This is a genomic window from uncultured Helicobacter sp., from assembly GCF_937906905.1.
In the GTDB taxonomy this organism is placed as follows: Bacteria; Campylobacterota; Campylobacteria; order Campylobacterales; family Helicobacteraceae; genus Helicobacter_B.
Genome location: NZ_CALERY010000019.1, coordinates 1 through 55,848 on the forward strand (window position 1 = coordinate 1; position 55,848 = coordinate 55,848).

Here is a 55,848-nt window from a genome sequence, read left to right on the forward strand (position 1 = left end):
GGGGATTACGCATAATGCTTCTGTAAGGTGGCATTACTTTTTTTAATGCCTAAAGCGATTCAGCTTTGGGTGAGCAATGCGCGTGATTTTGCAAATTTCGGGCGGTCATTACCGCTTAGGTAACTCCCACCCAAAATTTGCAAAAAGCACCCACAGCCCCACCGCAAATCTTAGAATCGTTTTACTCTCAAAATTTGCTTCAACCCTAGAATCCTTTGGTTGCTTTTTTAGATTTCTTACTTCAACCCTAGAATCCACTTTTCACATTTTTAGCTTTTCTTAGATTTTAGACTTTCATTTTTTAGCATTTTTATATTTCTTACTTAATCCCAGAATCCATTTTTTGTAAAAACGCCATTTATCCGTCATTGCGAGCGGTGCTTACACCGCGTGGCAATCCATAAGCAACAACAAAACAACATACAAGCTCAAACCATGAATCGTTTGCTAGCTTTTTTAGAATTTAGATTCTTCACATTTCTAGCTTTTCCTAGAATCTACAAGAGTAGAATCTAGCGTCCAAACTACCATACTAAAATGCTAAAACTGATATGAGAATCCAGCATTGACTCCTAGCGCATGAAGCCCAGCAAATGCGCGGGTATAGAAAATCTCTGCTGAGATTGTATTGCGCGCGAACTGATATTGCCCCTGCACGCCGAGCGAGAGTTTGTCATCATAAGGCAGTGTGAGCGGGATACTCGTGCTGCCAAGCTCTAGGAGTGCTTGGCGCTTGGTATTATACAAATGCGGCTCATAATCCAGCCGTGCGGTGATGATTCCTATCTGCCTAGCCCTTGGTGCAAATGCAAAGCCCCCCTGCACGCCGAGATTGACATTGACCATATAGTCTTGATAGCCTTGTAATGTAGTGCTAACAAGCGTGCCACTTTGCGTGATAGAATCCTGCCAGAAGAGATAGTGTCGCATGCCGACATAGGGCTTGATAAACATCGATTTCATATAGATTCTCCACCCGACTGCAAGCTCGCCCATGAGTCGTTGGGCTAAGAAATTTGCACGAGAGTCTGCATTCGTCTCTGCGAGCTTTAGTGAGTGCTGTGCTTCAAATAGCCCTAGTGAGCCAAGCAGCCCCATATCCAGCTCAAGCCCACCCCACGCGATCGTATCACTAAGCGAAAGCCCAAAGGCTTGATTGCTGCTTTTAGTCGCGGAGCTTGTGAGACTCTGTGCAAGCGTGCTTGTGAGAAACGAAAACCCTATCCGCAGAGTATGCCTACTAGCACGCGCGCTCCCACCAATCTCCGCTCCACCAAACCCACCAGCACCATATTTGCCAAATGAACCCCCGCCAATCGCGCGCACATCAAGCCCAAATCGCTTAGTATAAGCATAGCTAGGCGCAGTGAATGGGGAGTTTTGGTATGGGGCATAGCCCCTTGGGGTAGGGTAGCCGCGGGATTTGCGATATGGGGTAGTGGCTAGAGCATAGTGTGGAAGGGTGTTTGTGAGGCGTGCTAGGATTTGGGGCGTAAGTGGTGTGGCAGTGGTGTGCGTGGATTGGATAGATTCTAGTGCGGCGATGGGTGTGGTGATATTTTCACTCTGGAGGGTATGGAGTGAATCTTGTGCCAGGCTTGTGAGCTCGCGACTCCCACCATAGCCATAAATCGTGCCTTTTTGCGCGCCAGTAAGCATAGAATCTAGCGCGCCAATCATCAGCCCCTCTTCATGTGAAAGCCCTGCGCGGAATGTATCTATGGCGCTTGTGTTTGGTGTGATTTCTAGCGCGGTGCTAGAATCCACAAGATCAAAGCTCAAAAACTCCTGCGAGCCTGACTGAGGGAGCACAGCGATAGAGCCGTTACCGCTAAGCGTGCCTTGTAGGAAAATATGCTTGCCAAATGTCGCGCCTGTGGGGTCGATGATGATTGCACCAGAGTTTGCCACATCACCCTTGATAGTGCCAAACTTCCCTTCATACGCACCAATCCTAATCGTGCTGCCAGCAAGATTTTGCACGCCGCCTTTGACATCAAGCACGCTGCCATAGAGATTGATACTAGAGTCTTTGGGATTACGCCACTCGCCACCTGCCATAGGCTCGCCCCCGCGCTGGGAGATAAGCGCGCCTGTGATTGTCATGCTTCCGCCATAGAGCGTGAGATCCCCACCACCACCAAATGCCGGGTCAAATGCGTTAAATCCACCGCTTGCCCCTGAAGTATCTACGGCGTTTTGCGTATCGCCGCCATTATGGAAGTCGCCATCAATAGTGATTGTGCCATTTTCGCTGATGAAATGAGCCGTAGTGGTGTAGTCGTTTGGTATGTCTCCCCGCATAGCACCGACATTATACACATTGCCATGTAGCGTGATTGTGCCCTCGTGATTATAGAGGCGATCTTGGAATCTAATTGCCTTTTGCGCTTCGATAGTGAGCTTGCTGCCTTGCTGCAAACTTATCTCACCATCATGGATAAATAGCCGAAGCTGCGTAAAATTTGCCTGGGCATTTTGAGAGAGAATAAGCGTCGCACCCTCTCCAAAGCGCACTTTTGACTCTCCGCCGTATTCACTTGCCTGGGGGTTTATGATGGGTTTATCGCTTAAAATCGCGCTAAAAAAGCTCCCCGATCCCACCACCAGCGCGCTAGCTTTGCCAAAAGAAAGCGTATGATAGCCTAGTAGGGCGACTTTAGCTTCATCTTGGAGCTGGATTCTGCTTGCTTCAAAATGCGTAGTAGAGTCATTTGCGCTTAGTGTGTAGGTCGCGTTGGGTGCGCCAGAGATACTAAAGCCCTGTGTGGTGAAAAATGTTTGCTCCCCATTGCCAGCAGTGGAGATTGTTTTATCCTGGCGATCAATACCTGGTAAAAGTGAGATAGAGGGCGGGATTTGGGTGAGATTCTGTGCATGCAGCATGCCAGAGAGCGAGACAAAAACAAAAGCAGAGCAAAACACTTGGGAAAAAGCATAAAAACAAGTGATGTCTCGCAAGCGAGCTAGCAGGATTTGGCACATGGTTATGCTAGCTCAACCACCTGCAACGCGAGATTTGCGCTAATTCCGGAGCCAAGCTTGATAAGCACGACAAACTCGCCTATATGTTTGATAGGCGTGGCGATGTCGATTTCTTTTTTATCGATGTGGAGATTATGCTGGGACTCTAGGGCATGGGCGATTTCGTCCTTGGTGATAGAGCCAAAAAGCGCACCATTATTTCCCTTTTTCTCCAGCACGACCTTGACAGATTCTAGGGATTTGGCAAGCGCCTTGCGGCGGGCAAGCTCTTGTGCTTCAAGCTCAGCTAAATGCTTTTGCTGGGCTTTGTATCTATTGATAACTTCATTTGTGGCATGCTGGGCTTTGCCTTTGGCGATAAGGAAATTCTGCCCATATCCGTCTTTAACCTCTTTGACTTCACCCTTTTTGCCAAGCCCTTTGACATCTTCTAGTAGCAAAACTCTCATACATATCCTTTGGTATAATATGGGCGTAATTGTAGCAGTAATGGCGCGCAAAGATTCCAAAGATTTTAGAAAGGCTATGTAGGCTGTGGCAGAAAAATGTGAAGAGATAATGCACCTAGATGATTTGGAGATTTTCATCTATCGCAAAAAAACCAAATACATGCGCCTACGCATTGGTCTAACACCCCCAAATCTCTCGCCAACCCTCATGGCAAACCTCGCGCAAAATCTATTTAAGCAAGCGCCCAAACCCCCATATATCAGCCTCACTTGCCCCAAAGTCGCTAGTGCAGAGCAGCTGCGTGCATTTGCCATGCACAATCTCCCATGGATACGCCAGACACGCGCCAAAATCGTGCAAAAAAGCCAGAGTCAGCAGGAGATCTTGGACGCACATGCGGGGGAGATTTTGCTATTTGGCGAGTGGGTGCCAGCTATGGGGCTGCGTGAGCTGCGGGGGATTCTAGGTAGCTATCTTGCCAAGCGCGTGCCAATGCTTGCAGAATCTATGGGGCTTAGGTTTAGTAAGCTTGGTGTGCGACTCTCGATCACGAGATTTGGTAGCTGCACGATTGATCGCTTGAGCTTCTCGATTTTGCTGGTGTTTGCGACAAGAGCGGAGATAGACTATGTCATTATCCATGAGCTAGCCCACATTGCGCACAGCAATCACTCGCCGCGATTTTGGGCATTGGTGGAATCCTACTGCCCTGGGTGCAAAATCGTGCGCAAAGGCTTGCGTGAAAAACATCGACTCATGTGTTTGCTGCTTGAACGCGCACGAAATATAGATGCTAAATAAAACGGAATCTAGAGATTCTATAAGCTACAAAGCAAATCTGCTTGCCTGCTGCCTTTTATAGCCTTGTTTTAGCACATGCTATTGGCATGCTTACAAGCAGAGAATAGCATTAAGCCTTTTCGAATTCTGCCTTGCTTGTCTAGAGTCTAAAAAATCTCTGCAGTTTTTTCATCAACCACCCTGGCGCGCAGGATTTTTTGCGTGGTGATGTTGCGCACCTTGATGATCTCGTTTTTCATGCCATGCTGGAGAGCTTGCACTTGGGTTTGGATTTGGAGATTTTGCTCTTTTAGTATGCCTGTGATGATATCGCCCTTTTGCACCAGAATCCGCTCTTTGACCTTATCTTCTGTGATGATTGTATTAGGATTGATGATTGATCTGGCTGAAACCTTGCCTAGCATGTTTGGGGCAAGGAGCCTAAGCAGGCTGGAGTTTTTTACCATAGAAAACTCGGTGCGTGTGATTTGGGTGTTTTGCGTATCGATACTTGTATTGGTATTGATAATACTTTTAGCACGCAGGATTGTAATCTCTGCTTGAATGCTATAAGAAACTGGCACAGAGAGCATACCAGTGCCTTGGCGGATTTTGGCGATAAATGTGCCACTACCTTTTGCAAGGGCTGCTGGCGATAGGGAGGAGCAGACATTTGGTGGCTGGCAGCTTATGGGGACTTGAGCGGATTCTGGATAGTGGATAGTGATTTGACTAATGGCAATATCATGGGCTCGATAGGCTTTCTCATAGCTTTGTCGCACATGGCGCTTGATAGACTCCATATCACTGGCAAACACACCAGAATCTAGTAGCGCGCATATTGCAAGCGCCCATGCAGCACACCTCGCTCTCATCATACAAGCTCCACAAATTCTGCTAGCAGCACGCGCTCATTGCCACCAAAATTCACCCGCACGCGTGTATATGTGCCAGTTTTCTGCACTTCTTGCACCACTCCAAAGCCAAATATTTTATGCTTCACCGCCGCGCCTCTAGCAAGCTTTGTGCTTCCAGATGGTGTGTCGATAGCAATCTCATCACCAGAATCTACGCTAGAGCCCAAAGTGGATTCTGGGCTTGCGTCATAGATTCCCGCTTCTTTGATGAAGCGTGATATCCCCAAGCTCTCGCGCTTACCCTTGTAGAATCGAGAAAATGCGTGCGAGAGAAATAGCCTCTCTTTTGCCCTAGTGATTGCTACATAAGCTAGCCGCCGCTCTTCTTGTAAATCGCCCTCTTCACGCAGCAGGGGGAAAAAGCCTTCTTCACAGCCCACGATAAACACATAGTCAAACTCCAGCCCCTTAGAGCTATGCACGCTCATACAGCTCACACTCTCCCCTGCTTCTACATCAGTGCTAGAAGAAAGACTTAGCTCGTAGAAAAAGTCCTGCAACATGCAATGGGGGTTTTGCAAGAAAAAGTCGCGAAAATATCCATAGAACTCCTCAATATTCGCACGCCTATCAATATCATCATTGGCTACATTTTGCTCGCTTCGCAGTGCAAATATCTCATCAAATGTATCTAAAAAACCAAGCGCACTTTCTTCAAGTTTGGATTGTAGAATCTCTAAGGAGTCAAAAAGCCCTTGGAGTTGTTTTGTTTGTGTAGGGGAGAGTAAATGTGCAAGCTCGCCTTGCTTAAAAGCCGCATATACGCTACAGCCAAGACTGCTCGCATGGGCAAAAAGCTTCTCCTGCGTAACCTTGCCTATGCCGCGTTTAGGGATATTGATAATGCGTGAGAGAGAGAAATCATCGTGAAAATCCATAATCACATGAAAATACGCCAAGACATCTTTAATCTCCGCTCTTTCATAGAATCTGGTTGCGCCGATGAGCTTGTAGGGGATTCTGGCGCGATTAAAGCCCTCTTCAATGCTTCGCGAGAGTGCATTTAGTCGAAAAAGCACTGCAATGTCTTTGGGGCTTATGCCTTTTGCAAGCAGGGATTGAATAGTTTTGGCGATGAGATTGGCTTCTTGCACCTCATCAGCACTAGTGAGCAAGGTGATAGCCTCTCCGCTCCCGCGTGTGCTTGTAAGCTCTTTTCCCAGGCGTGCGCTATTGTGTGCGATAAGGGCATTTGCTGCACGCAGGATTGGCTCTCTGGAGCGGTAGTTTTGCGTGAGTGTGATTGTTTGTGCATCAAATATCTCTTCAAAATGCAAGATATGATCGATGTCCGCCCCACGCCAGCTATAAATACTTTGATCATCATCGCCTACGACGCAGAGATTATTGTGCGTGGTGCAGAGTTTGCGCAGGAGTGAAACTTGCAAGAAATTTGTGTCTTGATACTCATCGACCATGATGTATTGGTAGCGCTGGCTTACTTGGCGTGCGATGTCGGGATTAGACTCCAAGACTTGGTAGCTAAGCAGTAATAAATCATCAAAATCAAGCATATTGTTTTGCTCTAGGAATGTATTATAGAGCGCATAGGCATTGCTTAAAGCTTTATAATTTTGGGTTTTGGCTTGGGCAAGAGCGGATTCTGGTGAGAGGATTTTGTTTTTGCACGAGGAGATGAAGCCAAGAATCTGCGCGGGCGAAAATTGCGCGAGGAGTGCTGGGTCAAGACGCTTTAGAATGCGCTTTTGATCATCAGTATCGATGAGGGTGAAAGTAGGCTTACGACCGAGGTGGTGGATATGCTCTTTTAGCAGCAGGAGACCAAATCGATGAAATGTGCAAAGCAATGGTGGATGTGCGATATCTCCGCCTAGCAGTCCAAGGGCTCGTGCGCGCATTTCGCCAGCAGCCTTGTTGGTAAATGTCAGTGTAAGTGTAGATTCTGGCGGAATCCCTATAGCCTTGATAAGATAGGCAAGGCGAGTGGTGATTGTTTTTGTTTTGCCACTGCCTGCACCTGCGAGAATCAGCAGTGCGCCATCGATATGCTGTGCGGCTTTAGCTTGCTCGGGATTAAGCGAGGAGAGAATGGTATCCATGATCTAGCGCACTTGTGTAGCTGTTGGTGCGATAGGCGTAGCTGGAGTAGCGGGAGGGAAAGCCTGAGGGATAGCTGGGGTGAAGTTGAGAGTGCGTGGATTCTGGTGGGATTGTGTGCTTGGCTTTTTGGTGGAATCTTGTTGAGATTCTAGCTCATAGGAGTAGATTTTTTGCGTATCGATTTGGAAGTCGAAAAACTCTGATCGAAAATCCGCAAGCGAGATAAAGTTGTAGCTCGTGGCTGCGGCTTTTAGATTCCCAGCGGCTTGGTAGAGTAGCCCTAGCGCATAGCGGGCTTCATAGGCATTAGGTGTCTCCATTTTAGCCAGCTGTAAAAGCAGTGTCGCATCGCCGTAGTTCCCAGCGCCCACAGCAGAAACTGCAGCAAGAAAGCGTGTGTGGCTATCGCTCTCATGCAACTCATCAACAAGTGTATTAAAAATCGTATAGGCTTTTTGGAAGTCTTTTTGGTAGATTCCAATCAAGCCCAGTGTCTGCATAGTGCCGCGTGGGTCTTGTGGTCCAGCGGTGAGATGTGCTTGCATGATTTTGGCTTGATTTTGCAAGGAGCCTGTGATAAAGCCCGTATAGACATATAGCTCGCGAGGCAACGCGCCGCCATAATACAGCGGGCGTAAGTCAAGATTATCAGAGTTGAAAAGATTATACATGCTAATACTAATGTCTTGCACACTATCGCCAAAGCTCTTTGTGAGGATTGAGAGAATATTGACCACCACATCATTAGGAAAAAGATTTTTTAGCGCGCCAATATGCTCTAGCATAGCCTCTTTGTCTTTGTTTTTGAGCGCATAAACATACTCCAGGGCATAGTAGATTGGCTCTTTTACCTTGGCTTGAGCAATCCAGTCGCTTTCTTGGATTTGGTTGTCATTTAGGTAATTTAAAAAATTTCCATAGAATGTGTGCAAGGTGGTGTCTTTGATGTGATCTTGTGCTTCATGATCTTGGTAGGATTGCACCATGTCAAAGACAACTCTATCAGTATCTTTATGACTAAACCGCCCACTAAGCACTGCAAAAATCCCAGAAATATAGTCACTTTGATCCAAATAATACGCGCGGATAAAATTCGTATAAGCCTCTTCATACTGCCCAAGCTGTGCATATACAAGCCCGAGGTTGTAGTATAAAATTGCATGATTTGGATTGCTTGCAGTGGAGGTTTTGAGGAATTTTAGTGCTGCTCGTAAATCTTTGCTTTCAAGCTGAACGAGTGTGCGGATAATTTCTCTATCAATTTTTGAAGTCGTCGCAGAACGCAGGAGAATATTTTTACCTTCAGTAATGTTGATATGGGCAAAGTTACTTGCCTGTGCGATTTCCTCTAGCGCCTTTTTCGCATCAAACACTCGATATGGTGCAAAGTAGAAAAGCATTTTATAGCCGATTTTGTCTTTGTTTTCAAAGTCGCGCTCCCAGAAAGTTTTTTGCGCCATGCTCACATCAAAAAGCTCTGGATTGATGACGACTTTAATAGGGTAGGTGATTTTGGCAATTTGCTGGAATTTCTTTTGCGAGGTGATAGAATCCAGATTTGCAGCAGCTTCTGCATAGTTCCCAAGCTTTAGCTCGATGATTTGTAGCGCCATGAGAGATTCGATATCTTGGGGGTGATCTTGGAGATAGCGCAGGAGATGGGCTTTTGCCGAGGCATATTCAGCCTGGCGTGCATAGAGTAGCCCTATGGCTTTATTGTCTTCTGGATTTGCAGCGGCTTTCAAATGGTTTAGTGCATTGACATCATCACCAAAAATTGTAAAAACATGTGCAGCAAGGCGGTTGTTTTGTGTAGCAAAATCTATGGAGTTTGGATTTAGCAGGGGGCTTAGTGTCTCAAAATACCGATCTTGATAGTAAGAGACAAGCGCATACGCATAGCTATAAAATGGTTCATTAAGAATCTCGCTTAAATTATCATTAGCGATTTTTACATAATGCCCATATAAGTCAAATCGATCTAGCTTAAACGCAGCTACTGCCGCATTGATCGCGCTTACAGAGACATTCTGTCCTGTTTGGATAGAATCATTATAGGCGGCAATAGAATCTTGATAGAGCTCAGATTTAAGCTCCATAGTGCCTAGATTGTAGTTGGCGATAGACTGGGAAAAATCTGCTATTTTGCGAAAGACCTCATAGGCTTCTTGGCGATACCCTTGATCATAGAGCATATTGCCTTTGATGATAAGATTATCCACGCTAGAGTCCTGCTCTTCTTCGATACTTGGCGCTGGGAGCGGCGCACTAAGGAGCTTTTGCATTTCTTCTTGGGAGATTTGAGACTCTAGCGGCGTGGATTCTAATTTCTCTGGTGCGCTTTTTTTACTAGGGAGAAGCAGGAGAATAAGCAGCAATAGCAACACCATCACAAGCAGCGCTACCCCGCCAATCGCACTATAAAGCAGGAAATGGTTTTGCTTGATTTTGTCAAAAGTAGGGCTAGTAAAAAATTTGGCGAAACGATTTTGCAGAGAATCAAGCAGTGCTGTGAGCTTTTGCTTGAAGCCCGCAGAGGATTTTTGCTCTACTTCTGGTGCCTTGTCTTCTTGGATACTATTGATATCTGGCATATACGAATCCTACTAGAATCTACTCACTATTTTTAAGTATAGTTTGTAGCTCTGGCATATAAGGTTTTAGTGCCTCTGGGATAGTAATTGTGCCATCTTGATTTTGGTAGTTTTCCATAATGGCTACGAGCGTGCGCCCCACGGCTAGAGATGAGCCATTAAGCGTGTGGGCGAAGTGGTTTTTGCCATGTTCTTTGTAGCGGATTTTGGCTCGCCTTGCTTGGAAATCGCGCGTGTTGCTAACAGAGCTTATCTCGCGGTAGCAGCCCTGCCCGGGCAGCCACACTTCTATATCAATGGTATTACTCGCGCTAAAGCCTAAATCCCCGCTACACAAGCGCACAAAGCGGTGGGGCAGCCCTAGATCGCTTAAGATTTTGCTAGCGGTGCGGAGCATTTTCTCTTGCATTGCATCACTTTGGCTTGGGTGCGTGATCGCCACTAGCTCGACTTTGTCAAATTGGTGCTCGCGTATCATGCCGCGCGTATCGCGTCCAGCACTTCCAGCCTCTTTACGGAAACATGGGGTCTGCGCGGTTAGGCAAATAGGAAGATCTTGGACTGGGATAATTGTGTCATTATAAAGATTGGTTAGTGTGATTTCGGAAGTGGAGATGAGATAAAGCTCATGACCTTTTTTCTTCTGCGCCCTAGAATCTTTGGATTCTGGATCTAGGCTCTTTTGTGCTTGCTCCTGCTGAGCGACCTCCTCCTGCGTGCTAGCAAGCTTAAACATATCATCTTCAAACTTTGGCAGCTGCCCTGTGCCAAAGAGCATAGCACTATTGACAATCACAGGCGTGCTAACAAGCTCAAAGCCCGCCTTGCGATTGCTATCGATCATAAAGTTTATAAGCGCGCGAGAGAGCAGCGCGCCTTGCCCGCGCAGGACTGAAAAGCGGCTTTTAGCCAGCTTTACCCCAGCGGCAAAATCAATCCAGCCATTTTGCTCTGCTAGCTCGAAATGCTCTTTTGGGCTAAAGTCAAACTCGCGCGGGGCAAGAATGCGTTTGAGCTCGACATTCTCGCTCTCATTTTTGCCGCTTGGTGTGTGGGAGTCTGGAAGATTGGGGATAGTGGCAAGGCTAGATTCTAGCTCCTCTTGCAAAGTGCGCACGACTTCTTGTGCTTGGGCGATGGCAGCTTTGTTTGACTCTAGGCTCGCACGGAGAGCTTCTAGCTCACCAGAATCTACACTAGATTCTGTAGCTCGTGATTTTGCTCCCTGCTTAGCTTGATCAGCCTTGAGTGTGCCAAAGAGTTTAGAGTTTTTGTTCTGGCTTTCTTGGAGAGATTCTAGGATTTGCTTTTTGGCTTTAAGCTCTCGAGCCTGTTGTTTAAGCGCTTCAAGCACACTAGAATCCACTTGCTTTTGCGAAAGTTTGGCTGCTACTTCGTCAAATTCATTGAGCAGTAGTTTGATATCTATCATTGTCTTTTTCCTTGCATTGTATCTCTCTAGCCAGAAATCCTAGCAGGTGGTTGGTATCAACAGAGAATCTAAATTTGCATTTTTAGCGCGATTCTACCAAAATAGAGTAAAAACGCCTATAAATCCGCATGTATTTGATTAGCTTTAGGCTGTCTTAGAATTGGTATAATGCGCGGTGTTTTATTGTTTTGATCCACAGGATATTCTCAAGGAGACGCGATGAAAGCACTACGACAAGCCACTAAATCACAGCATGAAACTCTGCGCCACAAACATGCCATGCAGGAAAGTTTCACGGAGCTTTTGCATAACAAAAACCTAAAAACCACTCCCCAGCGCTTAGCAATCCTTGAACTCATCTATGAAAATGGTCATATCGGTGTCGAGGAAATCTATCAGCACATCAAACAATTCCAGCCCAATATCTCGCTTGCCACTGTGTATAAAAATGTCGCCACACTTAGTGAGATGGATATTCTGCGCGAGGTCAAGCCACCAACACAAAAACAAAAATATGAGCTTGCTAGCGATAAGCATATCCATGTCAGCTGCGAGCAGTGCGGCAAACTTCAAGATGTCCATGTCGATGTGGGCAAGCTACTAAGGGTCTGCATGAGTAAAACTGGCTATGCGCTTTTTGATGTGTCAGCGGTATTTATCGGGGTGTGTGCAGAATGTCAGCAGACACAAAAGCACTCCATGGACAAAAAGTCATTTGGGGCGCTCTAACCCATGGGCGATTTTAGTGGCATACATAATGCCTATATCGCGGTGTTTGTTATCGGCTATCTTGGGGCGATAACGCCTGGTCCTGATATTTTACTAATCCTCCGTTATGCGCTCACAAATGGCGCTGGCAAAGCACTCATCGCGCTGAGCGGTATAGCAAGTGGCTGGCTACTATATCTAGGGCTTGTGTATTTTGGTTTCATGAGTGCGCTTAGCCACCCTATCGCGCAGGGGCTTATTGGCGTGCTGGGTGGATTATATCTAGGCTATATTAGCTATAAGATCTTGCGCAGCAGCACAGAATCCAGCGAGATAACAGAGCTACTAGAATCCACTTCCACCGCACGCCAGGGCAAAAGTGCGCTTTTAGGCAATACATTTTTACATGCTCTTTTTGTTAATCTCTCAAACCCCAAGGCAATTTTGTTTTTCATCGTAGTGGTTGCACCATTTGCAGGTGATGGCTTTGAAATAGGGCTTGTTGTGCTGTTTTGCTCCTTGCTGTGCGGATTTCTAAGTGTGATATTTGTGGGGCTATATGTGCGCAAGTGGCTTAGCGCGCAGATGTTTTTGTGGATCGATCGTGTAAGCGCAGTGATATTTGTGGGGTTTGCAGGGGTGCTGTTATATCAAGGGGTAGGCACGCTGCTTAGGCTCTAGCGCATTGGTGCTTTGGCTAAATTGCAAATAGAGTTAGACTTCACAGCGCGAGAAAATTATCCAGAATCTGCAAACCAGCTTTGTGACTTTTCTCCGGGTGGGGTTGGATCCCTAGGATATTATCTTTCCCCACAATCGCTGGAAATCGCTCACCATAGTCGCAAGCTGCTAGCACAGAGCTAGATTCTCCACTACTCTTGCTACTATCTTTGGCTATTTTAGCATGGTAGGAATGCACGAAATACAAAAACGCACCATTTGGAAGGTTTTTTAGCAGTGGATGATGCGCACCAGAATCTGTGAAGAAGCAGCTATTCCAGCCCATGTGTGGGATTCTGGGTGCATTTGTAAAACGCACAATTTCTCCCTGCAACAATCCAAGCCCTGCATGCTCGCCAAACTCATAGCTCTTCTCAAAAAGCAGCTGCATACCAAGACAGATCCCAAGCAGATAGCGTCCGCTACGCGCATACTCAAAAATCGCTTCATCAAAGCCGTGTTTGCGCACCTCTGCACGCACTTCGCCAAACGCCCCGACCCCGGGCAGTAGCACCTTATCGTAGAATCTAAGTGTTTCTGGGTCTTTGACAAACTCTACCTTTTGTCCTAGTGTCTCAAAGGCGTTGCGCACACTCCCTAGATTGCCAGCTCCATAGTCAATAACCCCAAGCCTGCCTCTCATATCAACCTAGCCCTGCAACACGCTATTGCAGCGCGCGCACAAGCCTCCCTCATGCTCTGCCATGAAGCGCCAGCAACGATCGCAACGAGCCCCAGCACTTTTATAGAGTGAGAATGTCCTCTCTCCTAGCGTGAAACTCCCGACTTTCTGTGATATATCTGGTGCATAGTCGCTAAGGATAAGCCACTGCGCCACCTGCGTAGCACATAAGCCCCCAAAGCCACTAGAATCTTGCTCGCTAGATTCTAGCACGAGCTCAAGCCCAGATTTGATAGCTTTATCTTTTTTAAGTGTGTCAAGTAGCTCGCTGCATTTATCGCGTAACTGCATGAGTATGGAAAAATCACTGCTAGGGCGCACATTATACATAGCTTGAGGCTGGAGTTCAAACACATTGCTAGCCCCTCCTCGCACAATCTCTGGCGTATGCTGCAAGACCTCATCAATCGTGTAGGTAAGAATGGGCGCAAGAATATGGCAGAGATTGCTTGCGATTAGTGCCATGACGCTTTGCTTGGCTCTGCGGGATTTATCATCGCGCTCATCGCAATAGAGACTATCTTTACACAAGTCAAGGTAGATTCCGCTTAGCTCATTAGTGATGAAATACATAAGTCCTTGCAAACCATTGACAAAATTATACTCTGCAAAATCCGATCGCACGCGTGAGAAACACGCATTGGCGCGCTCGACTATATAGCAGTCAATCTCACTTAGATCCTGCTTGGGGCTAAGGGTTTGCAAGTCGTTGCAGTTTGCTAGCAGGAAGCGTAGTGTATTGCGCAGCTTTTTATACTGCTCGCCTACTTGCTGGAGAATATTTTTAGAGATTTTTTGGTCATTTTGGTAGTCGCTTAGTGCGACCCATAGACGCAGAATCTCACTGCCATGACTCTTTAGTATCTCTTGGGGCAAAATGACATTGCCCTTAGATTTACTCATTTTCTCGCTATTTTCGTCCATAGTGAAGCCATGAGTGAGCACTGCCTTATATGGCGCTCTACCACGAAGCGCACAAGAAAGTAGTAGCGAGCTCTGGAACCAGCCCCTATGCTGGTCGCTTCCCTCTAAATACATATCCGCCGGAAATGCACCTGCATCGTAGCGCCCGCTCTCTAGCACGCCAAACCATGTGCTCCCACTATCAAACCACACATCAAGGATATGCATACATTTCTCAAGCTTGCTAGCTAGGTGCTTGTGGGACTCTGGGAGAAGTGCTTTAATCTCAAGCTCCCACCAAATATCACAGCCCTTTTGCGCAAAAAGCTCCCCCACATGCTCAAGCACTGCTGGATCAAATAGTGCCTTGCCAGATTCTTTATCGATGAAAAATGCGATAGGCACGCCCCAATCACGCTGGCGCGAGATACACCAATCAGGGCGATTTTCGATCATTGTGCGGATTCTATTGCGACCAGATTCTGGGTAGAATGTAGTCTGCGCGATAGATTCTAGCGCGACTTCACGCAGGGTTTTACCATTGTCATAAGGCTTATCCATGAGAATAAACCACTGCTTGGTCGCACGATAAATCACAGGCTCGTGTGTGCGCCAGCAGTATGGATAAGAGTGTGTAAATCTGGAGGATTTAAGCAAATGCTCGCCAAGAAGCGGGAGGATTTTGTCATTTGCACTAAAGACATGCTGACCGATGAAATCCCCCACCACATCTGCAGGTAAGAGTGCTTTATCTCGCAAACTCTCATCATAGCAGCCAGTGTCATCTACTGGCATAATCACTTCGATATCATAAGCCAAGCATGCAAAGTAATCCTCCTCGCCATGCCCGGGCGCACTATGCACTAGCCCGCTACCCCCGCTCATCTGCACATGCTCACCAAGGATAAGGAGCGATGGACGATTATTGAGCGGGTTTATCGCATAGAGTCGTTCAAACGCACTGCCTTGTAGGCTAACAAGCACTTCGCCATCTGTTAGCCCCTCTCCCACGAGCGACTCCAACAGGGGTTTGGCAAAAACATAGCCTTCCTTGGTAATAACATATTCTTCGTTAGGATGCAGGCAGATAGCTTGGTTTGCTGGCAATGTCCAGGGTGTGGTTGTCCAAATCACAGCTTGGATAGGCTTTGTCGTTGCGAGATTTTGGAGATTTAACCTTTGGATAGCTTCTTGGCTTAGTGGGAATCCCACGAAAATCGAGTAATCTTCTTTGTCTTTATACTCTACTTCGGCTTCAGCTAGAGCAGAGCGTGCCGCCCAGCTCCAAAATATAGGCTTAGATCGTTCAGCGAGCAAGCCCTTTTGCGCCACAAGCGCAAGAGTTTTATAGATATTTGCTTCAAACGCAAAATCCATAGTTTTATAAGGATTAGCAAAATCTCCAATAACGCCGAGATCTTGGAATTCTTGTTTTTGGATATCGAGAAATTTTTGCGCATGCTTGCGACAGAGCTCGCGGAATGCCGGCTTGGAAAGAGAGGATTTTTTATGTTCTTTCTCTACTTGCTGCTCGATAGGCAGTCCGTGGCAGTCCCAGCCAGGTGTATATCGCACGCTTCGCCCATTAAAATAATGCAGCTTTATGACAATGTCTTTTAGAATCTTATTGAGCGCATGACCGATGTGGAGATGACCATTCGCATAGGGCGGACCATCATGGAGAGTAAAAGTGTCTATTGCCCCTGCTCTATAAGTGCGCATAGCATTGTAAGCGAATTGATCAGCATTCCACGCTTGATATGTTTTGGGCTCATTTTGCGGGAGATTGCCGCGCATAGGAAAAGTTGTGTTGGGGAGAAGAAGAGTGTCTTTGTAATCCATAGTATTACTCCAGTGTCGCTTGCTGCATTGCTCAAACACTACAGACTGCATTGCAATTCAGTCGCCAGATTTTACACGCAGCCTTGCGACAAAATTGGGTGGTGCCAGCATGAAAACACGCCCTAGCACCTTGCACTTGGCGAGATTGATTCTAGGTTGGCTAGATTTTGAACGGATTTTCGACGACTTTTTTATGATCGATGACATATGGGATAAGCGCCATGTGTCGCGCGCGTTTAATCGCAACCTCTACACGCTCTTGCCATTTTTTTGTATTGCCTGTGAGTCGGCGAGGCATGATCTTGTAGCGCTCAGAAAGCGAATGCTTTAACATGTCGATGTCTTTGTAATCGATAAACTCGATTTTAGCCTCTGTGTATTTGCAGTATCGTTTAGAGTATTTTCTTCTTTCCATGTTGTTGCTCCTTAGAATGGTATTTCATCTTCATTGATGTCAATGCTCGGGATATTTTGCTCATATCCACCTTGCTGAGGCTGGGATCTAGGCGTGGCATTGTAGCTCGGCTGGGTATTATCATAGCCACCATAACTACCACCGCCATAGTTTCTGCCATAGCCACCCGCGTTGTTGCCATAGTTACTATGGCTTTGATCGCTGTGTTCTCCGCTACCAGCACTATCTTGCTTTCTATCAAGCATTTTCATGCTTTCTGCTAGAATCGAATGCTTCGAGCGCTTATTGCCACTCTGGTCTGTCCAGCTTTCAAACACCAACCGCCCCTCGATGAGCACCCTGCTACCTTTGTGCAGATACTGCTCAGCGACTTCAGCTGTGCGCCCGAAAATTTTCACATCTACAAAGCAAGTCTCATCAGCTTTGCTGCCATCTTGCTTGGAGAATTTATGTGTGCTGGCAATTGCAAATGTCGACATTGCTGTCCCAGATGGGAGATAGCGCTTCTCGACATCGCGGGTAAGATTCCCAATGATGATAATTTTATTAAACATCTGCCCTACTTTTGTTTGCGCTACTCTTGCACGCTTGGTGCAGAATCTGCACTAGATTCTGCAGATTCTGGTTTTTTAGCCTTTGGCTCTGGCTTTTTGTTTGCACGATCAACGAGCGTTTTCCACGCTTTTTGCTCTTTTTTGCTCTCATACTTGATAACAATAAAGCGCAAAATGTCTTCATTGATACGATAGAGTCGCTCAAGCTCAAGAATAGATTCTGGCTTGGTCATGAAGTAAATGACAAAATAGTAGCCGCGTTTGTGCTTCTTGATCTCATAGGCGAGATTTCTCATGCCCATATCAAGGCATGTTTCGATGACGCCACCATTTTTGGTAATGACATCTTTGTAGAAGTCGATTTTTTGCTTGATCTCTTCTTCTACAAGTGTTGGCTTGATGATAAACATCGTCTCATAATGCTTCATTCATACTCCTTGTGGTTTGCGCCCTTGCCATGTGGCAGACCCAGCCTAGCGCTAGAGCTAACCAAAGCCCGTAAGTTCTTGGCAAGAGCAAGCAAGTAGATTTAAAGTAAAGGCGCGATTCTAGCCTAGCAAAGCTTGCAGTTTGATTAAGCAGCGTAGAGAAATATTTTTGTGCCCTTGCATAATTGCATTACGCCAGAATCCTAGCAGCGAGAAAATCTCACCAAAGACCTGCTCTTTGATCCTCATCGCACGCTGGGCAAGGAGATCTGCCTCCTGAAATGGCAGCGCATACCCTAGAATCTCCTTGCTATCAGCCCTGCCATGCAGTCGCACATACACGCCGAACAAAAACAGCTTATAAAAATACCCCTCCAGCTCGCTAAGAAGCGTCATATCGCTGCTTAGCCCAGCTTCTAGCATTTGCTCAAATACCCCCACCACATCGCCACGCGCAAAGAGCGCTTGAAGTAGCTCCTCGATAGCCACACTACCAAGCCCATAGCAGAGATAAGCAAGATCTTGTTGGGTGATTGGAGTATCAAGCATGGAGAGTTTTTTTAGCTCGCTACATGCGATTGCGATGTCATAGTTTTGCATAGCGAGCAGGGACTCTAGCAGATGATTAGCGATTGAAATGTGCAGATTCTGGGCTTCTTGGCGCAGAAGCTCGAGCGCTTCGTTTGGCTTTGGTTTGAAAAACCGCACCTCCACCACGCCGTTTTTTTTCTCGTCCATCGCCTTATCTTGGGCTTTTCGCGCATAAATTGCTTCATGCTTGAATTTTGCACTTAGGGCTTTAAAGTCGCGCGCGTATTGTGCGGGGTTTTTTCCCTCTGCTTTGAAAAATGCCAGAATCAAGCTGTGGTCATGATTAAGACTAAGTGCTTGAAGAATGGCTTTAATGTCTTTGTCGCTTGGCTTTTTGTCAACCTTTACAATCACGCACTGCGCATCACCAAAGAGACTGCTAGCCGTGAGCACTTCCAAACACTCTGCAAGCGTATAGTCTCCATAGGAAAACACCCTAGATTCTAGCCCAGTGGCATGTAAAATGCGCTTGGTATAAGACTCGATGAGAAATTCACTCTCGCCATAGAGCAGGCTTGCACGAGGCGTATGCGTGCGTAGCAGAGTGTCGAATTCTTTTTTATACATTTATGCGTGCGCCCTGTTTGTGTGGTGTGTATTTGTGGCTGCTTTAGGGTAGATTCTCTTGGGTGGTTTTAAGCCACATAGCCGCACAGCGCGGTAGAATCGATCAAGCCCTAGCCGCTCTTTGACACCAATACTATAATGAATATGTGTGAGATACTCTTTGATGTAATTGCGTGGGATTTTACTCTCAAGCGCGCGAGCTTGGAGGATATAGTAAGGGATTTTCACACGCCTTCTAGTAAAGGCTTTTGCAAGCTTGGCGTAAAGCGCGGCATGGCTGTTATAGCATAAGCGTCCAAACACAAAGGGCAAGCGATACCTATCCCACCACTGCTGCCCCATATCAATCGCCTCTCCCCCAGAAAATCGATACTGCAACGCACGATCGCCAATAAGCACCGATCCACGAAGCCCCAACACCTCGCAAAGAATGTTTGATGTGTCGGATTGGTAGTCCTTGCGTGGGATTTTTGGAGAGTGTGGAGAGCTGGCAAGGGTTTTGACGGAGGCTTTGGTAGAAATGGCAGCACGAGCTACTTTGGTGCTAGAATCTAGTGGGGGTTTTGGGCTAGATTCTACATCAATAGCAAGCACACTCCAGACAGCACCTTTGGCGATGATCCCTGCGCAGGTGGCTTTGCGCTTTTGGTGGGATTTGTAGCCTGCGATCGTGGAAATAAACCCTGCATCAATACGGCGAAAGAAAAAGCTCTGGTTAAGTTTAGCGGGGTAGGATTTGCGCGCAAAAGCCGCAAGCTTAAAGCGGGAGTGTAGCGGGTAGGATTTGAGAAACACATCAAAAGGCACGAGATTAAGATATTGAATCTTGCCAAACCGCATGACTATTGCCTTGTCTCATACATGATCAAATCCTGCTTCAAGCCTCAAAGCCCTGCACAACACTCGCAAAACCCCAGAATCTAGCGCAGGATTCTAGGTAGTGTGATGTCTGTCTGCCCCTGATATTTACCATTTTTGTCTTTGTAGCTTATCTCGCAGGGCTCATCGCCTTGGAGAAATAGCACTTGGGCTATGCCTTCATTGGCATAGATTTTGGCAGGCAGGGGTGTGGTATTGCTAATCTCAATGGTGATATGCCCCTCAAATTCTGGCTCAAATGGCGTAACATTGACGATGATCCCGCACCTTGCATAAGTGCTTTTGCCTAGGCAGATGGCTAGCACATCGCGCGGCATACGGAAATACTCAATCGTATGTGCTAGGGCAAATGAGTTTGGCGGGACGAGGCAGTAGCCCTGCGCACTCGCATTGACTTCTACGACATTTTTCTCATCAAACTGCTTAGGATCCACTAGTGTCGCACCCACATTGGTAAAAATCATAAATTTATCCCCCACGCGAATGTCATACCCATAGCTTGAAAGCCCGTAAGACACGACATTTTTGCCGATTTGCTTCTCACAAAATGGCTCGATCATTTTATGCTCTAGGCTCATTTGCCGTATCCAAGTGTCTGCTTTTAGTCCCATGATTTTCTTCCTTAATTAAGAATTATGGATATTAGTATGGTGGTGCTCTATAACTTTAAAATCGACCCAGGGCAATTTGTGCTTAAAAACGCAATTTTTAAGCAATTTTGGGCTTAAAAGTGTGCTATTATACAAAATTTACTTCATTTTTAAAGGATTTTTGATGAATTTGCCAGAAATCAAAAAGCTGATTGAAATCTTCAATACCAGCTCGCAAATCACAAGACTAAGTCTTAAGCAAGATAACTTCGAGCTAAAGCTGGATAAAATGCCAAGCACTGCCCCTGCCATACCGCAAGCGACCCACCAAGCCACCATGCAAACTGCCGTGCAAGCCCCAGCCCAGCCTCAAATCCATACTCCAGCTCCGCAATCCGCTCTAGCTACACCAGAATCTAGCGCTGGCAAAAGTGGGGATTTCATCACTTCCCCTATGGTTGGGACATTTTACCACCGCCCAAGCCCAGATGCCGACCCCTATGTCAAAGTCGGCGATGTCATCAAAAAGGGGCAGACGATAGGGATTATCGAAGCGATGAAGATTATGAATGAGATTGAAGCGGAGTTTGATTGCAAGATTCTATCCATAGAGACAGGCGATGGGCAGCCGGTGGAATACGGCAGCCACCTTATCAAAGTGGAAAAAGCATAGGAAGAGACATCGATGAAAAAGGTAACCCCAAAAAAGCTAGAGCGCATTCTAGTCGCAAACCGCGGTGAAATCGCGCTTCGAGCAATACGGACGATACAGGAGATGGGCAAGCAGGCAATCGCTATCTACTCTGTGGCAGACAAAGATACGCATTATCTCGATGTAGCAGATGCCAAAATCTGCGTAGGTGGGGCAAAGAGTGCGGAGAGCTATCTCAATATCCCAGCGATTATGAGCACCGCAGCCCTTGTCGATGCAGATGCGATATTCCCGGGCTATGGATTTTTGAGCGAGAATCAGCACTTTGTAGAGATTTGCACACATCACGGGATAGAGTTTATAGGACCAAGTAGCGATGTGATGGTGATGATGAGCGATAAATCCAAAGCAAAAGATGTGATGAAAGACGCTGGTGTGCCGGTGATTGAGGGCAGCGATGGTGCGCTAAAAGACGCCAACCATGCCCAAGAAGTCGCCAAGCAAATCGGCTACCCTGTGATCCTAAAGGCTGCTGCTGGCGGAGGGGGTAGGGGAATGCGGATTGTAGAGAGTGAATCCCTGCTCAAAAACCTCTACCTAGCCGCAGAATCCGAAGCCCTAAGCGCATTTGGCGATGGCACAATTTATATGGAAAAATTTATCAACAAGCCAAAGCATATCGAAGTGCAGATTCTTGCCGATAAACACGGCAATGTCGTGCATATCGGCGAGCGTGATTGCTCTGCCCAACGCCGCCAGCAAAAGCTCATCGAAGAAACCCCCGCTGTGGTGCTAAGTGATGATGTGCGCCAAAGGCTGCTTGAGACCGCAGTAAAAGCTGCCAAACATATCGGCTATGTGGGGGCTGGGACTTTTGAGTTCCTACTAGATTCTAATAATAAAGACTTTTTCTTTATGGAGATGAATACGCGCTTGCAAGTAGAGCACACCGTGAGTGAGATGGTGAGCGGACTTGATTTGGTGGAGTGGATGATCCGCATAGCAGAGGGTGAGCAGCTGCCAAAGCAAGAAGAGATATGCTGCAAAGGACATAGCATAGAGTGTAGGATCACCGCTGAAGATCCTGTCAAATTCTATCCAAGTGCGGGGAAAATCACGCAGTGGATAGCACCCGGTGGGGCAAATGTGCGCCTTGATAGCCACGCGTATGCGGGCTATGTGGTGCCGATGTTTTATGACTCGATGATCGGCAAGCTCATCGTGTGGGGCGAAGATCGCAATAAGGCGATCGCTAGAATGCGCCGCGCGCTTAAAGAATTTAGCATTGAAGGGATTAAAACTACCATACCTTTCCATTTAAAAATGATGAGTAATGCCGATTTTCTAAAATCCACTATCCATACCAAATACCTTGAGCAAGATCTCCAATAGTCGCTTCTGGCAGGAGTCTAGCTCACACAGGAGAGACGATGAAAATCGCAGGCAATGCGAATGCTGTCCAAAACGCCGCGCAATTTGGTGTAAAAGACGAACGAAAGCAAGACCCAAAAACCGCAAGTCTCGCACAAAATCCAAAAGTCTCAACACCTAGCGAAGTGGATTCTAAGCCCTTGGCTAAATCCGCACAGGCTTCTCGCCTCAACGCGAAATCTAGCCCAAGCCCAGCCGATGAGCTAGGTGCATTTGCCAAAAATGCTAACGCCACGATTGGTGCGCTTGATGTGATGATCCGATCGCTTCAATCTCTCCAGGCCCAAAATAAACATTTCGCAAAACTTGCTCTAAAGCTCCAGGACCCTACCCAAGCCCAGAGCCCAGATCTCTCGCAAAAAGCTGATAAAATCAAAGCCAAAATGCAAGAGATATTTGACTCATCGACATTTGATGATGAAAATGTATTTGTCAAGGATTATCAAGAAGTTCTCCCAGAAAACAAGCTAAACCCCAAAAAACTCTCGCCAAGCAAGCTTAGTCTCAAGCAGCCCGAGAATCTCTCCCAATATGCCAAAGACCTAAGCGAGCAAAAGCACTACGCCAAGCAGGCAAAAAAACTGCTCAAAGCCAATCTACAAGAGCGCGCAGACGCCGTGCAAAAGACAGATTCTAGCTATGAGAAACTTGATCGCGCAAGACTCACAGAGCCAGAGTTTAAAGCTGCGCAAGGCAGTAGTGGCGTAACGCTTGATAGGATCTTGCACCTCCTGCGCTAAGCGGATTTAGTCTGGTGGATTCTGTAATCCTAAGCACAGCATGCAGGCAATCCAAGCCTAGAATCTAAAGTCCCCAAAACAAACCACAAAGGTAAAACTTATGGAGATAATCCCATACAGCACGCAACTCATTGATGAAGAAGACATTGCTTGTGTGGCGCAGGCTCTGCGCGCGCCTTTGCTTACACAAGGGCAGGCGGTAGAAGAGTTTGAAAAGGCTCTTGCTGAGTATTTGGGGGTGCGCTATGTGGTGAGCTTCAACTCCGCCACTTCCGCGCTCTATGCCGCTTATCGCGCTTGCTTTAGTCAAAATGCGCTTGTCATCACCACACCCATAAGCTTTGTCGCCACGGCAAATATGCTGCTAGCTTGCGGCTGTGAGCCGATATTTGCAGATATTGGCTTTGATGGCAATATCTCCCCAGAGTCCATTACCCGCGCTATTGAAAAAGTGGATTCTAGCGATAGGGAGAGATTGCAAGGGATTGTGAGTGTAGATTTTGCGGGCAAGAGTGCTGATACAGAGAGTATCCGCGCCATTGCCAAAGAGCATAATCTCCGCTTCATAGCCGATAGTTCGCACGCTTTTGGCGGCAGTGTTGATGGGCGTAAAATCGGCACTCTTGCTGATGTAAGTGTCTTTAGCTTCCACGCTATTAAGCCCATAACCACTGCTGAAGGTGGCGCGATTAGCACCAATGATAAAACAATCTATGAGCAAGCCAAGCTCGTGCGATCACATGGCTTGGTGAAAAAGCGGCTTTGGGATACGCAAGTGGCGCAAATGGGCTTTAACTTCCGCCTAAACGAACTGCAAGCTGTCCTTGGGCTCTCCCAGCTCCATAAAATCGAGCAGTTTTTAGCGCGCAGAGAAGAAATCGCTAGAATCTATGATAGAGCCTTTGTAGGTAATCCCTACTTCACGCCCACCCACCCAGCAATCCCTGCTAATCACACTAGCACCAATCATCTCTACCCCATTTTGCTCCATAAAGAGCTTTATTGCGTTAAGGAAGAGATTTTTGCGATGCTGTGGGAGAAGGGGCTAGGCGTGCAGGTGCATTATAAGCCGATATTTCTCTATGAGCTTTATGCCAATGCAAAAGGGCTACACAAAGATAGCAGCGGGCAAGCCCTAGCGACAAACGCGCTTGATTGGTATCAAGCAGAGCTATCGCTGCCCTGTCATCAAGCGATGAGTGAAGCGCAAGTGCAATACTGCATCAAGCAGATTCTGGAGATCTGCGCCAAAAGCGCGAGTAGTTTAAAGTCTAGCCCTAGAATCCATTGTGTTTAGATTCTGGGATTTTAGAGCAGTAAAATGAATCACTCATGCAAGGCTTACTGCTCTATCGCATCGCATTCTACTAGCAGCTCCCCTTGTGCGTTGTAAAAATAATCCGTGCCTATGGGATATTCTTGGATTCTATGCTCTATCTTTACCCCATTTTCAAGCACAAACTCCACCACCCCGCCAATACTCGCACTCCCGGGCGTAGCACTTTGGACTGCTAAGACACTACCCTTTGGCAAATGCTCTTTATACAATATCTCACGCCCATTTATCCTAAAGTCCCAATGCCCTTTGCCATTAGGGAACCAATCATCAACGCTCACCTTATCATCTTTATGCCCTATCACACGCACATCTTTTACAGGCACTTCAAAAGCTAAAATCTCGCTCTCATTCCCCCACGATACCGCCCTAACAAATATGACTTGCGGATATAAACTTTTAAGCCTACTCAACATAGATTCCACTTTATCCGTGTCAAACCACTCCTTGCTTACACGCACCACAAAGGCTTTTTGCTCTATCTGCTCTTGGATAAGGCACTCTTGCTTAGATTCCGCACCTCTAGCTTCCACTGCCACTATCGCCCAAAACACACACAGCACAATCGCAGCAAATTGCATAAAACCCCTTACATTCAAGCCTTATGAGCGGCTTCCTTGCGGCTTTTGGCGGCTCTTGCGCTCATACCAAAGCCACTGCACAAGCAAAGCCCCCACACCAATATCAATGCACACATCTGCAAAGTTAAAGATCGCAAACTCAAACCAATAATGCCAATACACATAATCCACCACCTTGCCATACACAAAGCGGTCAATGACATTTGCAATCCCACCCCCTAGGATAAAACTAAAGCCCAGCCAATACTGCCTAAACGCCCCCCCTGCCAATGCCAAATACAAGCCCAGCCCCGCTAGTAGCGCGATTTGTATCCACTTAAGCCACCCTTGCAAAAATGCAAACATCGAAAACGCCACGCCATCATTATAAACAAGCACGATAGAAATCGCCCTGCTCTCCCAGCGAAATCCTTCTAACACCTGCAGCTTTAGCCACTGATCCAGCGCGATCACTCCCACGACAATGCCAAAAAACAGCCCCGCACGAAGTCTCATACACTGCACCTACACAAGCTTTGAGCGCAAAAAGCCCTCTAACTCTTTTGCCGCAGATTCTATCGCTTCACTCTCCTTGCCCTCCACCAAAATACGCAAAATATGCTCCGTGCCAGAGTAGCGGATAAGCGTGCGCATACCTGATTTTTCTATCTGCTTGCATAGCTCGCTAAAGCCAGAGATGGATTCTAGGGGCGTTTTTTCAAGCACTTTTAGATTGATAAGCTTTTGCGGATAGAGTGTGAAGGGATTTAGAGCTTGATGGCTTGAAGTTTTCTTGCGCAGCACTAGTGCCATCACCGCAATCGCGCTCATCAGCCCATCGCCCGTGGTGGAGTAGTCGCTAAAGATAATATGCCCACTTTGCTCTCCGCCAAAATTGCTGCCATACTTTTTCATCGCATCAAAGACATATTTATCCCCCACATCGCACCGCTGCAAGCCTATCTTATGCCTAGCCAGAAACTCTTCTAGTGCGAGATTGCTCATTTGCGTAGCGATGATGGTGCTAGATTCTAGCTCGCCAATGGAGCGCATATACTCCCCAAGCGCGCCTAGCAAAATATCGCCGTGAATAATCTTACCCATATTATCGACCACCACAAGCCTATCCGCATCGCCATCAAGCGCGAAGCCAATATCCGCGCGATATTTGAGCACTTCATTTGCTAGATCTTGGGGGTGCATAGCCCCACACTGCTCGTTGATATTAAAGCCATTTGGGGTGTTGTTTATCACCACTACATCTGCCCCCAGCTCGCGGAAAATCGTAGGCGCGACCTTGTAGGCTGCTCCATTAGCGCAGTCAAGCACGATACGCAAGCCTTGCAGGGTCAGCTCTTTGGGAAAAGAATTTTTAATATGCACGATATAGCGACCTATCACATCATCAATGCGCTTGGAGCTGCCGATCTCCTGTCCTATCTTGTGGCTTTGGGCTAGCAGCTGCTTGTCGTGGTAGATTCTCTCTATCTGTGCTTCAGCTTTTTCATCAAGCTTATTACCAAAACGATCGAAAAACTTTATCCCATTATCATCAAATGGATTATGACTCGCACTTATCATAATCCCCGCATCACAGCGCATATCCGCGGTGAGAAAGGCTATGGCAGGGGTAGGCATAGGACCTACTTGTATGACATCATACCCCACTGAAGTAAGCGCACTTACTAGGGCGTTTTCTATCATATAGCCACTGCGGCGCGTGTCTTTGCCAAGTAGAATCTTATTGCTTGAGCGAATGTTTTTCTGCCTAGCAAGATCGCGGAAATACAGCCCCACAGCGATACCTAGCTCAATGCAAAATGCCGGCGTAAGAAAGCTTCCTGCCCTGCCGCGCACACCATCAGTGCCAAAGATTTTGGCTAGATTTTGGGATTTTGTTGATAAAGTTTTTTTACTCATTTAGCACTACTCCTGCTTCACTTGCCCATGGGGATTAAACTGCTTTTAAATAAAAACTAGGCACAATAATGCCCTAAAATTTTTTACAAAAGGATTAAAAAATATGGCAAACCACAAGTCCGCAGAGAAGAGAATCCGCCAGACAGAGAGGCGCACAGAGCGCAACCGCTACTACCGCACGAGAATCAAAAATATCATTAAAGCAGTGCGTGAGAGTGTGGCAAACAATGACCTGCCAAAAGCACAAGAAGCCTTTAAAATCGCCAACAAAGAGCTGCATAAATTTGTCAGCAAAGGCATTGTGAAGAAAAATACTGCCGCACGCAAAGTCAGTCGCCTTAACGCCGCTGTTAAAAAACTCGCCCAATCTGCTTAATCCCCTAGCTTTTGCCTAGGCTTTCTCAAGGGTTATAAATTTTATGCTTAGTGATACACTGCGCCCCATTATCGCGCGTTATGATGAGATAAGCGATCTGCTCTCTCGCCCAGAGATAGTGGCAGATGTCAAGCAGCTAACCGCCCTTAGCAAGGAGCAAAGCCAAATCCAAGAGATCACGCAGCAAGCTAGAATCTATCTCGCCACCCTAGAATCCATACAAGAAAACAAGCTACTTTTAGAAGACAAAGAGTTAAGCGAGCTTGCTAAAGAAGAGCTAAAATCCCTAGAATCCACAAAAACAGAGCTAGAAGAGCACTTGCGATTGCTACTAATCCCCAAAGACCCAAATGATGATAAAAATATTTATCTCGAGCTACGCGCAGGCACAGGTGGCGATGAGGCTGGGATTTTTGTAGGAGACTTGTTCCGCGCATATTGCCGCTATGCAGATACAAAGGGCTGGAAGGTAGAGATTATCAGCTCAAGTGAGAATGATGTGGGCGGATATAAGGAAATTATCGCACTCATCAAAGGCTCTGGCGTTTTCTCTAAGCTCAAGTTTGAAGGCGGCACACACCGCGTCCAGCGCGTCCCTCAAACTGAATCTCAAGGTAGAATCCACACTTCTGCTATCACTGTGGCGATTATGCCAGAGGTCGATGATGTAGAGATCACCATTAACCCAAATGACTTGCGTATAGAAGTCTTCCGCGCAGGCGGACACGGCGGACAATGTGTCAATACCACGGATTCTGCGGTGCGTATCACACATATCCCCACAGGCATTAGCGTCTCTATGCAAGATGAGAAATCCCAGCACAAAAACAAAGACAAAGCGATGAAGATTCTAAAGGCTAGAATCTATGAAGCCCAGCTTGCCGAGCAAATGGCGCAAAACTCTCAAGCGCGCAAAGACCAAGTAGGAAGCGGGGATAGAAGCGAGCGCATACGCACTTACAACTACCCGCAAAATCGCCTAACCGATCATCGTATCAACACCACGCTATACAGCCTAGAAGAAATAATGCTCTCTGGTAATTTAGATTCTATCATCGACCCTTTGATAGCCCACGCGCAATCGCTTGCCCTAAGTGCGCAAGAATAGTGGCACATACACTTCTTATCTTTCCATGTCTCTTGCGCGTATAAAAAAGCTTAAAATTTTGGATATGTTGCTGGATTTGTTTGGGTTGTGTGCTTATTTTTGTTCCCAATCTATGATTGTTGTCCTTTTTATAAGGAAGCAAATTTTTCTTTTTATGCCTAAAAATAGGCAAAGCTCTTGACTATTTTTAGTATTTTTGTCTATAATCTCGGCTCAAATTTGACACATTGCATTGCAGTGGGTTCTTTAAGACAGAAACCAGAGAATCTTTGTTTTAAAGTTTGACAAATTTATATACGAGGAAAATCTATGGAAAAAATTCGATTGAAGCTCAAAGCCTATGATCATCGGGTTCTTGACAGGTCGGTTACTTCTATTGTCGAGGCTGTGAAGCGCACTGGATCAGAGATATGTGGTCCTATCCCATTGCCTACCAGAAGCAGAAAATACACCGTGCTTCGTTCTCCGCATGTCAATAAAGATTCTCGAGAGCAGTTCGAGATTCGAGTTCATACGAGGATTATCGACATCATGTCTGCTACACCCGATACGGTAGAGGGACTGATGAAGCTTGATTTGGCTCCAGAAGTTGATGTAGAAGTAACTTCTATGAGTAAATAGCGTCGAGTGATATATTATTTAAGGAAAGAGAATGGAATTTTTGGCACAAAAAATAGGGATGAGTAGAACGGTCGGTAAGACAAGCACCCCTGTTACACTTTTGAAAGTATTAAACACAAAGGTATGTGAGCTAAAAGAGGGTGGGCAAGCCATAGTTGCATATCCCAGAGGTAAAGCCCAAAGTAAGTCTATTGCTGGGCAGCAAAAAAAATACAATCTCAGCAAGGAATATAATCGCTTTGCTACGCTTCGTGTTGCGAATACTGAGGTTGGTGATTTGGATATATCTGCACTTGAATCTGCACAGCGTCTTAAAGCCTCGTTTATGACGAAAGGTCGCGGATTTAGCGGTGCGATGAAGCGCTGGAATTTTCAGGGCGGTCCTGCTGCTCATGGAAGTAGATTTCACAGACGACTAGGATCTATTGGGAATCGTGAGTGGCCAGGGCGTGTGCAGCCGGGTAAAAAAATGGCAGGACATTATGGAAATGAGAAAGTAACAGTGCAAGCCCAGGTTGTATCTTTCGATAAGGAAAATGGGATTCTCGTGCTCAAAGGCTCTGTTGCTGGATACAATGGCGCATTTGGCAAGATTACTATTATCAAATAAGGGTGAAAAATGAGCAGTGCGATAGTATTGGATAAATCGTTTAAAAAGGCAAGTGAAATTGCTTTGCCTGAGAGCTACAAGGGGATTAAAGAGCATAATCTCTATCTATATGTTAAGTCGTATCTGGCTTCTTTGCGCGCAAACAATGCGAAAGCAAAAAAGCGCGGCGAAGTGAGCGGTGGCGGCAAAAAGCCATGGGCGCAAAAGGGTGGAGGTCGTGCTCGTGCAGGAAGTATTACATCTCCAGTATTTGTTGGTGGTGGTGTAGCTCATGGTCCTAGCAACGATAGAAACTACGAGCTAAAGATCAACAAAAAGCAAAAACGCCTTGCGCTTGAGTATGCAATGAAGCAGAAGGCAGACACCGGCAAACTATATGTTGTAGATTCTCTAAGTATTGCTAGTGGAAAGACAAAAGATGCAAATGTAGTGCTTAAGGGCATTGGTGAAAGGAGCGTGCTGCTTGTCGCTCAATCAATCCAGGATGAGAAGACATTTCTGGCATATCGTAATTTGCAGAATTGCTACTTTATCGAAGCAAGTGAGATGAATGCTTATCTTGTGGCTGCCTTTCATGCTGTTGTGATAGAAAAGCCCGTCTTGGAAGCATTTTTAGATTCTGGAAATAAGGGGAAATAAATGGCTGATATAACAGATATTAAATCCATTCTCTACACAGAGAAGTCATTATCGCTTCAAGAGAGCGGGGTTTTGGTTGTGCAAACATCGACACGCGTTACAAAAAATCAACTCAAAGAGGTCTTTAGAGAATATTTTGGTGTGGTTCCAGTGAAAATTAATTCCTTGCGCCAAGATGGTAAGGTTAAACGCTCGATAAAGAGAGGCAGCAATGGAACTCAAAAATTTTATGGGCAGCGAAGCTCTTACAAGAAATTTTATGTGAAGATTCCAGAGGGTGCGAAGATTGATTCGCTCACAGCATAGAGGAGTAGAGTATGGCAATTAAGACATATAAACCATATACCCCAAGTCGTAGGTTTATGAGCAATCTCAGCTCAAGTGATATTACGGCAAAGCCAAGTGTTAGAAAGCTTTTGATTAAACTCCCTGTATCTGCAGGTAGAAATAACAATGGTCGAATAACCAGCCGCCACAAAGAGGGTGGGGCTAAGCGTTTGTATCGTGTTATTGATTTTAAGCGTAATAAATTTAATATCCAAGGGCGTGTTGTGGCTATTGAATACGATCCATATCGAAATTGTCGTATAGCACTAATCACCTATCCCGATGGAGATAAGCGTTATATTTTGCAGCCCAGCGGCTTGCAAGTTGGTGATGTAGTCATTGCAGCAGAATCTGGTCTTGATATCAAAACTGGATATGCAATGAAGCTTAAAAATATTCCAATTGGCACAATCGTGCATAATATAGAAATGCATCCAGGCGCTGGCGGTCAGCTCGCTCGAAGTGCTGGGTCTAGTGCGCAAATTATGGGGCGTGAGAACAAATACATCATCTTGCGCTTACCAAGTGGAGAAATGCGTTATATCTTAGATGAGTGTATGGCGACAATAGGTGTTGTAGGGAATGAAGACTTTATTAATATTTCAATTGGTAAAGCTGGACGCAATAGGCATTTGGGTATTCGCCCACAAACAAGAGGTAGCGCAATGAACCCTGTGGATCACCCACATGGTGGTGGTGAGGGAAAAACTGGTTCGAGCGGTCATCCGGTTTCACCTTGGGGAACGCCTGCTAAGGGGTATAAAACTCGTCGCAAAAAAGCAAGTGATAAGCTAATTATCTCAAGAAAGAAGAAGTAAGGAATAGATATGGCAAGATCAATTAGAAAGGGTCCTTTTATTGATGGTCATTTAGCGAAAAAAGTAGCTAAATCTAAAGAAGCAAAAGACAATAAGCCTATAAAAACTTGGTCTAGAAGAAGCACTATCCTGCCAGACATGATAGGCTTGACATTCAATGTTCATAATGGGCGTGCGTTTGTTCCTGTATATGTTACCGAGAATCATGTGGGCTATAAGCTAGGTGAGTTTGCTCCTACGCGAACTTTCAAGGGGCACAAAGGCAGTGTCCAGAAAAAGATAGGGAAGTAGGGGTGAAAGATGAGTAGAGCATTGTTGCGTTTTATTAGACTATCTCCAACGAAAGCGCGTTTGGTGGCTCGTGAAGTGCAAGGAATGAATGCTGAGCTTGCACTTGCAAGTTTGGAATTTACTCCAAATAAGGCTGCCAAAGTTATCTATAAGGTCATCGCTTCTGCTGTCGCGAATGGCTCTTATGAGGCAAAAAATGTGATTGTGCATTCTTGCCGTGTGGATGCTGGTCCTGTGCTAAGAAGATTTATGCCAAGAGCAAGAGGGCGTGCGACACCTATACGAAAACCCACTTCCCATGTGCTTGTGGAGGTTCTAACACAGGCTGAAGTCGATTCGTTAAAGGTTAAGAACTCAAAGTCTCGAGGAGTTCTTGCTAAGGAGCAAGGCAAATCAGCTAAACCTGCTACTAAGGAAAAAGAAGGTGTAACTTCTAAGAAAAGAGTTACCCCAAAAGCACCAGCTAAGAAACCAAGCGTTAAATCAGAAACTAAGGAATAAAAGCCATGGGACAAAAAGTTAATCCAATCGGACTGAGATTAGGTATCAATAGAAATTGGACTTCTCGTTGGTTTCCTAATACCAAGGTGGCTCCTGCTAATATTGTCGAGGATCATACTATTAGAAAGTTCTTGAAAAAGGAGTTATATTATGCGGGCATTAGTGAGATTGTTATCGAGCGAGCAGCAAGCAAGATCCGTATAACTGTGGTAGCAGCACGCCCAGGGCTCATCATAGGCAAGAAAGGTGCAGATATTGAGCTTAAGCGCGAGGCGTTAAAGCAACTTATCAAAAAAGATGTGTCAATTAACATCAAGGAGGTCAAAAGACCACAGGCTAATGCGCAGCTTGCGGCAGAAAATGTGGCTATGCAGCTTGAAAAGCGTGTTGCATTTAGGCGTGCTATGAAAAAGGTTATGCAGGCAGCAATGAAGTCTGGTGCTCGGGGCGTAAAAATTAAGGTTTCTGGGCGTTTAGCAGGAGCTGAAATGGCTCGAACAGAGTGGTATATGGAAGGTAGGGTGCCTCTCCATACGCTGCGTGCTAAAATTGACTATGGTTTTGCCGAGGCTTTTACAACCTATGGAATCATAGGGATTAAAGTGTGGATTTTTAAGGGTGAGATTTTGCAGAAAGGCATTCAGCCAGATAAGCGAGAGGATGCAGAGGATGCGAGGGAATCTCGATTGAAATCTAAGAGAGGGAGACAATAATCATGTTAATGCCCAAGAGGACAAAATATAGAAAGCAAATGAAAGGAAGAAATCGCGGTAAATCTATGCGCGGATCTTCTTTGGCTTATGGCAATATTGGTATTAAGGCACTTGAGCTTGGCAGAATAGATTCTCGTCAGATAGAGGCAGCGAGAATAGCGCTTACAAGACATATTAAAAGAACAGGGAAAGTATGGATACGTGTTTTTCCTGATAAGCCTCTTACTGCCAAGCCACTTGAAGTGAGAATGGGTAAAGGAAAGGGCGCTGTTGAAAAATGGGTTATGAACATTCAGCCTGGTAGAATCATCTATGAGATCATAGGTGTTGAAGAGGGAATGGCTCGAGAGGCATTAGCTTTGGCACAAAGTAAGCTTCCTTTTAAAACAAAAATCATAACTAGCGAGAGTGAAAATGAAATTTATTGATTTGAAAGATAAAGACTTGGTGGAGCTCCACAAGATGTTGAAAGACAAGAAGTCCGAGCTTTTTGAGTTGCGATTGAAGCTTAAAACAATGCATTTGACTAACCCTAATCAAATTGGGATAGTGAGAAAAGATATTGCCAGAATCAATACGGCAATATCTGCTAAAAAGGAAAGCAAATGAATCAAGCACAGCCACATAAAAGAATAATACAGGGCAAGATTGTTTCGATCGCTGGGGACAAAAGTGCGGTGGTTTTGGTGGAGCGTAAAGTGGTGCACCCTAAATACCGCAAAATTGTTAAGCGATTTAAGAAATACACTATTCATGATGAAAAAAATCAGGCAAAAGTAGGCGATGAAGTCGTAGCCATCGAATGTAAGCCTATTTCAAAAACTAAATCTTTTAACCTAAAAGATATTGTGTCAGTAGGAGTCTAGTATGATTCAAAGTTTTACACGATTGAATGTAGCCGACAATAGCGGTGCGAAGGAGATTATGTGTATAAAAGTGCTTGGGGGGAGCCACAAGCGTTATGCAAGCGTTGGTGATGTGATTGTCGCCTCTGTCAAAAAGGCTATTCCTAATGGGAAGGTTAAGAAAGCCCAAGTTGTAAAAGCGGTTGTGGTTAGAACAAAAAAGGAGATCCACAGAGCAAACGGATCGTTAGTGCGATTTGATGACAATGCGGCTGTTATTTTGGATGCAAAGCGGGAGCCTATCGGGACTAGAATCTTTGGTCCTGTTAGCAGGGAAGTTCGATATGCTAATTTTATGAAGATAGTATCATTGGCGCCGGAGGTGTTATAGTGGTGAAGTATAAAATCAAGAAAGGCGATACTGTGAGAGTTATTGCTGGAGACGATAAGGGAAAAGTGGGAAAAGTTTTGGCAGTTTTGCCAAAGAAGGCTTCTGTCATTGTAGAAGGTTGCTCTCTTGTTAAAAAGTCAGTAAAGCCAAGCGATAACAACCCTAAAGGTGGCTTTGTGAGCAAAGAAGGGCTTATACATATTTCGAATGTCAAAAAAGATGGAGAATAAGGGCTATGTTTGCACTGAGACAAAAATATAACGATGAAATCAAAGCGCAGCTAAAGGAAACGCTCAGTATCCAGAATCCAATGCTTGTCCCAAAACTGGAAAAAATAGTGATAAGTGTTGGTGCCGGGGATTATGCTAAAGATTCCAAGATTATGCAAAATATAGCGGATACGATCTCTCTTATTGCTGGACAGAAGGCGGTTATTACAAAAGCCAAAAAATCTGTAGCTGGATTTAAAATGCGTGAGGGTATGCCAGTGGGTGTGAAAGTAACATTGCGTGGTAAGCAGATGTATAACTTTTTAGAAAAACTTATTGTGATTTCTTTGCCCAGGGTTAAGGATTTTCGTGGTGTCCCCCGGAATGGATTTGATGGGCGTGGGAATTATAGCTTTGGCTTAAATGAGCAACTTATGTTCCCAGAGGTTGTGTATGATGATATCATGGTAACACATGGTATGAATATTACGATTGTTACTTCAACACAAGACGATAAAGAGGCGTTTAAACTTTTGGAATTCTTTGGTATGCCGTTTGCGAAAGGGAGATAGTATGGCGAAAAAATCAATGATAGCGAAAACCAATAGAAAAGCAAGATTCAGTTCGCGTGCATATACTAGATGCAGAGTTTGTGGTAGGCCACATTCTGTGTATAGGGACTTTGGGCTTTGTAGAGTTTGTCTGCGTAAGATGGGCAATGAGGGCTTGATCCCTGGTTTAAGAAAAGCTAGCTGGTAGAAAAGGAGTAGGATCATGGTAAATGATATTATTGCGGATTCTTTGACACGACTTCGTAATGCCTCTATGAGAAGGCTGGAATCTACGACGTTGTATTATGCAAAGATTGTTGTTTCAATTTTAGATGTCTTTAAAGAGCAAGGGTTTATTAAGGGCTACAATGTCAATGATAAAGATGGAAAGCAGTCTATTCTTGTTCAGCTTGCATATGATGAGCGGGGTAAGTCTATGATCAATGAGGTCAAGCGTATAAGCAAACCAGGAAGAAGGGTATATAAGGCTCGAAGCGAACTTAAGCGATTTAAAAATGGGTATGGCACTATTGTAGTCAGCACAAGCAGAGGTGTGATATCTAACGATGAGGCATACAAAGCAAATGTCGGTGGCGAAGCTTTGTGTAGTATTTGGTAATTAGGAGCTAGCATGTCAAGAGTTGGTAAAAGACCTATCAGTATTCCAGATTCTGTGCAAGTGAATTTGGACGGGACGAAAATTGTTTTCAAAAATGCAAAATTAACAAAAGAGCTTGAAACTCACGGGCGTGTTAAGGTTGAGCTTCAAGACAAGGAGCTTATTTTCTCTGCTTTAGATTCTGTGTCGCAGTCTAGAGCTTTTTGGGGCACTTATAGGGCTTTGGCAAACAATATCATTGTAGGACTAACTCAAGGTTTTACTAAGATTCTTGAGATAAATGGTGTTGGTTACAAAGCCGCGATAGCTGGTAAAAACCTGGAGCTTGCGCTTGGATTTTCCCATCCCATTAAGTATCCTATTCCCGATGGTGTGGAAATGTCGCTTGAGAAAAATCAGCTGACGATAAAAGGTGCTGATAAGCAACAGATCGGGCAAATTGCTGCTGAGATTCGGGAGTTTAGACCACCTGAGCCATACAAGGGTAAGGGTATTAAATATCTTGAAGAGACAATTATCCGCAAAGCTGGGAAAACAGCGAAAAAATAGCTAGGAGCTGGTAATGACAAATAAGATTTTAGAATTAAAGAAAAATTTGCGAATCAAGAGGAAGATGCGTATTCGCGACAAGCTTAAAGGCACAACTACTCGCCCTAGAATCAGTATTTTTCGATCTAATAAGTATCTATATGCGCAAGCCATTGATGATGTGAATGGTGTAACACTTGCGACTGTAGATGGCATGAAACTTAAGCTTGGAAACAATAAAGATCAAGCAGAGCAAATTGCAGTCGTATTTGCCAAAACCTTGAAAGATAAGGGGATTTCTTCAGCCATATTTGATCGTAATGGATATCTATTCCATGGAGTCGTCAAGGCATTTGCAGATTCTCTTCGAGAAAATGGTATAACATTATAGGCAATCTACAAAGGGGAAAATATGAAAATTGATAGAGAAGAGTTTAGTGAAGTTGTCGTGAATATTGGTCGTGTGACAAAGGTTGTCAAAGGTGGGCGTAGATTTCGATTTAATGCGCTTGTTGTTGTTGGTAATCGTAATGGCATGGTTGGTTTTGGTTTGGGTAAAGCCAAGGAAGTTCCAGATGCGATCAAAAAGGCAATTGATGATGCATTTAAAAATGTTATCAAGGTTAATATTAAAGGCACGACTATCGCGCATGATATTGAATATAAGTATAATGCGAGTCGGATTTTGCTTAAGCCAGCGAGTGAGGGAACAGGTGTTATTGCTGGTGGCTCGGCAAGACCGGTCATCGAGCTTGCAGGTATTAAAGATATTCTTACTAAATCTCTTGGCTCGAGCAATCCATACAATGTGGTTAGGGCGACTTTTGATGCTCTGGCTCAAATCAAAGCATAATCAAGGAGAAATCGATGGCTTCTCTACATACTATTAAGCCTGCAAAAGGTAGTGTGAAGAATATAAAAAGAGTGGGGCGAGGACAAGGAAGCGGTATGGGAAAAACTTCTACCCGTGGAGGTAAAGGACAGACTGCCCGCACCGGTTATACGGCAAAGAGAGGGTTTGAGGGTGGTCAGCAGCCACTCCAAAGGCGTTTGCCAAAAGTTGGCTTTACGAGCAGAATCCAAAAGCCTTATGTGATCAATATCGATAGAATCAAAGCAGTTGCAGGGCTTAGCGAGCTAACTATTGAAAGTATTGCAGGCGTGCATAAATTGCCAGGTTTTGTTACTAGCACTAAAAATAGCCAAAGTGCTGATATAAAACCAAAAGTATTGGTAAAACTTATTGGCTCCGCAACCTCTGGTCTTGCAGGGAAAATCAAGGATTCTAGAATCGCTATAAGTGGGCAACAGCAATAAGAGTCTGGTATGAATAAAACTATCATCAATAAAATACTTATTACCCTAGTATTTTTATTTGCCTATCGCGTTTTGGCGTATATTCCTATCCCTGGTGTCGATGCACTTGTGATTAAGGATTTTTTCCGTGCGAGCAGTAGTAATGCGCTTGGATTGTTTAATATGTTTAGCGGTGGAGCGGTGGAGCGTATTAGTATTATTACGCTTGGGATTATGCCTTATATTACAGCTTCTATCATTATGGAGCTTTTGGCAGCCACTTTTGCCCCGCTTGCCAAGATGAAAAAAGAGCGCGATGGTATGCAGCGATATATGCAGATTATCCGCTATGCTACGATTGTCATTACGATTATTCAGGCTATTAGTGTTTCTTTTGGTTTGCGTAGTATTGGTGGCGGTGCGAATGGGGCAATCCTTATTGATATGAAAGAGTTTTTACTTATTTCTGTATTCGCTATGCTTACTGGGACGATGTTGCTAGTGTGGATAGGCGAGCAAATCACTCAACGGGGCGTTGGTAATGGCATAAGTCTTATTATTTTTGCCGGGATTGTCTCTGGGATTCCAAGTGCGATTGGGTCGACATTTAAGCTTGTTAATACTGGCGAAATAAGTATTTTAAGCCTTATTGTCATTGGGGTGATTATTATTGCGACGATTTGCTGTATTGTGTATATTGAGCTGGCAGAGAGAAGAATACCTATTTCCTATGCTCGTAAGGTTGTCATGCAGAATCAAAACAAGAGAATCATGAACTATATTCCAATAAAGCTTAATCTCAGCGGAGTGATTCCGCCGATTTTTGCTTCAGCTCTGCTTGTATTTCCAGCAACAATCTTGCAGGCTTCTAGCAACAAGTATCTGCAGTTCATTGCTGATTTACTAAGCCCTAGTCAGTATCTGCACCATGTTTTGATGTTTATTCTTGTAGTGTTTTTCGCATATTTTTACTCATCTATTGTGTTTAATGCCAAGGATATTGCAGACAATCTTAAGAGGCAAGGTGGTTATATTCCAGGTATGCGTCCGGGCGAGGGGACATCATCGTTCCTTAATTTTGTTGCAAATAATCTTACACTTTGGGGGTCGCTGTATTTGGCTATTATCTCGACATTGCCGTGGATTCTAGTGAAACTTCTTGGTGTGCCTTTCTATTTTGGCGGGACGGCTGTTTTGATTGTCGTGCAGGTTGCCATTGATACAATGCGTAAGATTGAGGCGCAAATTTATATGAATAAATATAAAACGCTTAGTGCTGTTGGATTCTAGTTGTCTATGTCTGTGAGAGGGCGTTGAGTATGGCGATAGCGATTCGCAGCAAAAAAGAGATAGCACTGATTGAAAAATCTGCAACGATTGTTGCGCAGGCTCTGAAGCTTGTGCAAAAGCATGCAGTCCAGGGTGTGAGTCTTATTGAGCTTGATAAAATCGCTGAGGATTATATTCTCTCGCAAAACGCCAAGCCTGCGTTTAAGGGACTCTATGGGTTTCCAAATACCACTTGTTTATCGCTGAATTCTGTGATAATTCATGGAATCCCTACAGAGACAAAGCTTCAAAATGGTGATATTTTAGGGATTGATTTGGGTGTGGAGTGTGATGGTTGGTTTGGTGATGGTGCCATAACTATTGGGATTGGCGAGATAGACTCGCATGATGAAAAGCTTATCGCTTGTGCAAAAGATGTGTTGTATGAGGCGGTTGATTTTTGTCGAGCTGGATTGCATTTCAAGGAGTTAAGTCATTTTCTGGAGCAGAGAATAAGGCAAAGAGGCTTTGTCCCACTTGAAGATTTTTGTGGTCATGGTATTGGTAGAAGCCCGCATGAAGAACCCCAGATTTTGAATTACCTAGAATGCCCAAACCCTAAGCAAGGTCCAAAAATGAGGGAGGGTATGGTATTTTGTATAGAGCCTATGATTTGTTGTGCTGCTGGGAAGCCAGTTGTGCTTGAAGATGGCTGGTCTGTTACCTCGCAGGACGGGCGAAATGGCAGTCATTATGAGCATACAGTTGCAATTGTGAATGGTAAAGCAAGGATTTTAACCCACGCATAAGGAGTAAGATTTGGCTAAAGATGATGTGATAGAAATTGATGGGAAAGTGATTGAAGCGTTACCTAATGCGACTTTCCGTGTCGAGCTAGATAATGGGCATGTTGTGCTCTGTCATATTGCTGGCAAAATGCGAATGCACTATATCAAAATACTTCCAGGCGATAGGGTGAAATTAGAGCTTACACCATATAGCCTTGATAAAGGCAGGATTACCTATCGCTATAAATAAGCCTTCTTTAAACTATCTTTGGCTAGAATCCGCGTTTTAGTTTTTGAAAATTCTAGCCTGATTCTGGGGCTATGCACAATAAACCAACAAAGGAGCATGAATGAAAGTTCGACCATCGGTCAAAAAAATGTGCGATAAGTGCAAGATTATCAAGCGTAAAGGTGTGGTTCGGGTCATCTGCGCCACTCCAAAACATAAACAAAGACAAGGATAGAAAATGGCGAGAATTGCTGGTGTAGATTTGCCTAAAAAGAAGCGCGTGGAGTATGCTCTCACATATATTTATGGTATTGGCTTAAAAAGCTCAAGAGATATTCTTAAGGCTGTAAATATTTCTTTTGATAAGCGAGTTAATGATCTCAGCGAAGATGAAGTTTCTGTTATTGCGAAAAAGATTCAAGAAGCTTATGTCGTAGAAGGGGATTTAAGAAAAAAAGTCCAAATGGATATAAAAGCCCTTATGGATCTTGGGAGTTATCGCGGTTTGCGTCATAGGAAAGGCTTGCCTGTCCGAGGTCAAACAACAAAAAATAACGCACGCACAAGAAAAGGCAAGCGCAAAACCGTTGGTTCTAAATCGTAGGTCTAGTAAGGAGATATAGTATGGCTAAAAATACGACGAAAAAACGCGTAGTTAAGAAAAATATCGCGCGGGGTGTTGTGTGCATATCTGCTACTTTTAACAACACAAATGTTACCGTGACAGATGAAATGGGAAATGTATTATGCTGGGCAACAGCTGGTGGGCTAGGATTTAAAGGAAGTAAAAAATCTACTCCTTATGCCGCGCAGCAAGCCGTAGAGAGTGCCATGGCAAAAGCCAAAGAGCATGGGATCAAGGAAGTTGGCATTAAGGTGCAGGGTCCAGGTAGCGGTCGAGAGACTGCGATTAAGAGCGTTGGTGCGATTGAGGGGATTAAGGTGTTGTGGCTAAAAGATGTTACACCATTGCCTCACAACGGCTGCAGACCTCCAAAACGAAGAAGAGTGTAAGGAGTAAAAATGGCACGATATAGAGGACCAGTAGAAAAACTAGAAAGAAGATTTGGTGTTTCTCTTGCGCTAAAGGGAGAGAGACGCTTGGCTGGGAAAAGCGCATTAGAGAAGCGTCCTTATGCACCTGGTCAGCATGGGCAGAGACGAGGAAAGGTTTCTGAGTATGGCTTACAATTACGCGAGAAGCAAAAAGCCAAAGTTATGTATGGTGTTTCAGAGAAGCAATTTCGATCAATTTTTATCGAAGCTAATAGGCAAGAGGGCAATACCGGGGAGAATCTTATTCGCCTTATCGAGTGTCGATTGGATAATGTTGTTTATCGTATGGGTTTTGCTACTACGCGCCGTTTTGCCAGACAGCTTGTAACACATGGGCATATTTTGGTAGATGGGAAGCGACTTGATATTCCTTCGTATTTTGTCAAGCCTGGACAAAAAATCGAGATTATTGAGAAAACAAAAAATAATCCTCAGGTTATTGCTGCGATCGATCTTACCGCGCAAGTTGGTATTGTTCCATGGGTGGATATAGACAAGGATAAGAAGTTTGGCATCTTCACACGCTATCCACAAAGAGAAGAGGTCGTTATTCCTATCGAAGAGCGCTTGATTGTTGAGTTGTATTCTAAATAATAGCTATTAAGTAGGTGATCTATGGATATTTTTAAGACGGTTCCTCATATTCCTAATGAGATTAAAATCGAAGATATAGGGTCAAATCGCATTCGTGTTAGCGTTTGGCCATTTGAGCCTGGATATGCCATTACTTTCGCACATCCTTTGAAGAGACTTATGCTTCTATGCACACCTGGATATGCGCCCGTTATGTTGCATATCGATGGAGTGGCGCATGAGTTTGATTCTGTGCGCGGTATTGCAGAAGATGTTACGCCATTTATCGTCAATCTCAAAAATATTCGCTTTACAAGCAAAGGGAAAGAGATCAAAGATACAGTGCGCGTGGAGTATGAGTTCAGTGGTCCTATGGAGCTTCGTGGCGCCAATCTCGCGAATGATGAGATAGAAGTAGTAAATAAAGACGCTTATCTTGCTACAATCAATGAAGATGCGAAGTTTAAATTCTCGCTTGTTATTAAGCGTTCAATTGGCTTTAAGCCTAATGATTTGGTGCGAAAAGATCAAGATTTTATCGGCGAGGTCGGCTTGATACCACTGGACGCGTATTTTACGCCTGTGAAAAAGGTGCTATACAATATAGAAAATGTCCTTGTAGAGGATAATCCAAACTACGAGAGAATTGTCTTTGAGATTGAGACTGATGGTCAAAGCGCGCCTATCGATGTGTTTAAAAATGCTATTGCTATGGCAAAGACACAGCTTGGTATATTTGGTGAAGATGTGGCAATTTCAAGTCCTGATGCTGGTGTTTCTGGGGACGATATGGTGGATATCAAAAATTTACTTATCAAAATCGAGACACTCAACCTAAGCACTCGCTGTTTTCATTGCTTAGACAAAATCGGTATTCAATATGTCGGCGAACTTGTTTTGATGAGCGAAAATGACATAAAAAATATCAAAAATATGGGCAAGAAGTCTTTCGATGAGATTGCAGAGAAATTGAGCTCATTTGGTTATCCTATCGGGACATCACTAAGCCAAGATGTGCTTAATGCCTTTAACAAGAAAATTGGTCGCAAATAAATTATATCGTCCAAGGAGTAGAGATGAGACACGGACATGGTTATAGAAAGCTTGGGAGAACGAGCTCCCATAGAAAGGCTCTGCTAAAAAACCTGGCTTTAGCACTAATTGAGCATGGCAAAATCGAGACGGGTGTATTTAAAGCAAAGGAATTGCAAACATATATCGAGCGTTTAGTAACGACAGCGCGCGTAGGTGATTTTAACGCTCATCGTCTTGTTTATGCATATTTGCAAGACAAATCTGCGACAAAAAAGCTTGTCAATGAAATCGCTCCAAAATACAAAGAGCGCAAGGGTGGCTACACTCGTGTGCAGCGCACAAGAACAAGACGGGGTGATGCCTCGCAAATGGCGTTTATTGAATTTGTTGATTGATGTGTTTGGGTGAGTGATATTTTGTAGTGGTATCGGCGGTCAGCCTGGGATAACCGGGTTGTAGCGGCATGCATCAGGAAATACTTAGGGAACATCTCCATGTATCCAGCAGAATCTATGTAGATTCTGCTGGATACATGGAGATGACTGAGAGTAGGGCTGTGTAGATGGATTCTAGTAGGAATACACAGAAGTCTCCCAATGAGTTGTATTTAGCAGATCCTAAAGATAAGCTCCTGCTTCAATTTAGCTGGCAGTGTATTTGCCGATAGACTACACAATGGGTGATTTAAGGAGTGATTGTGCAGGGTAAAATTGATACACATTCTGCTAGAGTGCCTGCGCATGAGAGCCTAGCTCACCCTGTCTTTGCTCAAGATATCCAGAATCTACTTGAGCGCTTGCCGGATTTGCAGATTATTGACATACGAGAATCCTGCGACTATGCGCGCTCCCACTTTGCTACTGCACGCAATATCCCTATGCCAGATTTTGCTGCACTCTCAGGCGAGATTCTCCGCCACCCAAGCACCCCATATCTCTTGTATTGTTATAGCGGCTACACGGCTTCAGTGTATGGCTCATATCTCGTGGAAATGGGTGCAAACAATGTGTATTTTTTCGACGAGAGCTTCGAAGCGCTTATGCAGATGACAACCTCCCAGAGTCCAAACTAGAATCCAGCATAGACAAAACACGAGCAGGAGATGTGATGAATAGCGATACGATTCTAATCCTGGGCTATGGTGCTATGGCAAGTGCTATCGCGCAGGGGCTAAATGGCAAATATAGCATGGAGATTTGTGGGCGTGATCGCAGAAAGGCGCTTGATTTCATCGCGAAGCTTGATTTGCAAAATACCACTGCGCCAGAATCCAAATCCGTGGATTTTGCTTCAAATCCCCATGCCATAAATATCCAAGATAAAATTCTTCTCCTTTGTGTCAAGCCCTATGCGCTTGCAAGTTTCGCCTATCTCGGGCAGGCAAAAGCCGTATATAGTGTGCTTGCAGGTATATCTATCGAGCAGATTGCTACGCATATCCATGCCACAGCGTATGTCAGGCTTATGCCAAATATCGCCGCTTTACATGGGCTTAGTGCGACCACGGCATTTTGTAGTGTGGGGACTGCTAGTATGATAAGCGCGCAAGAAAAGCGAGAGCCACATATGGATCTCCCGGATTCCCAGGCTTGCTCCACTGCAGTGGAGCAGACAGATTCTCTGTCGCAGCAGCTAGAGCAGCTAAAGCGTCAAGCTCAGGAGATTTGTCAGGGGTTTGGTGAGGTTGTGTTTGTTGAGAATGAAAGACTCATTGATAGCTCCATAGCTACGAGTGGTAGTGCGCCTGCATTTTTGGCGCTAGTGGCACAAGCACTTGTGGATTCTGGTGTTATGGTGGGGCTTAGCAGGGTGGATTCTCGCACACTTGTTGCCCAGACATTTGTGGGCGTTGGTGAGCTGCTTAGGCATTATGGTCCCCAAGAGCTTATCGATAGGGTTACCACTCCTGGTGGCACGACCATAGAGGGCTTAGCTGTGCTAGAATCTAGTGGCGTTCGCGGCGCTTTTATGCAGGCAGCCAAAGCAAGCGTAGCCAAAGCAAGCGCCACAAATGCGCCAAATCACTCATGCACCTCTGCCCAGCCGCATGCACCCACCATACAAAACACCACTGATTCCCAAAAAACTCTAGTGCCAAAAGAACCAAACCATGAGTAAAAAGTCTCATAAATCTCCAAGCACAAGCACGATTGCCAAGCTTCGCGCTCTGCTTACAAGGCGAGATAAGGTTATCTTGCTTTTTTTGTTCATCGCTACGATATTTTTCTCCATTATGGAGACCATTGGCATTAGTATCATTATGCCTTATATTACTTTTGCTTCTAATCCTGATTTAATTTTTTCCCAAGATATTTCAAAGCGCATATATGAGATTCTAGAGTGCAGCTCCACACTGCAGTTTATGGTGTTTTTCAGCGTGATTTTGGTTGCCTTTTATCTCTTTCGTATTCTCTATGGGATTGCTTATAACTACGCGCTCAATCGCTTTGCATTTCGTAAATATCACTTTTTTGCTTATCGACTTTTCTGCAAATCTGTGGATCTAAATTACGCTGACTTCACGCGGAAAAAAACCGATGCTATCCGCCACAATATTACAGACGCTGCGCTTAAGGCTTCGTTCTATGTCCAGTTTCTGCTCCAGATGTTTTCGGAGATTTTTACCATTGTGCTGATGTATGGACTATTGCTCATCACTAGTTGGAAGATGACACTAGCGCTTAGTGTGATTCTGGGGCTTCAGGTGATTCTCATCACGCGCTTCATCGGTGGCAAAATCAAAAAAATGGGTGCGATCCGTCATGCTATGGATACGCGATTCCATGAAATTATTTCAAAAACCTTTGGTAACTTCAAAATCATCAAGCTTAAAGGCAATCAGCAAGATGTGCAAAAAGAATTTGAAAGCGCAAGCTTCACGCGCATTGGCGCAGAGATTCTTACCCAGACGCTCTTGCCTATGCCTAAGCTTATCTTGGAGACCATAGGGTTTAGCGTGCTAATCCTTAGCGTGGTTTATATCCTGGTGCGCTATGACTCTGCTGCAGCTGTGCTGCCTATCATCTCTATGTATGCGCTTGCGCTCTATAGGATTCTGCCTGCAGTTACAAAAATCCTACAGAATTACAATATGATGAGTTTTTATGGTAATGCCGTGGGGTATGTGTATGAGGATTTGCTCTATCATACAGACTATGAGGACAATGAGCCTTGTGAGTTTGCTAGGAGTATCGAGCTACGGGATATTTGCTTTGGCTATAAAGAGGGCAAGCCTATCATCAAGGATTTTAATCTCACCATTCATAAAGGCGAAAAAATAGCATTCTGCGGACCAAGTGGCGCTGGGAAAAGCACGCTTGTGGATCTTATCATTGGGATTTATAAGCCACAGAAAGGCGAGATTCTTGTTGATGATGTGAAAATCGATAATCACAATCTCCGCTCTTGGCGCAAAAAAATCGGCTATATCCCGCAGGCAATTTATCTGTTTGACGGAAGTGTGGCAGATAATGTAGCCTTTGGCAGCGATCTTGATGAAGCGCGCGTGATACAGGCATGCAAAAAAGCGAATATTTATGACTTTCTCTGTGAGCATGATGGAATCTATACGCGTGTAGGGGAGGGTGGAATCCTGCTTAGTGGCGGGCAGAAGCAGCGCATAGGGATTGCGCGCGCAATTTATGATAACCCGGAGATTTTGGTGCTTGATGAAGCCACTAGTGCATTAGATTCTGCCACAGAGGCTAGGATCATGGAGGAGATCTATGGTGTGGCAAAAGACAAAACTCTTCTGGTCATCGCTCATAGACTTAACACAATCGAGCACTGCGATCGCAAAATAGAGCTCTAGGGTATTGCTGGAATCTAGCAGAATCTTTTTCTAAGATTCTGCTAGCAAGCTGTTTGTAGATTATTTAGACAGGCTTAAAACTCTGCTAAAGAATTTTTTGGCACAATGCGCTTTTAATTTTCTTTGAGAAAGCTTGCATATGAACACAATTCAAAACATTAGAAACATCGCTGTTATCGCGCATGTCGATCACGGCAAGACAACATTGGTTGATGGGCTTTTGAGCCAATCTGGGACATTTGGCGAGCGCGAGCAAATTGATGAGCGCGTCATGGATAGTAATGATCTTGAGCGTGAGCGCGGGATTACAATTCTCTCCAAAAATACTGCCATTACCTATAAAGGCACGAAAATCAACATTATCGATACCCCTGGACACGCGGATTTTGGCGGGGAGGTCGAGCGTGTGTTGAAAATGGTCGATGGCGTGCTGCTGCTTGTTGATGCGCAAGAGGGCGTCATGCCGCAGACGAAATTCGTCGTGAAAAAGGCACTAAGCTTTGGGATTCGCCCGGTGGTGGTGGTCAATAAGATTGATAAGCCTGCCGCCGAGCCCGATCGTGTGGTCGATGAGGTGTTTGATCTTTTTGTCGCTATGGGCGCGAGCGATGAGCAGCTGGATTTCCCAGTCGTATATGCCGCAGCGCGTGATGGCTATGCGATTAAAAATCTTGAAGATGATAAGGTCAGCCTTGAGCCGCTTTTTGAGACGATTCTGGAGCATGTCCCAGCGCCTAGTGGAAGTGTGGATAACGCGCTGCAAATGCAGATTTTCACGCTTGATTATGATAACTATGTGGGCAAAATCGGTATCGCGCGCGTGTTTAATGGTCGCGTAAAAAAGGGTGAAAATGTCATGCTCGCTAAAAGTGATGGCGAGAAAGAAACAGGACGCATTACTAAGCTCATCGGCTTTATGGGGCTAGCGCGCACCGAGATAGATTCTGCTGAAGCAGGCGATATTGTGGCGATCGCTGGGTTTAGCGCGATTGATGTTGGGGATTCTATCGTCGATCCAAATAACCCTATGCCCTTAGATCCTATGCACTTAGAAGAGCCTACGATGAGTGTGTATTTCGCTGTTAATGATAGTCCGCTAGCAGGACTAGAGGGTAAGCATGTAACGGCAAATAAACTTAAAGATCGTTTGCTTAAAGAAATGCAGACTAATATCGCAATGCGCTGCGAGGAGATGGGCGAGGGGAAATTCCGCGTAAGTGGGCGTGGTGAGTTGCAGATTACGATTCTAGCCGAGAATCTACGCCGCGAAGGGTTTGAGTTTAGTATCTCGCGCCCAGAGGTCATCATAAAAGAAGTCGATGGTGTGAAGTGTGAGCCATTTGAGCACCTAGTCATCGATACGCCACAGGATTTTAGCGGTGCGATTATCGAACGACTAGGTAAAAGAAAAGCCGAAATGAAAGCCATGAACCCCATGGGTGATGGCTACACGAGATTGGAGTTTGAGATCCCAGCGCGCGGGCTTATTGGCTATCGAAGTGAGTTTTTAACAGATACAAAGGGTGAGGGGATTATGAATCATAGCTTCCTAGAGTTTCGCGCATTTAGCGGCAGTGTGGAATCGCGTAAAAATGGCGCACTCATCTCTATGGAGAATGGCGAGGCAACTGGATTTTCGCTCTTTAATATCCAGGAGCGAGGCGTGCTATTCATCACTCCGCAGACTAAGGTCTATGTGGGTATGGTGATTGGCGAGCACAGCAGGGATAATGATTTAGATGTCAATCCTATCAAAGCAAAGCATCTTACCAATATGCGTGCAAGTGGGAGTGATGATGCAATTAAGCTAACTCCACCTAGGGATCTCACGCTTGAGCGCGCACTAGAGTGGATTGAGGAAGATGAGATTTTAGAAGTTACGCCCGAGAATATACGGGTGCGCAAAAAGATTCTTGAGCCGAATTTGCGTAAGCGGGCTGCCAGCAAAAAATAACCAGATTTTACAAAGGAGTGTGGAATGGAACAAGACTTCATGAGGGCAATGCGTTTTCGCCATGCCTGCAAGAAATTTGACTCTCAAAAGCCAATCGCGCCGGAAGTGTTTGAAAGCATTTTAGAGTCTGGCAGGCTTGCGCCAAGCTCATTTGGTATGGAGCCTACGCGTCTTCTCGTTGTGCGCGATAGAGTCAAGCGAGAGCAGCTTAAGGCACTTTGCTGGAATCAAGATCAAATCACAGATGCAAGCGAAGTGGTGGTGTATCTTGTCAAAATCGCTGATATGCAAAGCACGAGCAACTACGCGCTTGAGTGCTTTAAGCGTAAGGGGTTAAGCGAAGAGAAAATCAAAGCATATAAAGATGAGCGCTATGCGAACTTTTTGCATGAAAATGGCTATGTGGATACACAAAGTATTTTTAGCTGGGGTGCTAGACAGGCATATATTACTGCTAGCATGATGATGGCATGTGCGGCGAGTATGAGTGTGGATTCTTGTGCGATTGAGGGGTTTGAAAAACGCAAGGTAGAGGAGCTTCTGGTGCTTGATACATTCGCTAATCAAGTTGCGTTGATTATGTGCTTTGGCTACCGGGTGGCAGACCCTATGAAACGATCTCCACGCGTAAGCATGAGTGAATTTGTGCAATATCTCTAAGGGGGTAATATGACAATAGCGGTAGTAAAACGAAGCGGACGACTAGAGACACTAGATATAACCAAAATCCAAAAATATACTGCGAGCGCGGTTAAAGGGATTGAGGGTGTGAGCCAGAGTGAGCTTGAGCTTGATGCCAGGCTGCATTTTCGGGATCAAATCAGCACAGAAGAGATCCAGCAGACACTCATCAAAACTGCTGCGGATAAAATAGACCTGGAATGTCCAAATTGGACATTTGTCGCTGCGCGACTTTTTCTCTATGATCTTTATCATCGCGTCAATCATTTCACGGGCTATAAAAGCCTGAAAGAATACTTTGAGCGTGGTGAGCAGGCTGGTAAAATTGTGCTAGGACTTAAGGAGAAGTTTGACTTAGAGTTTTTGGATTCTCATATCAAGCCAGAGCGGGATTTGCAATTTAACTACCTAGGGATCAAAACTCTCTACGACCGTTATCTCATCAAAGATGCAGAGGGCAAGCCTATCGAGCTGCCACAACATATGTTTATGGCGATTGCCATGTTCCTGGCACAAAATGAGAAAACCCCCAACGAATGGGCGGTGAAATTTTATGACATGATTTCAAAGTTTGAAGTTGTATGCGCGACACCCACACTCGCCAATGCTCGCACGCCAAGACATCAATTAAGCTCTTGCTACATCGGTAGCACGCCTGATAATATCGAGGGGATTTTTGATGGATATAAAGAAATGGCTTTGCTTAGCAAATATGGTGGTGGGATTGGTTGGGACTACTCTAAGGTGCGAGGGCTTGGGAGCTTTATCGATGGGCATAAGCGCGCAGCAGGTGGAGTTGTGCCATTCCTAAAAATCACTAATGATGTGGCAATCGCTGTGGATCAGCTTGGCACGCGTAAGGGAGCAATCGCCACCTACCTGGAGATTTGGCATACCGATGTGAATGACTTTATCGAGCTGCGCAAAAACTCTGGCGAGGAGCGCAGACGGACACATGATCTTTTCCCTGCGCTATGGATTTGTGATTTGTTTATGAAGCGTTTGGAGGAGAATGCGCTTTGGACGCTTTTTGATCCCTATCAGTGTCAAGAGCTTACTGAGCTACATGGGGAGGCGTTTGAAAAGCGCTATCTCGAGCTTGAGCAAGATCCCAATATTATCCAAGAGCAAGTGAGTGCAAAAGATTTGTGGAAAAAGATTTTGATGAATTATTTTGAGACAGGTTTGCCATTTCTCTGCTTCAAAGACAATGCCAATCGTGCAAACCCTAATGGACATGCTGGAATTATTCGTAGCTCCAATCTTTGCACCGAGATTTTTCAAAATACTCAGCCAAACCACTACAGAATCCAAGTTGAATTCGAAGATGGTTCTAAGGTGGAGTTTGAAGAGGAAGAGCTTGTAACTACTGATTTGGGCATTACAAAAAAGGCTAATAAGCTCACGAGTTTAGATTCTATGCAGGGCAAAAAGATTTTTATCGCCCAGCGTGTGTGCGAAGATGGGCTTACGGCTGTATGTAACCTTGCTAGTGTAAATTTGAGTAAAATTCATACAAAAGAGGACATCGAGCGTGTTATCCCAATTGCAGTGCGCATGCTTGATAATGTTATCGACTTGAATTTCTACCCTAACCGCAAGGTAAAAGCCACCAATATGCTAAATCGAGCCATAGGGCTTGGCGTCATGGGTGAAGCAGAAATGCTTGCCACCCAGCAAATCCATTGGGGTTCAGATTCGCACTTGCAAAAGATTGATGAGATCATGGAGATGATAAGCTACAATGTGATTCTAGCAAGCTCAAATCTAGCCCAAGAGCGTGGCTGCTATCCGCAGTTTGCTGGTAGCAACTGGAGCAAAGGAATTTTCCCAATCGATTTAGCCAATAAAGAAGCTCTAAAACTTGTGGATAGGGGCGGGCTTTTTGGCTTGTGCTATGACTGGCAGGAGCTCAAAAACATTGTCATGAAAAATGGCATGCGCAATGGCTATCTCATGGCTATTGCGCCGACAAGCTCGATTAGTATTCTAGTGGGCACGACACAGACGATTGAGCCAGTATTCCGCAAAAAGTGGCTTGAAGAGAATCTAAGCGGTATGATTCCGGTTGTCGTGCCAAATCTTACGCTAGAGACGCTAAACTACTATGTCAGTGCGTATGATCTCGATCAACGGGATATTATCCGTGCAGCTGCAGTGCGCCAGAAATGGATTGACCAGGGGCAGAGCACAAATATTTTTATGAAAGTCAATAAAACAAGCGGTAGGGTGCTGCATGAAATTTATACGCTTGCATGGAAGCTTGGGCTAAAATCTACTTACTACCTGCGTAGTGAGAGTCCCGAGGTAGAGGTCGCTGATCGAAGTATCGAGTGTGTGAATTGTCAGTAGTAGATTTGGTGTTGGATTCTAGTGCTAATAAAGTAGTCAAGCTGATTTTGCTTTTTAAGGAGAGTCTATGAGATTTGTTAGTGTGATCATGGGGAGCAAGAGCGATTATGAGATTATGCGCCATTGTTTGCAGGTTTTAGAATCGTTTGCTGTCCCCTATGAGGTCATCATCAGCTCTGCACACAGAAGTCCCAATCGCACTAAAGACTATGTTAAAGAGGCAGAATCCAAAGGCGCGGTAGTCTTTATCTGTGCGGCTGGTATGGCAGCACATCTTGCAGGCGCAGTGTGCGCGCAGACGCTAAAGCCCGTCATTGGTATCCCGCTCATCGGTGGCGCACTTGATGGGCTTGATGCGCTACTATCCACTGCACAAATGCCTTCAGCCATGCCCGTAGCATGTATGGCTATTGGCAAAGCAGGGGCGATCAATGCCGCTTATCTCGCGTTGCAGATTCTGGCTACAAGCGATGAAAACTTGGCAAAGAAATTGCTTGAAGAGAGAGTGAAAAAAGCGCAGCAGCTTGAGCAGGATTCTAAGACTATCGAAGTAAGATTATCTAACTAGGGGTCATTATGGAAGCAAAAACCACCACCTGGCTAGAGCTTGGGGAGTTTATAAAACTCTCTGGACTTGAAGAGCAAAAAGTCAAAGAAATGATAGAGAGCGGTGCGATCGCTAGTAAAGAAGAGAATGGCACACTTCTTGTTGAGGCTCAAAGTAGCACGAATGCACTCATCAATCGCGTCCAGACAGGACTTACAAGCGCAGAAGCCAATGGCGTAGCATATGATCCGGTTTTTGTCGAGCGCACGATTCATACGATTATGGGGCTGCATGAGAAGGTTATCGTGGCAAAAGATGAAACAATCAGTGCTTTTAAAAGTGAAAATAGCTTTCTTAAAGAAGCGCTCATCTCCATGCAAGAAGTCTATGATGATGACAAAAAGACAATCGATGTTATGCGCGAGGAGCTAAAGTCTGCTAGAGAAGAGCTGGAGTTTATGAAACGCAAGTATCGCTTGATGTGGGGTAAAGTTACTGATCTTAGTGGGAATAAATAGTGTATGCCGCGCCCGAGTGCCTTGAATGTCTCTATGCGCAGACTAAGCGCGCGCTAGCGCCTTTTCACATCACTCCTCCAGCACGCCAAGATCTCCATATCCCCACTTTCTCCCAGATTACTATAAACCCAGCCCCACCACCATTTTTCGCCATTGCTGTGTATGATTCTCTTAGCAAAGTTGCCAATTCTGCTGACATCTACCAGGCACGCAAGGCACTAAGCATACAAAAGGCAAAAGAATGTCTCGCCATGCTTAAAGAACAGGGAACATGCGCTGGGCAGGCAGATTCTCTTGAATGGGGGATTAGGCTCGCTGCGCTTGGGAATGTCATTGACTATGGGAGTGCAAGTGAATTTTCCATAGAATCTTGTTTGTTTGATATGGATTCTATGGAGTTTGGAGCGTATGATTTGGGGGCGTTGCGCGTAGCACTCACAAGCGCAAAAGAGCTTGTCTATATCGGTGATAATGCCGGAGAAGATGTATTTGATAGCGAGTTTGTGCGGATTTTGCGCATGCTCTATCCAGCGCTTAAGGTGTATTATTTCACGCGTGGTGCGCCTATCATCAATGATATTACTATGCAAGATATTATTGATAATCACTCTCCAATCGCCGATGTTTGTGAGGTGGTGGATTCTGGGGTGCGATCACCTGGCTTTATTTATGATTTGGCAAATTCGCGTGCTAAGGCGCTTTATGATGGGGCTGATGTGGTTTTGGCAAAAGGCATGGGGAATTTTGAGTGCCTAGAATCTAGCGGCGATGCGCGTGTATTTATGCTATTTAAAATCAAATGCGCAGTTGTGGCGCGCGCACTTCAAGCCCCGCAAGGGCAATTTATGCTACGCAACTGCAAGCGCAAATAGCGCAGATAACATGTGAGCAATACTAAAAAGCATAGCGCATGATTTTGTGGCGTGTTATTGCGGTGGATTTTGTGGGGCGATGGTATAGAATCGATGTGCGCCCTGGGATTTTATGGTGATATGCCCTTGTGCTAGAAGATCTTGGAGAATTGTTAGCCCCATATCTCCGTGTGCATTTTCACATATAGACTTGCATACAGATTCTGCTTCATCGCAGGCGAGTGGGCGCGTGGCAAGCAGCTTTAGGAGCTTGGCTGTGGCTTTGGATTTCTCGCTAGAATCTATTGGACTAGATTCTGGTGTGCTAGAGCTTGATTTGGCTTGACCTGGCGCGGGGCTCTGGCGCTTAGGGAGTGAGAGTGGAAGATTGGTGAAATAGCGTGCGCATTCTGCTAGCTGCTCATCGCTTAGTGCGCGCACAGGGTAGGCGCTAGGGCGATCGATAGTGCCTAGATCCACGCGCGCTAGATTGGGAAGCTTGCGCAGGAAGCTTGCGATTGCTTCAAGATTCTGTGGGCTATCATTATGTCCGCTTACAAGCAAAACTTCGGCAATAAGCTTGCTTCTATGCGACTTGCTGGCATACTCTTGTGCGAACTCTTCAATCCCGCGCAATATCTCTGGCAAGACAAGCGCAGAGCTTGGGCGATCTATGCGTTTAAATGCTTGTGGGATTGCCGCATCGATTGAGAATTTCACAATATCAAAGAGCAGGAGCGCTGGCTTTTGTGCTAGCAGTAGCGAGCCATTGCTAAGGATTAGTGATCGAATATGTGGGTAGTGTGCGCGCAGCATGGGTGCGATATGCGCGATGACTTCATACAGATGAGGGTAGAGCGTGGGCTCGCCTGTGGCAGTAAATGTCAGCACATCGATACCAGAATCTTTATTGCCATTTTGCCCTGTGCTGCTTAGGCGTTTTAGTGCGGATTCTATGGCGGCGATGATTTGCTGTGGTGGGATAACTTGCTCTTGAGAATCCATGGGTGCAGCTTTGTGCAGCTCGCAATACACGCAGTCAAAGTTGCATTGTTTTTTCGCAGGGGAGAGATCTATGCCAAGTGAGCGACCAAATCTGCGTGAATACACAGGTCCAAAGATAATGGAATCCACACTAGATTCTGCTGTGCCTTGTGGATCTTGGCTGGGCGCTTGTGTGGGGCTCATTGTTTAGATTTTGTGGATTTTGCGCTTGGCTTTTTAGCACTTGCTTTGGCTTTAGATTCTAGTGGCTGCTTGGTTTGCTCATCGTAGCGGGCTTTGCAGCGCAGACATTCAAGCACATTGCCAGATTTTAGCGGCTTTAGCCCAAGCATGTAGCCACACTCTGGGCAGGTGAAAGTCGTTGGCTCGATATTGGAGATAAAAGTGCATTTGGGGTAGTTTTTACACCCATAGAATGCCCCTCTTCGTCCTTTGCGCTGGAGAATCTCGCCGCCACACTCTGGGCAAGGAGCATCCATCGCTTTGGTATTCTGGGCTTTAGCTGCACCTTCTAGTGGCTTGGCGTTTTTGCACTCTGGGTAGCCACTGCACGCTAGAAACTCCCCGCGCCTGCCAAATTTTCGCACCATATCTTTGCCGCATTTTTCGCATACTTGACCGCTAGATTCTGGTGGGGCTTCGTCTTTTTTGATGTATTTGCACTTGGGGTAGCCGCTGCAGCCTACAAACTCTCCATAGCGACTTTTGCGTTTTAGCAGCTCTTTGCCGCATTCTGGGCAAAATTCACCAGTAGGGGCGGCGAGCTTTTGGCTAGCGATTGTGGTTTTGCCTTGTGTGATTTTCTCCATAAATGGTTCATAAAACTCCCAGAGCACCTCTTGCCATGAATGCTCGGCTAGCGCGATAGAGTCGAGCTTCTCTTCCATACCAGCGCTAAATGCAGAATCCACAATCTCTGTGAAATGCTCTTCTAGCAGCGAGATGACGGAGAATGCGCTCTCTTGAGGGACTAGCTGGCGGTTTTGTATGGCAATGTATTCGCGGCTAGCTAGCAGGGCGATAGTGGGGGCATAAGTGCTAGGGCGCCCTATACCTAGGGATTCTAGGGTTTTGATAAGGCTTGCTTCAGAGTAGCGTGAGGGTGGCTCGGTGGTGTGCTTGGTGGCAGTAATGGAATCTGGCATGATGGGAGAGCCTAGTGTGAAATCCGGGAGTAACGCATCTTTGTCATCATTGCCTAGAATCCGCAAATATCCATCAAAAAGCAATTTTCGCCCATGCGCTTTAAACTCGCCTTTATCACTAGCAAACCACACATCTTGCACTTCAAACACCGCGTCCGCGCATTGGGAAGCAAGGAAGCGATTGTAGATGAGCGTGTAGAGCTTTAGCTCATCGGGCTTTAGGTAGGATTTGGCGATTGCTGGGGTGAAGCTGATATTGGTAGGGCGGATAGCTTCGTGGGCTTCTTGCGCACCCTTGGATTTGGAGGCGTAGATTTTGGCTTTGGCTGGGACATAGGCACTGCCAAAGTGTTTTTCTATATGTGTTCTGGCTTGCTTTTGTGCGATTGTAGCGATGTTTAGGCTATCTGTCCGCATATAGGTGATAATCCCCATGACACCGCTATCTGTGCCCACACCCTCATAGAGTCGCTGGGCGATACTCATTGTGCGCGTGGGAGAGTAGCCAAGCAGTGAGGAAGCGCTCTGCTGGAGTGTGGAGGTCATAAATGGCGGCGGGGTTTGGGATTTTTTCTCTTTTTTGCTCACTTCGCGCACGATAAATGCAGAATCTAGTAGCGTGCGAACCATGGAGTTAGCCTGCTCTTGTGAAGTGATACCAAGCTTTTTGCATTTCTCGCCCATGAAGCTTATAAGCTCTGCTTCCACGCCTGCAAAGATTCCTGCGATAGTGAAGTAGTCTTGGGGGATAAACGCTCGAATCTCACGCTCCCTATCCACGACAATTTTTAGCGCAGCACTTTGCACGCGCCCAGCGGAGAGACCTTTAGAGATTTTGCTAGCAATTAGCCCGC

The 55,848-nt window shown here is 45.4% G+C and carries 65 protein-coding genes and 1 pseudogene (1 of these 66 only partly in view); 47 read left to right on the forward strand and 19 right to left on the reverse strand.

The window, feature by feature from the left end:
- Window positions 1-540: 540 nt before the first annotated feature.
- Complete coding sequence (locus tag Q0171_RS04110; RefSeq protein WP_299327059.1) at window positions 541-2,985, reverse strand: hypothetical protein; 2,445 nt, start codon at window positions 2,983-2,985, stop codon at window positions 541-543.
- A gap of 2 nt (window positions 2,986-2,987) precedes the next feature.
- Window positions 2,988-3,434 carry a 50S ribosomal protein L9 gene (rplI, locus tag Q0171_RS04115; protein WP_299327061.1) on the reverse strand — a complete coding sequence of 149 codons (447 nt, stop codon included), beginning with the start codon at window positions 3,432-3,434 and terminating at the stop codon, window positions 2,988-2,990.
- Between the two features lie 85 nt (window positions 3,435-3,519).
- Here rplI and Q0171_RS04120 point away from each other — a divergent pair, with 85 nt between their 5' ends.
- Complete coding sequence (locus tag Q0171_RS04120) at window positions 3,520-4,236, forward strand: M48 family metallopeptidase (RefSeq protein WP_299327063.1); 717 nt, start codon at window positions 3,520-3,522, stop codon at window positions 4,234-4,236.
- 146 nt (window positions 4,237-4,382) lie between these two features.
- On the opposite strand, the gene flgA is transcribed toward Q0171_RS04120, so the two are convergent.
- Genes flgA through serS form a run of 4 tightly spaced genes read right to left on the reverse strand, consistent with a single transcriptional unit; the run spans window position 4,383 to window position 11,219 of the window.
- On the reverse strand, window positions 4,383-5,093 hold the full coding sequence (gene flgA / locus Q0171_RS04125; RefSeq protein WP_299327065.1) for a flagellar basal body P-ring formation chaperone FlgA: 711 nt from the start codon (window positions 5,091-5,093) through the stop codon (window positions 4,383-4,385).
- Complete coding sequence (locus Q0171_RS04130) at window positions 5,090-7,192, reverse strand: UvrD-helicase domain-containing protein (protein WP_299327067.1); 2,103 nt, start codon at window positions 7,190-7,192, stop codon at window positions 5,090-5,092. Before Q0171_RS04130 ends, flgA begins: the two co-directional genes overlap by 4 nt.
- Before the next feature lie 3 nt (window positions 7,193-7,195).
- Window positions 7,196-9,787, reverse strand: a complete 2,592-nt coding sequence (locus tag Q0171_RS04135; protein WP_299327069.1) for a tetratricopeptide repeat protein — start codon at window positions 9,785-9,787, stop codon at window positions 7,196-7,198.
- Window positions 9,788-9,806: 19 nt separating this feature from the next.
- Window positions 9,807-11,219, reverse strand: a complete 1,413-nt coding sequence (gene serS / locus Q0171_RS04140) for a serine--tRNA ligase (protein WP_299327071.1) — start codon at window positions 11,217-11,219, stop codon at window positions 9,807-9,809.
- 219 nt (window positions 11,220-11,438) lie between these two features.
- On the opposite strand from serS, the gene Q0171_RS04145 reads away from it, so the two are divergent.
- Complete coding sequence (locus Q0171_RS04145; protein WP_299327073.1) at window positions 11,439-11,948, forward strand: transcriptional repressor; 510 nt, start codon at window positions 11,439-11,441, stop codon at window positions 11,946-11,948.
- A 3-nt stretch (window positions 11,949-11,951) separates the two neighbouring features.
- A complete protein-coding gene (locus Q0171_RS04150) occupies window positions 11,952-12,608 on the forward strand; it encodes a LysE family translocator (RefSeq protein WP_299327075.1) in 657 nt (218 codons plus the stop codon).
- Between the two features lie 40 nt (window positions 12,609-12,648).
- Here the strand turns inward: Q0171_RS04150 and hisH are convergent, their stop codons facing one another.
- The 8 genes and pseudogenes from hisH to dcd form a co-directional block, all read right to left on the reverse strand.
- The gene (gene hisH / locus Q0171_RS04155) at window positions 12,649-13,290 is read right to left on the reverse strand and encodes an imidazole glycerol phosphate synthase subunit HisH (RefSeq protein WP_299327077.1); all 642 of its coding nucleotides are present in this window, start codon (window positions 13,288-13,290) and stop codon (window positions 12,649-12,651) included.
- A gap of 6 nt (window positions 13,291-13,296) precedes the next feature.
- Window positions 13,297-16,074 (reverse strand): isoleucine--tRNA ligase, encoded by a 2,778-nt coding sequence (ileS, locus tag Q0171_RS04160; RefSeq protein ID WP_299327194.1) that lies wholly within the window; start codon window positions 16,072-16,074, stop codon window positions 13,297-13,299.
- A 160-nt stretch (window positions 16,075-16,234) separates the two neighbouring features.
- Complete coding sequence (gene rpsR / locus Q0171_RS04165; RefSeq protein ID WP_299327079.1) at window positions 16,235-16,489, reverse strand: 30S ribosomal protein S18; 255 nt, start codon at window positions 16,487-16,489, stop codon at window positions 16,235-16,237.
- A gap of 11 nt (window positions 16,490-16,500) precedes the next feature.
- Window positions 16,501-17,043 (reverse strand): single-stranded DNA-binding protein, encoded by a 543-nt coding sequence (locus tag Q0171_RS04170; protein ID WP_299327081.1) that lies wholly within the window; start codon window positions 17,041-17,043, stop codon window positions 16,501-16,503.
- Between the two features lie 89 nt (window positions 17,044-17,132).
- Window positions 17,133-17,471: pseudogene (rpsF, locus tag Q0171_RS04175) on the reverse strand (30S ribosomal protein S6); the annotation flags it as partial.
- 120 nt (window positions 17,472-17,591) lie between these two features.
- Complete coding sequence (locus tag Q0171_RS04180) at window positions 17,592-18,629, reverse strand: hypothetical protein (protein WP_299327085.1); 1,038 nt, start codon at window positions 18,627-18,629, stop codon at window positions 17,592-17,594.
- Window positions 18,630-19,469: an MqnA/MqnD/SBP family protein gene (locus Q0171_RS04185; RefSeq protein WP_299327087.1), complete on the reverse strand. Its 840-nt coding sequence runs from the start codon at window positions 19,467-19,469 to the stop codon at window positions 18,630-18,632.
- 80 nt (window positions 19,470-19,549) lie between these two features.
- On the reverse strand, window positions 19,550-20,119 hold the full coding sequence (dcd, locus tag Q0171_RS04190; RefSeq protein ID WP_299327089.1) for a dCTP deaminase: 570 nt from the start codon (window positions 20,117-20,119) through the stop codon (window positions 19,550-19,552).
- A 163-nt stretch (window positions 20,120-20,282) separates the two neighbouring features.
- On the opposite strand from dcd, the gene accB reads away from it, so the two are divergent.
- The 4 genes from accB to pseC all read left to right on the forward strand — a co-directional run bounded on the left by accB (window position 20,283) and on the right by pseC (window position 24,218).
- Entirely contained in the window at window positions 20,283-20,771 is a 489-nt protein-coding gene (gene accB / locus Q0171_RS04195) for an acetyl-CoA carboxylase biotin carboxyl carrier protein (RefSeq protein ID WP_299327091.1), read from the forward strand.
- A gap of 12 nt (window positions 20,772-20,783) precedes the next feature.
- The gene (locus Q0171_RS04200; protein ID WP_299327093.1) at window positions 20,784-22,142 is read left to right on the forward strand and encodes an acetyl-CoA carboxylase biotin carboxylase subunit; all 1,359 of its coding nucleotides are present in this window, start codon (window positions 20,784-20,786) and stop codon (window positions 22,140-22,142) included.
- 38 nt (window positions 22,143-22,180) lie between these two features.
- On the forward strand, window positions 22,181-22,921 hold the full coding sequence (locus tag Q0171_RS04205; protein ID WP_299327095.1) for a hypothetical protein: 741 nt from the start codon (window positions 22,181-22,183) through the stop codon (window positions 22,919-22,921).
- Between the two features lie 100 nt (window positions 22,922-23,021).
- The gene (pseC, locus tag Q0171_RS04210; RefSeq protein WP_317279192.1) at window positions 23,022-24,218 is read left to right on the forward strand and encodes a UDP-4-amino-4,6-dideoxy-N-acetyl-beta-L-altrosamine transaminase; all 1,197 of its coding nucleotides are present in this window, start codon (window positions 23,022-23,024) and stop codon (window positions 24,216-24,218) included.
- Between the two features lie 44 nt (window positions 24,219-24,262).
- On the opposite strand, the gene Q0171_RS04215 is transcribed toward pseC, so the two are convergent.
- The 3 genes from Q0171_RS04215 to glmM are packed head-to-tail and all read right to left on the reverse strand — an operon-like array spanning window position 24,263 to window position 26,737.
- Window positions 24,263-24,838 carry a hypothetical protein gene (locus Q0171_RS04215; RefSeq protein ID WP_299327097.1) on the reverse strand — a complete coding sequence of 192 codons (576 nt, stop codon included), beginning with the start codon at window positions 24,836-24,838 and terminating at the stop codon, window positions 24,263-24,265.
- Between the two features lie 21 nt (window positions 24,839-24,859).
- On the reverse strand, window positions 24,860-25,333 hold the full coding sequence (gene lspA, locus Q0171_RS04220) for a signal peptidase II (RefSeq protein ID WP_299327099.1): 474 nt from the start codon (window positions 25,331-25,333) through the stop codon (window positions 24,860-24,862).
- Between the two features lie 9 nt (window positions 25,334-25,342).
- Window positions 25,343-26,737 (reverse strand): phosphoglucosamine mutase, encoded by a 1,395-nt coding sequence (gene glmM, locus Q0171_RS04225; RefSeq protein WP_299327101.1) that lies wholly within the window; start codon window positions 26,735-26,737, stop codon window positions 25,343-25,345.
- Window positions 26,738-26,840: 103 nt separating this feature from the next.
- Between glmM and rpsT the strand changes: the two genes are divergently transcribed.
- From rpsT to Q0171_RS04425, 40 genes are all read left to right on the forward strand, one after another.
- Window positions 26,841-27,113, forward strand: a complete 273-nt coding sequence (gene rpsT / locus Q0171_RS04230) for a 30S ribosomal protein S20 (protein WP_115011837.1) — start codon at window positions 26,841-26,843, stop codon at window positions 27,111-27,113.
- A 43-nt stretch (window positions 27,114-27,156) separates the two neighbouring features.
- Window positions 27,157-28,221, forward strand: coding sequence for a peptide chain release factor 1 (gene prfA, locus Q0171_RS04235; protein ID WP_299327105.1), 1,065 nt, complete (start codon window positions 27,157-27,159; stop codon window positions 28,219-28,221).
- A gap of 309 nt (window positions 28,222-28,530) precedes the next feature.
- The gene (gene rpsJ / locus Q0171_RS04240) at window positions 28,531-28,842 is read left to right on the forward strand and encodes a 30S ribosomal protein S10 (RefSeq protein WP_299327107.1); all 312 of its coding nucleotides are present in this window, start codon (window positions 28,531-28,533) and stop codon (window positions 28,840-28,842) included.
- A 31-nt stretch (window positions 28,843-28,873) separates the two neighbouring features.
- Window positions 28,874-29,452, forward strand: coding sequence for a 50S ribosomal protein L3 (gene rplC / locus Q0171_RS04245; RefSeq protein ID WP_299327109.1), 579 nt, complete (start codon window positions 28,874-28,876; stop codon window positions 29,450-29,452).
- A gap of 9 nt (window positions 29,453-29,461) precedes the next feature.
- Window positions 29,462-30,091, forward strand: a complete 630-nt coding sequence (gene rplD, locus Q0171_RS04250) for a 50S ribosomal protein L4 (protein WP_299327111.1) — start codon at window positions 29,462-29,464, stop codon at window positions 30,089-30,091.
- Entirely contained in the window at window positions 30,092-30,397 is a 306-nt protein-coding gene (locus Q0171_RS04255) for a 50S ribosomal protein L23 (RefSeq protein ID WP_299327113.1), read from the forward strand.
- Between the two features lie 11 nt (window positions 30,398-30,408).
- Window positions 30,409-31,236, forward strand: coding sequence for a 50S ribosomal protein L2 (gene rplB, locus Q0171_RS04260; RefSeq protein ID WP_299327115.1), 828 nt, complete (start codon window positions 30,409-30,411; stop codon window positions 31,234-31,236).
- A gap of 9 nt (window positions 31,237-31,245) precedes the next feature.
- Window positions 31,246-31,527 carry a 30S ribosomal protein S19 gene (rpsS, locus tag Q0171_RS04265; protein WP_299327117.1) on the forward strand — a complete coding sequence of 94 codons (282 nt, stop codon included), beginning with the start codon at window positions 31,246-31,248 and terminating at the stop codon, window positions 31,525-31,527.
- Window positions 31,528-31,536: 9 nt separating this feature from the next.
- The gene (rplV, locus tag Q0171_RS04270; RefSeq protein WP_299327119.1) at window positions 31,537-32,028 is read left to right on the forward strand and encodes a 50S ribosomal protein L22; all 492 of its coding nucleotides are present in this window, start codon (window positions 31,537-31,539) and stop codon (window positions 32,026-32,028) included.
- A gap of 5 nt (window positions 32,029-32,033) precedes the next feature.
- Window positions 32,034-32,741 (forward strand): 30S ribosomal protein S3, encoded by a 708-nt coding sequence (gene rpsC, locus Q0171_RS04275; protein WP_299327121.1) that lies wholly within the window; start codon window positions 32,034-32,036, stop codon window positions 32,739-32,741.
- Between the two features lie 2 nt (window positions 32,742-32,743).
- Entirely contained in the window at window positions 32,744-33,169 is a 426-nt protein-coding gene (gene rplP, locus Q0171_RS04280) for a 50S ribosomal protein L16 (RefSeq protein WP_299327123.1), read from the forward strand.
- Window positions 33,156-33,350 (forward strand): 50S ribosomal protein L29, encoded by a 195-nt coding sequence (gene rpmC, locus Q0171_RS04285; protein ID WP_299327125.1) that lies wholly within the window; start codon window positions 33,156-33,158, stop codon window positions 33,348-33,350. Before rplP ends, rpmC begins: the two co-directional genes overlap by 14 nt.
- Window positions 33,347-33,607: a 30S ribosomal protein S17 gene (gene rpsQ / locus Q0171_RS04290; RefSeq protein WP_299327127.1), complete on the forward strand. Its 261-nt coding sequence runs from the start codon at window positions 33,347-33,349 to the stop codon at window positions 33,605-33,607. Before rpmC ends, rpsQ begins: the two co-directional genes overlap by 4 nt.
- 1 nt (window position 33,608) lies before the next feature.
- A complete protein-coding gene (rplN, locus tag Q0171_RS04295) occupies window positions 33,609-33,977 on the forward strand; it encodes a 50S ribosomal protein L14 (protein ID WP_299327129.1) in 369 nt (122 codons plus the stop codon).
- Window positions 33,978-33,979: 2 nt separating this feature from the next.
- Window positions 33,980-34,207, forward strand: a complete 228-nt coding sequence (gene rplX, locus Q0171_RS04300; protein WP_299327131.1) for a 50S ribosomal protein L24 — start codon at window positions 33,980-33,982, stop codon at window positions 34,205-34,207.
- Window positions 34,208-34,212: 5 nt separating this feature from the next.
- Window positions 34,213-34,758 carry a 50S ribosomal protein L5 gene (gene rplE, locus Q0171_RS04305; protein WP_299327133.1) on the forward strand — a complete coding sequence of 182 codons (546 nt, stop codon included), beginning with the start codon at window positions 34,213-34,215 and terminating at the stop codon, window positions 34,756-34,758.
- A 1-nt stretch (window position 34,759) separates the two neighbouring features.
- Window positions 34,760-34,945: a type Z 30S ribosomal protein S14 gene (locus Q0171_RS04310; protein WP_299327135.1), complete on the forward strand. Its 186-nt coding sequence runs from the start codon at window positions 34,760-34,762 to the stop codon at window positions 34,943-34,945.
- A 15-nt stretch (window positions 34,946-34,960) separates the two neighbouring features.
- Window positions 34,961-35,356, forward strand: coding sequence for a 30S ribosomal protein S8 (rpsH, locus tag Q0171_RS04315; RefSeq protein WP_299327137.1), 396 nt, complete (start codon window positions 34,961-34,963; stop codon window positions 35,354-35,356).
- Window positions 35,357-35,368: 12 nt separating this feature from the next.
- The gene (rplF, locus tag Q0171_RS04320; RefSeq protein WP_299327139.1) at window positions 35,369-35,905 is read left to right on the forward strand and encodes a 50S ribosomal protein L6; all 537 of its coding nucleotides are present in this window, start codon (window positions 35,369-35,371) and stop codon (window positions 35,903-35,905) included.
- 13 nt (window positions 35,906-35,918) lie between these two features.
- A complete protein-coding gene (gene rplR / locus Q0171_RS04325) occupies window positions 35,919-36,275 on the forward strand; it encodes a 50S ribosomal protein L18 (protein ID WP_299327141.1) in 357 nt (118 codons plus the stop codon).
- A gap of 21 nt (window positions 36,276-36,296) precedes the next feature.
- Window positions 36,297-36,737, forward strand: coding sequence for a 30S ribosomal protein S5 (gene rpsE, locus Q0171_RS04330; RefSeq protein WP_299327143.1), 441 nt, complete (start codon window positions 36,297-36,299; stop codon window positions 36,735-36,737).
- Window positions 36,738-36,751: 14 nt separating this feature from the next.
- Entirely contained in the window at window positions 36,752-37,201 is a 450-nt protein-coding gene (rplO, locus tag Q0171_RS04335) for a 50S ribosomal protein L15 (protein WP_299327145.1), read from the forward strand.
- A 9-nt stretch (window positions 37,202-37,210) separates the two neighbouring features.
- The gene (secY, locus tag Q0171_RS04340) at window positions 37,211-38,470 is read left to right on the forward strand and encodes a preprotein translocase subunit SecY (protein WP_299327147.1); all 1,260 of its coding nucleotides are present in this window, start codon (window positions 37,211-37,213) and stop codon (window positions 38,468-38,470) included.
- A gap of 29 nt (window positions 38,471-38,499) precedes the next feature.
- Entirely contained in the window at window positions 38,500-39,258 is a 759-nt protein-coding gene (gene map / locus Q0171_RS04345; protein WP_299327149.1) for a type I methionyl aminopeptidase, read from the forward strand.
- A 10-nt stretch (window positions 39,259-39,268) separates the two neighbouring features.
- Complete coding sequence (gene infA, locus Q0171_RS04350; RefSeq protein WP_299327151.1) at window positions 39,269-39,487, forward strand: translation initiation factor IF-1; 219 nt, start codon at window positions 39,269-39,271, stop codon at window positions 39,485-39,487.
- A gap of 100 nt (window positions 39,488-39,587) precedes the next feature.
- On the forward strand, window positions 39,588-39,701 hold the full coding sequence (rpmJ, locus tag Q0171_RS04355; RefSeq protein ID WP_299327153.1) for a 50S ribosomal protein L36: 114 nt from the start codon (window positions 39,588-39,590) through the stop codon (window positions 39,699-39,701).
- A 3-nt stretch (window positions 39,702-39,704) separates the two neighbouring features.
- Entirely contained in the window at window positions 39,705-40,070 is a 366-nt protein-coding gene (gene rpsM / locus Q0171_RS04360; RefSeq protein ID WP_299327155.1) for a 30S ribosomal protein S13, read from the forward strand.
- A gap of 20 nt (window positions 40,071-40,090) precedes the next feature.
- Window positions 40,091-40,480 (forward strand): 30S ribosomal protein S11, encoded by a 390-nt coding sequence (gene rpsK / locus Q0171_RS04365; protein ID WP_299327157.1) that lies wholly within the window; start codon window positions 40,091-40,093, stop codon window positions 40,478-40,480.
- Window positions 40,481-40,489: 9 nt separating this feature from the next.
- A complete protein-coding gene (rpsD, locus tag Q0171_RS04370) occupies window positions 40,490-41,116 on the forward strand; it encodes a 30S ribosomal protein S4 (protein WP_299327160.1) in 627 nt (208 codons plus the stop codon).
- A 21-nt stretch (window positions 41,117-41,137) separates the two neighbouring features.
- Entirely contained in the window at window positions 41,138-42,148 is a 1,011-nt protein-coding gene (locus Q0171_RS04375) for a DNA-directed RNA polymerase subunit alpha (RefSeq protein ID WP_299327162.1), read from the forward strand.
- Window positions 42,149-42,171: 23 nt separating this feature from the next.
- The gene (gene rplQ, locus Q0171_RS04380) at window positions 42,172-42,525 is read left to right on the forward strand and encodes a 50S ribosomal protein L17 (RefSeq protein ID WP_299327164.1); all 354 of its coding nucleotides are present in this window, start codon (window positions 42,172-42,174) and stop codon (window positions 42,523-42,525) included.
- A gap of 302 nt (window positions 42,526-42,827) precedes the next feature.
- Window positions 42,828-43,202: a rhodanese-like domain-containing protein gene (locus Q0171_RS04385; protein WP_299327166.1), complete on the forward strand. Its 375-nt coding sequence runs from the start codon at window positions 42,828-42,830 to the stop codon at window positions 43,200-43,202.
- 35 nt (window positions 43,203-43,237) lie between these two features.
- Window positions 43,238-44,248, forward strand: a complete 1,011-nt coding sequence (locus Q0171_RS04390) for a pyrroline-5-carboxylate reductase (protein WP_299327168.1) — start codon at window positions 43,238-43,240, stop codon at window positions 44,246-44,248.
- Entirely contained in the window at window positions 44,241-45,941 is a 1,701-nt protein-coding gene (locus tag Q0171_RS04395; protein WP_299327170.1) for an ABC transporter ATP-binding protein, read from the forward strand. The genes Q0171_RS04390 and Q0171_RS04395 overlap by 8 nt, the downstream gene beginning before the upstream one ends.
- Before the next feature lie 148 nt (window positions 45,942-46,089).
- Window positions 46,090-47,895, forward strand: a complete 1,806-nt coding sequence (gene typA, locus Q0171_RS04400; RefSeq protein WP_299327198.1) for a translational GTPase TypA — start codon at window positions 46,090-46,092, stop codon at window positions 47,893-47,895.
- A 24-nt stretch (window positions 47,896-47,919) separates the two neighbouring features.
- Window positions 47,920-48,555, forward strand: coding sequence for an NAD(P)H-dependent oxidoreductase (locus Q0171_RS04405; RefSeq protein WP_299327172.1), 636 nt, complete (start codon window positions 47,920-47,922; stop codon window positions 48,553-48,555).
- 9 nt (window positions 48,556-48,564) lie between these two features.
- Window positions 48,565-50,928 (forward strand): ribonucleoside-diphosphate reductase subunit alpha, encoded by a 2,364-nt coding sequence (locus Q0171_RS04410; RefSeq protein WP_299327174.1) that lies wholly within the window; start codon window positions 48,565-48,567, stop codon window positions 50,926-50,928.
- Window positions 50,929-50,995: 67 nt separating this feature from the next.
- A complete protein-coding gene (purE, locus tag Q0171_RS04415; RefSeq protein ID WP_299327176.1) occupies window positions 50,996-51,496 on the forward strand; it encodes a 5-(carboxyamino)imidazole ribonucleotide mutase in 501 nt (166 codons plus the stop codon).
- 8 nt (window positions 51,497-51,504) lie between these two features.
- Window positions 51,505-51,993, forward strand: coding sequence for a DUF3972 domain-containing protein (locus Q0171_RS04420; protein ID WP_299327178.1), 489 nt, complete (start codon window positions 51,505-51,507; stop codon window positions 51,991-51,993).
- Window positions 51,993-52,865: an ARMT1-like domain-containing protein gene (locus Q0171_RS04425; RefSeq protein WP_299327180.1), complete on the forward strand. Its 873-nt coding sequence runs from the start codon at window positions 51,993-51,995 to the stop codon at window positions 52,863-52,865. The genes Q0171_RS04420 and Q0171_RS04425 overlap by 1 nt, the downstream gene beginning before the upstream one ends.
- 54 nt (window positions 52,866-52,919) lie before the next feature.
- Here the strand turns inward: Q0171_RS04425 and Q0171_RS04430 are convergent, their stop codons facing one another.
- Together Q0171_RS04430 and topA are read right to left on the reverse strand one after the other, a co-directional pair.
- Complete coding sequence (locus Q0171_RS04430; RefSeq protein ID WP_299327182.1) at window positions 52,920-54,032, reverse strand: radical SAM protein; 1,113 nt, start codon at window positions 54,030-54,032, stop codon at window positions 52,920-52,922.
- Window positions 54,029-55,848: the 3' portion of a type I DNA topoisomerase gene (gene topA / locus Q0171_RS04435; protein ID WP_299327184.1), read on the reverse strand. Its footprint extends 457 nt past the window's final position; the window shows 1,820 of its 2,277 coding nt (coding positions 458-2,277); its start codon lies beyond the right edge, outside the window — the gene reads right to left on this strand; the stop codon is at window positions 54,029-54,031. The genes Q0171_RS04430 and topA overlap by 4 nt, the downstream gene beginning before the upstream one ends.

Coding starts and splice junctions, on each gene's coding strand:
- Q0171_RS04420 (WP_299327178.1), top strand. CDS start 51,505: ATGGAAGCAAAAACCACCACCTGGCTAGAGCTTGGGGAGTTTATAAAA.
- pseC (WP_317279192.1), top strand. CDS start 23,022: ATGGAGATAATCCCATACAGCACGCAACTCATTGATGAAGAAGACATT.
- rpsM (WP_299327155.1), top strand. CDS start 39,705: ATGGCGAGAATTGCTGGTGTAGATTTGCCTAAAAAGAAGCGCGTGGAG.
- flgA (WP_299327065.1), bottom strand. CDS start 5,093: ATGATGAGAGCGAGGTGTGCTGCATGGGCGCTTGCAATATGCGCGCTA.
- Q0171_RS04185 (WP_299327087.1), bottom strand. CDS start 19,469: ATGCGGTTTGGCAAGATTCAATATCTTAATCTCGTGCCTTTTGATGTG.
- Q0171_RS04145 (WP_299327073.1), top strand. CDS start 11,439: ATGAAAGCACTACGACAAGCCACTAAATCACAGCATGAAACTCTGCGC.
- rplP (WP_299327123.1), top strand. CDS start 32,744: ATGTTAATGCCCAAGAGGACAAAATATAGAAAGCAAATGAAAGGAAGA.
- map (WP_299327149.1), top strand. CDS start 38,500: ATGGCGATAGCGATTCGCAGCAAAAAAGAGATAGCACTGATTGAAAAA.
- rpsE (WP_299327143.1), top strand. CDS start 36,297: ATGAAAATTGATAGAGAAGAGTTTAGTGAAGTTGTCGTGAATATTGGT.
- prfA (WP_299327105.1), top strand. CDS start 27,157: ATGCTTAGTGATACACTGCGCCCCATTATCGCGCGTTATGATGAGATA.
- rplI (WP_299327061.1), bottom strand. CDS start 3,434: ATGAGAGTTTTGCTACTAGAAGATGTCAAAGGGCTTGGCAAAAAGGGT.
- Q0171_RS04395 (WP_299327170.1), top strand. CDS start 44,241: ATGAGTAAAAAGTCTCATAAATCTCCAAGCACAAGCACGATTGCCAAG.
- secY (WP_299327147.1), top strand. CDS start 37,211: ATGAATAAAACTATCATCAATAAAATACTTATTACCCTAGTATTTTTA.
- rpsJ (WP_299327107.1), top strand. CDS start 28,531: ATGGAAAAAATTCGATTGAAGCTCAAAGCCTATGATCATCGGGTTCTT.
- rplR (WP_299327141.1), top strand. CDS start 35,919: ATGACAAATAAGATTTTAGAATTAAAGAAAAATTTGCGAATCAAGAGG.
- Q0171_RS04110 (WP_299327059.1), bottom strand. CDS start 2,985: ATGTGCCAAATCCTGCTAGCTCGCTTGCGAGACATCACTTGTTTTTAT.
- Q0171_RS04405 (WP_299327172.1), top strand. CDS start 47,920: ATGGAACAAGACTTCATGAGGGCAATGCGTTTTCGCCATGCCTGCAAG.
- rplD (WP_299327111.1), top strand. CDS start 29,462: ATGAGCAGTGCGATAGTATTGGATAAATCGTTTAAAAAGGCAAGTGAA.
- Q0171_RS04170 (WP_299327081.1), bottom strand. CDS start 17,043: ATGTTTAATAAAATTATCATCATTGGGAATCTTACCCGCGATGTCGAG.
- Q0171_RS04180 (WP_299327085.1), bottom strand. CDS start 18,629: ATGTATAAAAAAGAATTCGACACTCTGCTACGCACGCATACGCCTCGT.
- Q0171_RS04390 (WP_299327168.1), top strand. CDS start 43,238: ATGAATAGCGATACGATTCTAATCCTGGGCTATGGTGCTATGGCAAGT.
- Q0171_RS04430 (WP_299327182.1), bottom strand. CDS start 54,032: ATGAGCCCCACACAAGCGCCCAGCCAAGATCCACAAGGCACAGCAGAA.
- Q0171_RS04205 (WP_299327095.1), top strand. CDS start 22,181: ATGAAAATCGCAGGCAATGCGAATGCTGTCCAAAACGCCGCGCAATTT.
- Q0171_RS04375 (WP_299327162.1), top strand. CDS start 41,138: ATGGATATTTTTAAGACGGTTCCTCATATTCCTAATGAGATTAAAATC.
- Q0171_RS04310 (WP_299327135.1), top strand. CDS start 34,760: ATGGCGAAAAAATCAATGATAGCGAAAACCAATAGAAAAGCAAGATTC.
- Q0171_RS04255 (WP_299327113.1), top strand. CDS start 30,092: ATGGCTGATATAACAGATATTAAATCCATTCTCTACACAGAGAAGTCA.
- rplN (WP_299327129.1), top strand. CDS start 33,609: ATGATTCAAAGTTTTACACGATTGAATGTAGCCGACAATAGCGGTGCG.
- ileS (WP_299327194.1), bottom strand. CDS start 16,074: ATGGATTACAAAGACACTCTTCTTCTCCCCAACACAACTTTTCCTATG.
- dcd (WP_299327089.1), bottom strand. CDS start 20,119: ATGGGACTAAAAGCAGACACTTGGATACGGCAAATGAGCCTAGAGCAT.
- rplQ (WP_299327164.1), top strand. CDS start 42,172: ATGAGACACGGACATGGTTATAGAAAGCTTGGGAGAACGAGCTCCCAT.
- rpsC (WP_299327121.1), top strand. CDS start 32,034: ATGGGACAAAAAGTTAATCCAATCGGACTGAGATTAGGTATCAATAGA.
- rpsK (WP_299327157.1), top strand. CDS start 40,091: ATGGCTAAAAATACGACGAAAAAACGCGTAGTTAAGAAAAATATCGCG.
- rplO (WP_299327145.1), top strand. CDS start 36,752: ATGGCTTCTCTACATACTATTAAGCCTGCAAAAGGTAGTGTGAAGAAT.
- rpsR (WP_299327079.1), bottom strand. CDS start 16,489: ATGGAAAGAAGAAAATACTCTAAACGATACTGCAAATACACAGAGGCT.
- rplE (WP_299327133.1), top strand. CDS start 34,213: ATGTTTGCACTGAGACAAAAATATAACGATGAAATCAAAGCGCAGCTA.
- Q0171_RS04215 (WP_299327097.1), bottom strand. CDS start 24,838: ATGCAATTTGCTGCGATTGTGCTGTGTGTGTTTTGGGCGATAGTGGCA.
- rpsQ (WP_299327127.1), top strand. CDS start 33,347: ATGAATCAAGCACAGCCACATAAAAGAATAATACAGGGCAAGATTGTT.
- serS (WP_299327071.1), bottom strand. CDS start 11,219: ATGATAGATATCAAACTACTGCTCAATGAATTTGACGAAGTAGCAGCC.
- rplF (WP_299327139.1), top strand. CDS start 35,369: ATGTCAAGAGTTGGTAAAAGACCTATCAGTATTCCAGATTCTGTGCAA.
- glmM (WP_299327101.1), bottom strand. CDS start 26,737: ATGAGTAAAAAAACTTTATCAACAAAATCCCAAAATCTAGCCAAAATC.
- rplV (WP_299327119.1), top strand. CDS start 31,537: ATGAGTAGAGCATTGTTGCGTTTTATTAGACTATCTCCAACGAAAGCG.
- rpmC (WP_299327125.1), top strand. CDS start 33,156: ATGAAATTTATTGATTTGAAAGATAAAGACTTGGTGGAGCTCCACAAG.
- Q0171_RS04135 (WP_299327069.1), bottom strand. CDS start 9,787: ATGCCAGATATCAATAGTATCCAAGAAGACAAGGCACCAGAAGTAGAG.
- Q0171_RS04150 (WP_299327075.1), top strand. CDS start 11,952: ATGGGCGATTTTAGTGGCATACATAATGCCTATATCGCGGTGTTTGTT.
- rplC (WP_299327109.1), top strand. CDS start 28,874: ATGGAATTTTTGGCACAAAAAATAGGGATGAGTAGAACGGTCGGTAAG.
- rpsH (WP_299327137.1), top strand. CDS start 34,961: ATGGTAAATGATATTATTGCGGATTCTTTGACACGACTTCGTAATGCC.
- Q0171_RS04130 (WP_299327067.1), bottom strand. CDS start 7,192: ATGGATACCATTCTCTCCTCGCTTAATCCCGAGCAAGCTAAAGCCGCA.
- hisH (WP_299327077.1), bottom strand. CDS start 13,290: ATGAGAGGCAGGCTTGGGGTTATTGACTATGGAGCTGGCAATCTAGGG.
- rpsD (WP_299327160.1), top strand. CDS start 40,490: ATGGCACGATATAGAGGACCAGTAGAAAAACTAGAAAGAAGATTTGGT.
- Q0171_RS04200 (WP_299327093.1), top strand. CDS start 20,784: ATGAAAAAGGTAACCCCAAAAAAGCTAGAGCGCATTCTAGTCGCAAAC.
- purE (WP_299327176.1), top strand. CDS start 50,996: ATGAGATTTGTTAGTGTGATCATGGGGAGCAAGAGCGATTATGAGATT.
- rpmJ (WP_299327153.1), top strand. CDS start 39,588: ATGAAAGTTCGACCATCGGTCAAAAAAATGTGCGATAAGTGCAAGATT.
- rplB (WP_299327115.1), top strand. CDS start 30,409: ATGGCAATTAAGACATATAAACCATATACCCCAAGTCGTAGGTTTATG.
- lspA (WP_299327099.1), bottom strand. CDS start 25,333: ATGAGACTTCGTGCGGGGCTGTTTTTTGGCATTGTCGTGGGAGTGATC.
- accB (WP_299327091.1), top strand. CDS start 20,283: ATGAATTTGCCAGAAATCAAAAAGCTGATTGAAATCTTCAATACCAGC.
- rpsS (WP_299327117.1), top strand. CDS start 31,246: ATGGCAAGATCAATTAGAAAGGGTCCTTTTATTGATGGTCATTTAGCG.
- Q0171_RS04410 (WP_299327174.1), top strand. CDS start 48,565: ATGACAATAGCGGTAGTAAAACGAAGCGGACGACTAGAGACACTAGAT.
- rpsT (WP_115011837.1), top strand. CDS start 26,841: ATGGCAAACCACAAGTCCGCAGAGAAGAGAATCCGCCAGACAGAGAGG.